Origin of the sequence: Parabacteroides caecihominis (assembly GCF_023656785.1) — a bacterium.
GTDB lineage: Bacteria > Bacteroidota > Bacteroidia > Bacteroidales > Tannerellaceae > Parabacteroides > Parabacteroides segnis.
This window is the reverse complement of sequence record NZ_JAMOKS010000037.1, coordinates 1-54532: the sequence shown is the minus strand read 5'-3', so window position 1 is coordinate 54532 and position 54532 is coordinate 1. Positions and strand designations below refer to the sequence as shown.

The window sequence follows — 54532 nt, the reverse complement described above, 5'->3', positions numbered from 1 at the left end:
CCATCAGCGTGGCGGCTGAAATCTGCCGATACGGGGAGGACATTCAGCGTGAGGTGTACGAGAAACATTTGCAGGAAGAGGGAACGTACAACAGTTGGCGGGGACTGAAAGCCGCCGATGTCGCAAGGCGCATCGAGCAGAACTTCACCACCGACCTGCAATACTACCGCTTCGACAAGACCGAGTGCGCCACGTGCGCACACAACACCAATAACTTGCTGTTGTTCCGTGATGGCGGGTGCGGGCATTGCGCCAACCGCACGTGCCTTGCCGAGATGAACGCATCCTACCTCATGGAGCGAGCCGTGCAAATCATGCGGAACCAGCCGGAGGTGTCGCTCTGCCGTGACCGCTACACTACCAACGAGACGGTGGTAGAACGGCTAACCGCTTCGGGCTACGAGGTGGAGACCCTTGACAGGTACACCGCCTTTCCAAGCTGCCCGAAAGAACCCAAAGCCGAAAATTTCAACGACCCCGAACGCTACGGGGAAGCCCGCACCCGCTACGAGCAGCAATGGGCGGACTACATGGAGCAGGAGGAGGAAATCACCCGCAGGAGCGGAGCGGGGGAAATCACCGTCTATGCCAAAATCGGGCAGAAGGAGATTACATTCTGTTACGTGGAGAACATGACCGAAGCGCAGACAGCGGACGGAACGCCCGCACCCGCACCGCTCTCACCCGTGGAGAAATTGGAGAAGCAGGACGAGCGCAACAAGGAAATCGCACTCGAACGCACGGTGGAGGACACCAAGAAGCAAATCCTCGAAGCCGACATCACGGGCGGTAAGTTCAGTGCCGATGAAGATACCATGTTGTACTTCTTCCTTCTGTCCTCTCTCCGAAAGGAACACTTCGCAGCCGTGGGGATTGCGGAAGACAAGCAGTATATCACGGACGAGGACAAGATGGGGATTATCGGCAACCTCACCGTGAGGATGAAGACCATCATCCGCAGGGACTTCCTTGTAGCCAACTTCAAGGGAGCGTACGGGAACAACACCGTGGCGACCCTCTTGCTTGACTTCGCACGCAGGCACATGCCGGAGGAACTCGCCAACATCGAAAGGGAGTACAACGGGGTGTACGAGAAGCGTCACCAGCGCATCGAGGAAAAGAAAGCCGTCCTCTTGGTGCAGGAACGGGCAAGGGAGCGCAAGGTAACGCAACCCGAGGAACAACCGCAACCCGAAGAGATTGCAGCCTAAGGACAAAGGGCAGGGCGGAGAAATCCGCCCGCTACTTTCTTTCGTGAGCCGTAGCGAAAAAGAAAGATAGCAAAGAAACCGATTTTCAAACTTTCAAATTTTCAAACTTATGCGAACCGTACAAAGAACCTATACACTATTCGGCATTGCGGAACTGGAGGACGAAGCCCGTCAGAGAGCCTATACCGACTGGCTTGCCAAGGGAAACGATTACCCGTATGCTTCCGAGAACTGCGACACGCTCGAAGCCTTCTGCAATCTTTTTCGTATCGTCTGCACAAACTACCGTTACGACAGTTGCACATACGCTTACCGTTTCTATACCAAGCACGAGGCGGACACGGAGGAACTTTCAGGCGTCCGCTTGCTGGCTTACCTCTATAACAACTTCCATGCGGGGTTGTACAAGCCCAAGGTCTATTGGACGAAAGACCGCAAGAAAAGGCGCAGGAGCCGTATCTCCGTCACTTGCGAATGCCCCTTCACGGGCGTTGTGTCGGACGAAATCATCTTGCAGCCCCTCATGGACTTCATGCGCTCGCCCGACACACGGAATTTCAAGGAACTCATGCGTGACTGTCTGGAAAACTTCTTCCGCTCGTGCCGTGACGATTGCGAGTATTGCGAGAGCGAGGAATATTTCACGGACGAGAGCCACAGGAATAATTGGGAGTACCTTATCGACGGGACACTTTTCAAGGAAACGGCATGAAGCAGGAAATCAGACAGAACGGGAAAACCGTCCTTTACAGCGGGGACGGTCATAGCATCCCCATGATATTCAACAACCTTGTCGGAAAGAACCTCAAAGGCAGGGAGTATTCGGACTATATCGCTTTCGTAGCCATTCCCGACATGGGGTTTACCTACGGGAAGATAGCGTATTATTCGGACGGAAACCTAATCGCAACGGGGGAAATCACGCCATAACATCCCCCCCTTGTGTTTCATCGCCGGAAGTCCGGGACGGGTAGCGATCCGCCCGGACTTCTTTTTTTACCCGCCCGTGGGAAAGGATTGACCCGATTTTCGGACGCACTTCTTTTTCTTTCGGTGAGCCGTGGGCGGGAAAAGAGAAAGAAGCAAAAAGAACCCCTTTGACCCACCGGATTTTTAGCCAAGCTCCACACTCATTTTTTAGCAAACCTACGGGGAAAAACGGACAAGCAGCAAGGCTGAACCTGACGGTTTTGCGCGCAATCTCCACACCTTCGGGTCGTATTCCACGCAAAAGCCTTGCATGAAGTCCGTTCTTTCCCCGTGCCCCAAAGCAAAAAATAAATGTTTCACTTTTAATTTTTTGCATTATGAATACACTGTCTTTTCCTCAAATCACCGTAAGTTACAAGGACGCTGACGCATCCAAGAGAGTTAGAATCCGCTCTTCCAAGGAGTCTTACGACATCCTCAAGCCCTTCTACGAGGACTGTATGCAGCACCACGAGGAGTGCTGGGCGATGTACCTGAACCGGGCAGGCAAGCTGCTGGGCGTTTCGTGCATCTCACGCAGCGGGATAGACTGTACGGTGGTGGACATACGCATCGTCCTCCAGACGGCTCTCGTTTCCCATGCTTCGGGAATCATCCTCTCGCACAACCACCCGTCCGGCTCGACGGTGGCAAGCACACAGGACAACAACCTGACCAGCCAGTTGAAGAAAGGCTGCGAGGCAATCGGCATACAGCTTTTGGACCACATCATACTGACCGAGGACACCTACCTCAGCTACACGGACGAGGGGATGCTTTAAGCACCCCCTTTTTTGTTCGCCAGCTACTTTACACTTCTTTTCTTTTAACGAGTGAAAAAATAATGTAAATTGAAATAAGAATAAATTTAGATCAACAAATTACCTCTTCTGCAATCTTATTCGCTCTCTTTTAATTAATTCCTTGAAATTTAATCCTGCATCAATACATAATTGCTTAAACTTATCCAATGTATAGATTTGGTTATTAGGAATATCCTTTAACCGGGTTCTATGAAATAAATTGAAATCTGTTAAAGACGTTTCTATATTAGGATTTTCCTGCAACATTTTCTCGAAATTTTTTCTTCTTTTTCTTTGTATATGATGCAATATTAATATACAATGCAAATCATTAATGCTATTTATATCAAAATTATATACAGCATACATTTGTTTTTCTATCTGAACAAATCGCATATTCTCTTTTATACAGCAATCATCATTATTGAAATGAATACAGAGTTTTAAAATAGAATTTCGAGAGGAACTAACATCTCTGGACATCCATAAGCTATTTATTGAACCTATTTGAGAATCATCTATGAATATTCCATTACAGCCAGAAAATGTATCAATAATGGGTTTTATCAGGTTGTCTAAATCTCCAATTTTATCTGACTCCTTTTTGCGCAAACATGAAAAGTACCAAAAAAATTCAAGATTGACATCATTGTATATAATCCATTTAATTTTTGCTAATTCCGCTTTTATTACATTTTGCAGTTCCTCCTGAACATTCTTTTTAGACTGAAGTGTCGGAAACTTCTCAGAATCTATAATTAATGTAATACAGCTGTTTGCACAGCCTTCTACTAAATATGGACTATCGTATGAACAATTATCAAATCCTATTTCCAATTTATAATCTTGTAACATAACTGTAATAATTTCAATTTACTGTATTTTGTTATCTAAATCGAGCTTTTCTATGGTTAAACTATAATCTAATAATTTAACAATCTCACTAATTGGTTTTATCCAAACAGCATGTCCTCCATCTTCTACTCTAAGTAACATTCCTAATAATTTCCCTTCATTATTGAAAACAGGTGAACCACTCAATCCTGCCCATTGTTGATAATCTATTATTTGGGGGTATTTTAGATGAAACAAATTATTTTCAGTTTCTATATATTTTAATCCACAATAGACAGCGTTTAATGGGGAAAAACGAATACCATTCTGATGTACTTTCAAAATAGTACCAGTAATTACATATAATTCATCTTTAGAAGGATGTTCAAGAAACAGCTCTGTGGTTATAAATCCTTTGGGTTCTCCTGCTGACACAATTATCTCATTCTCTATACGAAGTTCTATTGTAACACATGCTTCTAACTCCTCATCTACTTTACAAAAAGCTACATCAACTAATTCTGGAAATACTAAATCATCTTTTGATTTTGGTATTTGATATTTTGTAAAATCATATATTCCCCCAAGAGGAACAACTAATGAAGCATAACATTCCATATCATTTTTACATTGTAACACACCTACAACATTATCTTCTACATTCCTTTCATCAGCCTCAAAATGTTCTCCATGAATAACATGATCTGCTGTTATAAAAAATTTATAGCCTTTATATTGTACAACAAATCCACAACCACAATATGTAAAATTAGCAAAATCTGTACTTTGGGGAGGTGCAACTACTACTTGATGATTTTTACTCCAAATAGAATTGAAATAATTTTTAATATCTTTATTCATACAACTAAATTCTTTATATAATACAGCCTTGACATACAATCACAATTAATTTCATTTTGAGACAGTTACCGTTTAGATATTCCGTCTTTTGCAAAGATAATAAAGGTATATGTATTTCCATAATTAAGTCCTGCTTATTTCGATTAAACATCTATTAGTTCTAAAATAATAGGAAAAGCATCCCAAAGGATGCTTTTCCATTTCGTCTGCTGCACAGCTCACGCTACATCTTCAATCCCCGTTTCCGCTCCTGCCGGATGTCGGAGAAGGAGAACTTCCCCGTCTCCTTGTCGAACTTCACCGACTTGTCCTTCTGCACGCCGTCCGGCGTCTCCATCCGTTTCACATTCAGCGGTTTCCCGTTGTAGAAGTCCGTCATTTGCCGGTAGCTGAACTTTTCCCCCGTCAGGCTTTCCATCAGGCTGTTCAGCGTATATACGCTGTCTTGGTTATGCACGCTCTCCGGCACGAACTCCGGGTGATTCCTCACCCAGTCCGGGTACAGCGTCTTCGCCATCAGGCAGACCTCCGGCGAGCGTTCCGCCCACGGGATCATCATCAGCGACTCCCGGCTGTGGGCGGCGCACCTGACATACACATCGGGCGTGAGCAGGCTTTTCGGCACTCCGCCACGCCCGACGGCGGACATCCCCGACGTTTCCACCGCCACCCGCACCCGCTCCGGCGTTTGCAGGTGTACGGGCAGGATGCTGATGCACCTGCCGTCCAGCGGCAGCAGGAAGTCCGCCATTTCGCCGTTCATCACCTCCGGGCGGATAGCCACCGCCACCCCGTAGAGTTCTTCCGGGTTGTTCTCCCGGCACTCCTTCAGCACCTCCATGCACACCTCCGGGGACGGGATATGCTGGACCAGCCCCCGGTGGAAGTCGTTCCCGAACCCCGCTTCCGTTTCCAGCGCCTTCCGGCACAGTTCCGGCGTCTTCATCTCCTCGGGCACGTTCTCCAACTGCCAGCCGTCCTCTTCAACGGCGGCACGGCAGACCTCCGCCGTGCGGTCGTGCCTGCATATCATCTCCAGAGGCACCTGATACATTCTTTCTTCTCGTTCCATGTTTTTACATTTTTTCTTGTTATAAACCCCTTTAAACATCCACCGACAACACGCACATCCATCCGCCGCTCTCCTCGTCCGGCGTCCAGCACCTCGCCCGGACATGGCAATAGCCTTCATTCTCTATCCACTCCAGCAGGCTTTCCGCTTCATCGCATTCCGTTTCCGCCAGCAGTTTTTTATCCGCCTCCGAGAGCAGCGACTTTATGTTCACGAACTCACGTACCTCCGGGTATTGCGGCAGCGTGTCCGGCACGTCGATATGCACAAAGTATTTCCGGAAATAAAACCGGATTTTCCCGCTTTTCCGTTCCACGCCCCGGGCTGGACAAGGTGGCGGCACTTCTGTTTTCATCCGCCTTCCGGCATCGTGCACACGGTATCTTTGCAGCGTCAGCGTGCAGCACGGTGTCCCGTCCCTGCGCAGGTGAAATCCCCGTTCCGTCACCCGGAACAGCTCGTGCTCCACGACCCGGCGCATGGTCCGGCAGTCGTCCTTCATGTCTTCCCAGACCTCCCCGGCGGAAACCGTCTCCAGCATGGCGAGCGTTTTCTCCGACAGCAGGTTTTCCGGACATATATTGTCCCCCGCTTGTGGAAGGACAATGTCCGTCCGCCACTTCGAGGCATGCAGGGCTTCGGAAAATTCCGGTATGTCGAGGTATAGAACCAGATCATTCCGTTCCATACCCGTCCTCCTTGTCGTTGTCCGCATTGAAGTCGAACTCCAGTTCGACCACCTGACCGTCCGAGTCCTCCACCCAGACGGTGAAGCCGCTCTGTTCGTCCGACAGCGGGGTGTAATAGAGCCGGAACGTCTCTTTCTCCAGCGGGTAGCGGTCATTGGGCAGCAACGCCGTGCCGTCGTCCAGTTTGAGCGTGCCTTCCCCGTCGAAGAGGAACCAGCGGATCGTGTACCGGGTGTCCTCCCAGCGTCCTTCCCGTTTCAGCTCGCACCGTATCTCCGCCGTCTCGTTCACTTTCAGCTCCTTCGGGACGGGCATCGTCTCCACCGTGAACGGGTATTTCGTCTGAATATCCAGCCCGTCATTACAGGCTGCGACCAGCACGAGGGCGGCCACAATGTAGCAGCCCGTGAGTATTTTATAAATCATTGTCCTCATATATACATTATTATAATATAGCAGTTATCGAATCATAAAACGTATTCCCACGCCGACCTGCGTGTGGAACTTCCCGCAGTCGCCGCCGAACAGCACCCGTTGGCGACCGTTTACCAGCAAGACAATCTTGTCCGTCACGTAGGCGGACAGCTCCAGCGTCAGCGCACCCCCATAGATGAAATTGTCCTCATCCGTGAGCCGGGAGCCGTCCGGCAGCAGGCTCTCGCCCCAGTTCACCGTCTCGTACCCGGCAAGGGCGGACAGCCCCAGTGCGGCGAAGAACGTCTTCTTCCGGTCTGACAGGAAGTTCAGGTAATAGCCGCCCTCGCCCGTGAACTGGCTCGCCGGATAGAGGCAGTCCCGGTAGCCGTACCGCTTCTCCAAGTATTCCGCACCGACCACCCAATGGTGGGCGTTCTTCGTGTAGGTGCTCACCGCTATCCCGGCGTGGTAGCCGAAGCCGTCGCCGTTTTTCCAGCGCATGTTGTCCGACAGCCCGCCCGTGAGCTGTATGCCCCTCATTCCGGGCAGGCACCGTTGGGCGTGTGCCTGGTTCACATGCAGGCACACCCCGAAAAGCAGGATAATGAACAGTAACCTTTTCATCGCTTACTTGATTTTCAGTTCGTTAATCTGTCTTGCCGCCACGAGGTCGGCGTTCTCCACCCGGATGGTCTGGTGCCTGCCGCCGTCCTTCTCGAACAGCTCGATGACCAGCAGCTTGTCGTCCGGTATGGTGAACTGCGGGACGGCATACACCGTGCGCACGTCGCTTTTCCCCTCCGTCACCAGCACCTCGTTGTAGCTGCGCACCGGATCGATCACCCGCTCCTGAATGGCGGTGCGCTTCGGCACTTTCTTGTCCACGATCTTGAACCGGATAAAGTCCGTCCGGAAAGCCACGTTCGACCTGTTCCTCGTTTCCGTGTGGAAATAGAACAGCCCGTTGTGCGAGTGGACGGATTTCAGGAGGAACTGCACCCCGAAGCGTTTGCAGCCCAAGTGCCGGATCTCCCGCCTGTCCTCCTTGTAGATGCTCTGCATGATCAGCTTCACCAAGAGCGGGCTTTCGCCTGCCAGCTCACGGAAATGGATGTTCATGCGGGTATGCGAAAAGTCCGTCGTGTCCCCGTTCTCCAAAAAATCCTTCATCTCGATGTTCAGCATCTCCGGCTCATGCGCATACCGGGCATTGAACGAATAGAAGCTCCCATCCTCGCAGATGACGGAAAAGTTCGTTTCCCCCGGAAACCCCTCGGTCGTCGCCTTCACCCGGATCACGTTCTCCGCACCGTCCGCTTTCCCGGCGATAATCCGGTCGCTTCCCAAATCCACGTACCGCACCGCCGAGGGGAAGATGATATGCACCGTCTTGGCGAACGTCACCTGCACCCCGTGGGGCGTAACCATCTGCCGGTAGGGTAGCTTCCGTGTAATCCCCTGATACAGGTCGTTGCCCGTGGTCCGCTGTATCGTGTCGTTCACCTGTGCGTTCGCACCCGTCACCATGCCCACAAGCAGGGCGACCCATCCAAAAATCTTTTTCATTGTCTTTACTTTTTAATGGTTTTATAATTTGTTGATTTATTGCTGTTTGGCGTAGAGCATCAGCGGATCACCCGCTTTCAGGTGCACCTTTACCGTGCGGAATTTCTTGGCGAGGTACTGGCTGCCGCCCTGCATCAGCCCACGGGTGATGTCCATCGCCACCTGTTGCCCGGCGCTCCGTGCGAACGAGATGCTCGTTCCCAGCCCGCCGCCGATGTTCGCCATCGCCTCCTTTGCCGCTTCCCGCTCCAGTGAGGTTTCTATGCACAGCCCTTTCATTCCCTCGTTGTCATAGACCGCCAATTCCACCGGCAATATGTTACCTTGGTACTGGACGGACGATACCGTGATGTCGAGCCGTTCCCCCTGCACCTTGCCTGTACCGGATACCACCGTATTGCGTGGGATAATCAGGTTTCCCGCCTGCAACGGTTCGAGCAGCCGGAGCTTCACCTGCTGACCGTCCATAACCGTCTGGTCTTGGTGGATGCAGGCGGCTATCGTGTTCTTCCCGAGGGCGTACCCGCTGCCCACCGCCGTGTTGAAGCCGTAGTTCCTCGGCTGGCTGTACCGCCGCATGAACTCCGCATCGCTCAATGGCTGTTGCAGCCCCGATACCGTCCGTTCCCGTGCCGCCTGCACCGCCACGGCGGGCTGTCCCAGACCGTTGCCGCCCTGCCCGGTGGCGGGTGCCTGCACGGTTGCGCCGTCCTGCCCGTTCTGCCCCATGTACTTGGCGGCAAGCTCGTAGCTCTTCTCCATCAGTGCCACCTGATCGTCGATTCCGCCCGCCTGCCGTTCCCTTTCTTCCAGTTTGGCGGTCAGCTCCTCCACCTGCCTTTTCAACTCCTCCTTTTCCCCGTCCACCTTCGGCTCCTCGTAGAACGAGCCGAGTTTCCGGTTAATGTCCCGGTAGGCGGCGACGGAGGAGCGGCTGCCGCCGTTGCCCGAGTAGTCCCTGAACGGTTCCCGTTCCGGCTCGCTGTCCGGCAGTTCCATTTCCACCCCGTCCGCATCGCTTTCCCCGGAGAAGGCGAAGTCCTCCAGCGAGCGCACCTTCTCCGCCTGCCGCCTTTCCGCCTGCGCCTGCTCGTAGGCTTTCCGCTTGTCGCCGATGATCCCGTCGTTCTCCGGCAGGGGGATGTCGGCGTTGAACGCCCCCACGGTGTCCCGGTTCACCTCCCGCTCTTCCGAAGGCGCGAATATCAGCCACATCGAGCCGAGGAACAGCAAGCCCATCAGCGGATATACCATCAGCTTCTTCCGTTGCTGCAACTGTTTCGGCGTGAGCGGCTTGGCTGTCTTCTTCTCCTTTTTTCCGCCGCCCTTGTCCTCTTTCTTTCCGTTCCCCATCTCCGGGGCTGCGGCATCCGCCGCCTTTACGTGCTGCGTTGCCGTTGCTTTTTCTTGGTTCTGTTCTTCCATCATGTCAAAAATTTATGGTTGTCCTACATTCTGATTCTTCTCCCCGGAGGCTTCCTTCTGCCTGTCTCTCCGGTTTGCCGCTTGCCGGGCGGCTCCTTCCGTTCCCGTTTGAGCGATGCCGTGGGGCTTGCCCGGTTGTCCGCCCGCAGGTGCGCAGCCTTCCGTTCCCGGCTTGCCGCCTTTTCGGGGAACAGCCTCGCTTCCAGCCCTGCCAGTTCTTTCGCCGCACGCTCCCGGATGGCACGGTTGTGGCGTCCGATGGCGGCTTCCGGGTAGTCCCGGGAGAGGTCCCCGTTGTCCTCGCTCAGGTGGTAGTCCCACCTCAGCCGGGCGATACCGGCAAAGTCCTCCGTCAGCCCGTACTTCTCCACCGTCTCCTTCGGGACTTCCCGCTGACCGTCCCAGCCGTGGCGGGCGAGCCCGTGGAGCAATGCCCGTTCCGCCTTCACCGCTTCCAGATAGTCGCCGGGCAGTTTGCCGCCCGTCTTCCTCTCGTAAAGGGCGGCGGCTTGCCGCATCAGCTTTCCCCGCTCGTCCGCCTCCCGCAACTCGATCTGTTCCATGACGGTGTGGTTGTCGCCCCGCATCTCCTCGCTCCATTCCCGGCTCAGTTCTTCGAGCCTGCGGTAGCCTTCCGCCAGCCCGTGGCGGATGGCCACCGAGTCGTCCGGTTTCTCGCCTTTCAGGGCAAGCCTTTTCAGTGCGTCGAGGTCGCCCTCCCTCATGCAGCAGTTCAGCAGCCGGTGCGCCGCATCCCGTTCCGCCTGCGCTTCGGGGGATAGCGGCTGCGGGGCGTTGCGCCTCGTGTACTCGTGCTCCAGCACCTTGTATTGCGCCGACAGACGCAGCATCGGGCTTTCCGCCGCCTCCTTCACGCTCCGGGGGATTGCCGCCCCCTCACGCATCCCGTAACGGGTCTCTTTCAGGGCGTCCATGACCGCCCGCCATTCGGGATAGCCCGTCTGGTACACGTACCGGAAGAACCTGTGTTCCAGCAGCAGCTCCGCCTGTTTCCTTGTCACCTCCGGGCAGTCCCGGTAGTCCCTGACGGACTGGAGGATTGCACCGGCATCCGCACGCCTCTTATTCAGCAGGCTCCCGAAATACGCCGCCACCTGCCTCATGTTCCGCTCCTCCTGCCGCTCCCGGCGGCGGAGCAGCCACTCACTCAACTTCTCCGCCAGTCCCATGCCGTCCGCTTTCAAAAGGGTTGATAATACTGTCATTGGGCAATTGCAGGCGCCTGATATGCTCTATCCCCAGTTCCTTCCCGTCGTTTCTGCCGATACGGTAGATGGAGGAGACGGTCATATAGACCGACAGTGCGCCGAACGCCGCCAGCATCACGAGGATGATTGCCACACGCATGTCGGGCGAGATACGCCCGGCGAGGCGGCGGAGCTTCCCGTCCGCCCAATCCTGCGCCTTTACGATGAATTTCCTTATCATAGCCGTCAGCGTTTAAGGGTCTGCAAATCCTTGTTCTCCGTGACCTCGAAGCCCTCGATGATGAAGCCCTGCGGGTTGTTGTCGCTCCTGACCGCATCCAGCAGGCGGCAGCGGGTTACAAGGCTGCGTTCCGTAACAGAGCTTTCCCGAAGGATGATCTGCCGGGCGAATGTCCGCACGCTGTACGGGTACTTGTCGAAGTCGCACCGCAGGCTGTCTATCTCTATCATCTGGTTGATGTTCCCCGATATTATGCGGTTGTAGTACCCCTTTTCCGAGAGGTCCTTGTAGTAGTTGAAGGCGCTCTTGTCCGCCAGCAGCAGCGAACGCCTGATGTTGCCCTCGATAGCCGACTTGTCGGGCGAGAGCGTGAAGAACAGCTCGTGGAAGCGGCGCACGTGCTCCCGTGCCTCCACCGGGCGGTTCTGCCGCACGTCCTGCGAGAGCGCCAGCATCAGGCTCTTGCCGTTGTCCAGCACGTAGATCTTCTGCCGCTGCGCCTCGGCGAAGCTGTACGACTTCCACAGGGCGAAGCCCGTCACCACGGCGCACAGACTGGCGAATACCAGCGTGAAGAGCCGTATCTGCCTGAAGCTCGTTTCGATATTTTTCAAACTTTTAAATTCCATGTTTCCGGTTTTTTATTCGTTATGACTCATTTTCTTGGGACATCCGCCGCTACTTGATGATTTTTCCGGCGATGTTCCCCACGGCTGCGCCCGCACCTGCGGCGGCAACGTTGCCTACCTTCGTGGCGGTCTGGTTCATCGCACGGTTGGCGTGGCTCACCCCGCCCGCCATGATGATCCAGTTGGCGACGGTCGGTATGGTGAAGTACCCGAATATCCCGATGATTAAAAAGATGATGTACACCGTGTTCGAGCTGTCCGGGATGAAGGTCGGGTCGCTCATCGCCTCGATGTCACGGGTGAGCATCAGCACTTGGATGCGTGCCAGCACCGAGCTGAACAGGTCGCTCACGGGCAGCCACATGTAGATGGAGATGTACCTCGTTATCCACTGCGTGAGCGTGCTCTGGAACCCGTCATAGACCGAGAGGGCGAACGCTATCGGACCGAGGATGGAGAGGGCGATCAGGAAGAACGTCCGTATCGTGTCGATGACCAGCGCAGCCGACTGGAACAGCAGTTCGAGCAGTTCTTGGAACCACAGCCGGATGTTCCGCTTCATGTTGTACTCCGTCCGGTCAATGTACATCACCGCCATCGTCTTCAAGTCCTTGGGCGACCAGCCCAGCTCGTCGAGCTTCTTGTCGAAGTCCTCCTTGCTCGCCAGATACGCCTTCTCCGGATCACGGCGGAACGCCTCCCTCTCCAGCGTCTCCTTCTGTTCCCGGTATCGGTTCATGTCGAAGGTCTGTGATTCGAGCATCCCGTGGCAGCCCTTCACCACGGGCGAGAGCACCGTGTTGATCGTGCCGATGACGAAGGTGGGGAAGAAGAGGATGCACAGCCCGATGGCGAACGGGCGCAGCAGCGGGTACACGTCGATGGGTTCGGCACGGGCGAGCGCCTGCCACACCTTGGCGGCTACGTAGAACAGCGCACCCAGCCCGGCGATTCCCTTGGCTACACCCGTCAGCTTCTCGCAGAGCGGCATCATGTCCTGATACAATACCTGCAATATCTCGTGCAGGTTCGTGAAGTCTATCGCTAACAACATAGTCTTGTATTATATTTATGTACGTGAACATTATTGTATGTTGCCGGTCTCACCAGTAACGGTCTTCCGCATCCCCGTAGAGAGCCACCACCCGGTCGGCGTCCTTTTTCTTCTTCGCCCGCAGGTAGCTCACCGAGATGTTTTTGTCCGTGTAATACTGCACGAGGTTGCGGTACTCCAGCAGCCGCTTGTAGCTCTGATCGATGATCGCCAGCCGTTCGGCGTCCGAGAGCGACATCCCCGTCACGTTCACCACGTTCTTCAGGTCTTGCAGGATGTCCGCACTCTCGCTCAGCAGCTTGGCGTACCCGAACGAGATGGTTTCCAGCTCGTCCGGCGTGTAGTTCGGGTCTCCTAACATCTTCTGGTAGTTGCGCACGTAGATTTCCGAGATGTCCGCCACCAGCCCGATGGACTTCTTCACCTTCACGCCGCCTTTCACCACGTCGTGCACCGCCTTGAGCGCATCGTAATACTTCCGCCCCTGCTCGAATATCTTCGCCGTCTCCCTGAATCCGTTCAGCGTGTGCTGTGCGGTGGCGGAGGTCTCCACCATCTCCTTAGCCGTGTTGATGATGCCCTGCGCCAGATTGCCGGGGTCGTGTACGACCCATTGGGCGTTGGCCGCACCTGCCGTCAGGCACGCCACGCCCAGAATGATTGCCTTTATCGTTCTCATGTCCTTACTGTTTTAGGGTTCCGTCACTCTTTCTCCTGTACTCTCCGCCCGGCGACAGCCGGATGCGGTCTTTCTCCCGGTCATAGTCCATCATCACGGCGAAGCCCGTCTCGATGAACAGCACCCCTTCCGTTTCCCGGACGAGGTAGGTCTCCGCTTCACTGCCGCCCTTGTGGTTCCTGTGCATGACCGTTACACGGTACTTGCCGTCCTCTTCCCAGAGGGTGAAGGGCGGCTTGCCGCCCGTGCTGACCCACTCACCGCACATCTTTTTCAACCGTTCCGCATTTGTCTCCTTGCAGGAAATGACAAACGCCAGTGCCACTGTTACCGCCGACAGCAGCAGGATTAAATTCAATCGTTTCATCTTGATTCCATTTTTTTAGTTTTACAAAATTTTATTCTCTCCATTCCGTTTAGCCGTTTGTACATCCAGCCGTTTAGCCATCCAACCGTTTAGCCGTTTAACTGTTTAACCGTTTGACCGTTTAGCCGTTAGGTCAGTCATCCGACCCTTTAGCCGTTCGTCCGGTCAATCAACCATCCGTCCGGCAGCCTGTCCGCCGTTCTCTGTCAGCACATCGGCACATTATTTATACTTCGTCTCCGCCAGCCGCTTGATGGCAAGCTCCAAATCCCCGCCCAGCTCTTCCGCCAGTGCGAACACCTCCGTCTTCTCGCTCTCCTCGGTGGTATAGGTCAGGTATTCGGCAGCCGATACCTCCGTGGCATACACCGCCGACTGCACACCGTTCAGACCGATCCACACCTCCTTGTACTTCCGTCCGGGATGGTTGGCAAGGTTGATGGAGAGTATCTGCGACTTCTCCTTGTCCGTCAGACCGAGCATCGACTGGATGCCGTCGAACTTGTTCATGTACTTCTTCTGGTCGAGCAGGATCTTGCAGTCCGAGTTGGTGATGATAGCCTCCTTCACGATGGGGGACGAGATGATGTCGTCCACCTCCTGCGTGACGACAATCGCCTCGCCGAAATATTTCCTGACAGTTTTATGTAGGCTAAGCACCCAGCGCCTTGTCATATTTCTATGGTAGGTTTCCAAATGCTCGCCCCCGAACCGGACTTACACCTCTCAGCGTATCCGGCTCTCCACTAATTTTAGTCTATCTTTCCGTCATGTATCTTTTTGTGACAACTCCTGCACACGGCAATCGTTTTGCGTTTGCGGGCAATCATGTGTCGTTCCCAGCTTTCCTTACCCTGCAAGTTCTTTAGTTTCCTTACATGGTGCATAACAAGGTCGTCTGTCGCTCCACATAATTCACACTCATGGGCTTTCAGCCTTTCAACAAGACTTGTCCGCCCCGCAGTATAAATTGTTCGTGGCATGGTGTCACATTCCGATTTATAGGTGGGCTTCTTGCGTTTGAAGCCACCGTCGTAAAAGTATCTTTCCTTTACACCTGTTTTAGTCATGTGCTTTATGATAAACCTACCGTTCTTACGATATTTCTTGTTTACCTTGCGTGTGCGGCACTTATATTTGCCTGCAAACGTTTTGTACATGCTGTATTCCATGATGTACTTGAAATTATTCAAGGCATGGGCACAGTTGTTGGCTATGGAGTAGTAATTATAGAAACCCACGATTTCCCGATTATAGCTATCAAGGATTTCAAGGTCGTCATTGAATATCAGTCCCGATTTACATTTCGGTTTCCATATTTCCTTTCCGTTACGGTTTGTCATTTCCAAGACTCCCCAATCGAACAGTTTTTTACGGACAGTTTCCATACTGACATTCAAGCAGACCCTTTTACCATAGGTTCTTCTTAATCTACCCCGTTTATCACGTCTTTGGTCGTTGGACTTTCTTACAGTAATTTCATATCCGAGAAACTTGGCAGGTCTTTCGGTATGGGTGACAAGTGTCTTTTCATCAGACAGTTCCAATGCCAGTTTATCAGCAAGGAAGTTTTTAATATCTCCCTTTATCTGTTGCGCATCTTGCTTACTTCCGATAATTCCCACGAGAAAATCATCTGCATATCTCGCATATTTCATTCTCCTGTAATCGGCATCCATTTCTTCGCCATTGGGATATTTAGCCCGTCCTTGTTCTATTGCTTTCAGTTCAAGGATTAGCTTTACCCTTTGCCTTTCGTCTTTTACGGACTTCAATCTTCGCACAATACGTTTTCTTGCATTGCCGAAGTCCAAACTTTCTCTACTGAATTTTCGTTTCTTCCCTTTATCGAATTTGGCTATGTATTCCTTTATATACTTATCCAGCTTGTCAAGGTATATATTAGCCAATATCGGGCTGATGATACCCCCTTGCGGTGTGCCACTGTAAGTATTGTGGAATTGCCATTCTTCGATATATCCCGCTTTCAAAAACTTGCGTACTAAGCGTATGAAGCGTTCGTCCGCAATGCGCTCCTTGAGTATGTTTATTAATACATCATGGCTTATATTATCAAAGAAACCTTTTATATCTCCCTCTACAAACCACTTTGCACCGCTAAACTCCTTTTGGATGTGAGTTAATGCAGTATGGCAGCTTCGATTGGGTCGAAACCCATGCGAGGTGTATTCAAAATTTCCCTCGTATATGGCTTCCAATACCATTCTTACTACTTCTTGTATTAACTTGTCATTGAAAGTCGGTACGCCAAGAGGTCTTTTCTTACCGTTTTTCTTCGGTATGTACACCCTCTTTGACGGTTGGGGCTGGTACGTTTCATCTTTTAACGTATCAATCAACTTTTCAATTCGTTTCAGGCTCATGTTGTCAATGGTCTGACCGTCTGAACCTTTAGTCATGTTACCCTCTTTAGCGTAGATACGCTGATAGGCAACGTAGAACATTTCCTCATTGAACAAAATTCTGTAAAGACGTTCAAACTTATAGCTTGCATCCTTACTGTGTTCTGATAGACTGTTTAATACTCTTTCTGGACTTCTCATAATGTCTCTCACATTTTCCGTTAATTGTATTAATAATTAGCTGCTTCCCTTCGCCATGTACAAGGCGTTACCTTGCTCGGACTACTATGGAAGCTCCGTTACCACTCCGAATTTTCATAGGTCAAACCTAATAGCCTTTCGGCACTTCGGGATAGGTAATCCCCGTTTATTACATCGTAACTGTTGGCATGATAGATTGTCGGATACGACTTCCGTCCTTCACTCGCTTACTGCGGTTGTGTCGTGATAAGTTCTTGCTACATTCATACCTATACACTGAAGTAGTATCACGATATGGCGATTGATAGTTACCTTACGCCATAGCCTAAAGGGGAACCACTCGGACTATCGTTTAATCAATTCGGACTTTATCCTCATATCTATCTTTTCATCTCGCCATTCAGTCGCAGTTTGGTAACTAACTGACTTATGACTTTTCCGACATGCTACACTCCCTGCTCGGTTAAGTTTTCCCGAAAACAGATAAGTCGGCTGATGATAGGTTATTTTCAAAGAACACTTTCCTAATCTCTTGCCAAAGAGATGTTTACGATGCAACCTTTACGGGCGCACAGAGGTACTTCAGATATTCACTCATACTCGGCGAGGAAAGGGCTTTCCAAGCCTCCTCGCAGATCAGCATCTTCCGCACCCCTTTCAGGCGGCGCAGCTTGTTGATGAAGGCTTCCATGATGATGATCGTAACCACGGGGAACAGCTCGGCATTATCTTTTATACTGTCAATTTCAAATACGATGAACCGCTTGTGCAGCAGGTCGATGTTCTCGTTCGAGTTCAGCAGGAAGTCGTAGCGTCCGCCCTTGTAATACTGCCTGAGCGTGGTCAGGAAGTTGTCGATGTTGAAGTCCTTCCGGCTCACCTTGATGTCCCTTGCAGCCAGCTCCTTCCGATAATCGTTCAGCATGTACTCGTAGAAGGTGTCGAACGAGGGGACGATGTCCCGGTTCTGCTGTATCCGGCGGATGTACGCCGACACCGCACTGCCCAGCTCGCCGCTCTCCGTCTTCGTGATTTTCTCGTCCTCGCCCTTCCACAGCGCCAGCAGCAGCGTCTTGATGCTGTCCTTCTTCTCCACGCTGAACTTGTAGTCGTCCGTGAAGAAGGGGTTGAAGCTGATGGGCTTCTCCTCCGTGTACGTGTAGTAAATCCCGTCCTCGCCCTTGGTCTTGCGGTGGATCAGCTCGCACAGCCCTTGGTACGAGTTGCCCGTGTCGATCAGCACGATGTGGCTGTTTTGCTCGTAATACTGGCGCACGAGGTGGTTCATGAAGAACGACTTGCCGCTTCCGCTCGGACCGAGGACGAACTTGTTGCGGTTCGAGATCATCCCTTTCTTCATCGGCAGGTCGCTGATGTCCAGATGCAGCGGTCTGCCCGTCATTCTGTCCGCCATCTTGATGCCGAAGGGCGAGAGCGAGTCCTTGTAGTTCGTTTCCTCGGTGAAGAAGCACAGGGCTTGCGGGATGAACGTGTAGAAGCTCTCCTCGAAGGGGAAGTCCCCCTCGTTGCCCGGTATCGCCGCCCAAAAGAGCGTGGGCACGTCCACCGTGTTGTGCCTCGGCTTGCACTCCATCAGGGCGAGCTGGCTGCCCACCTCGTTCTTGATGCGCCTGAGTTCCTCCCGGTCGTCGCTCCATGCCATCACGTTGCAGTGGCAGCGCACCGAGGTCAGCCCTTTCGAGTGCGCCTCGTTCAGGTATTCCTCTATCCAAGCCTTGTTGATCTGGTTGGAGCGGGAGTAGCGGGAGAGCGAGTGCATGTTCCGGGCGGTCTGCTCGAAGCGTTTCAGGTTCTCCCCGTGGTCGTCGATGAAGATGTACTGGTTGTAGCAGTGGTTGCAGTCCAGCAGCAAGCCCACCGGGGCGGCGAACGACAGCCGGCAGTCCGAGCGGTCGGTCGAGAGCCGCTCGTAACGGCTGTCCGTCGCCACCTTGCCCGGCAGGTCTTCCGTGTCCGAGAGGGTGTGCAGGCAGAGGATGTCGTCGCCGATGCGCATCTCCTCCGGGTTCAACTGGATGTCCTTCAGCACCGTCGTGTCGTGCTGCGAGAGCGAGAGGTACTTCTCCACGATGCCCGCCGCCGCTTCCGTCCCGGTGATCTCGTCCGTCGTGAGGCGGCGCAGCGTAACGAAACCGCTGTCGTTCATGATCTTCTCGAACTGCCCGACGGCTTCGAGGAACCTCGTAACCGTCTCCCGGTCCTCTATCTCCTTGGGGACAAGCCTGCCCTTGCAGAGGGTGGAGAACGTGCTTTCCTGACGGCTCCGCACCTTCGTGGTCTTGGTCAGGAACAGATAGCAGGTGTGCGAGAGGAACGGGCGTTCGTTGAAGTGCCTCTCAAAGCTCCGGCTCAGGAAGCTCAGGTCGTCCCTGTCCGTTTCCGGCCGGTACTTCTCCTCGATGAAGAAGTCCTGCTTGTGTACGATGGAATACTCCGGCAGCACCTTCACCGCCTTGTGCCAAGCCGAGTGGATCGCCTCGTACTCGCTCCCCGTAACGGAGAACAGTTCCGGCAGTTCCACCCTGAAGGCGACCGTCACGTCCGCCTCCTTGCTCACGATGCAGCCGTTCTCCACCGCCAGCAGCGGGAACTTGCTTTCGAGCGTCGCCGCTTTCATTACGTTTTTCATTCTTGCCAGTGTTTAAAGATAAATAATCGGGGGATTTTCAGGCGGTTCACCACGTACCTCGGATGCCTCCTGCGGGCGGCAGCCTTCATCAGCCCGTGCGTGCCGTACCGGGCGTTCAGCCGGAAGGTCAGCCATACCAGCAGCGTAGCCGCAGCCACGCCGCAGCCGATGCACACCCACTGGTTCACGCCCGCCATGTACAGGATGACGAACACCACGAACACGGCGAGCAGACCGCCGCAGAAGATGAAGAGGTACTGGCTTTCCAGCCCCTTGAACTCCACGTTCCTGCCGATCCCCTTGTTGATTTCCATGTCCATAGTCCGCTGTTTTACAGGAAGAACGAACGGAGGATGGTAGCCGCCACGATCAGGAAGATGCAGGCTCCGAACCAGCTCGCCGCCGTCTTCGACGTGTCGGGGTCGCCGGAGCTGAACTTCCCATATACTTTCACCCCTCCGATCAAGCCGACCACCGCACCGATGGCGTAAATCAGTTTCGTTCCCGGCTCAAAATACGAGGTGACCATCTGCGTGGCTTCGGTGATGCCCGCCTGCCCGTTTCCCTGCGCCATTGCGCCCACGGCAGCCAGTATGCAGGCCGCCGTGAATAAGATTTTTTTCTGTTTCATTTGTCTTTAAAATTTTAATTAAACATTATGGTTGTTCATCAGCCGGGCTACACGCTCACGTGCGCCCTCGAACTCGTCCAGCATCGCCTCCCAGATGTCCGACCCCATCACGGACGGCAGCACCTCACGGGCTTCCCGCTCCGCCTTTTCGTCCGCATTGTCCGACACCAGTACCCGGCGCACCTTTTTCAGGTCATCGAAAGAGTACCCCGTGGCGAAGTCGGGGTTGCCGTCCGGGTAATAAGCCCCTAATTCCTCTTCCTCCTCCAGTTCCCGGATCTCCTCCGGCGTGGGTTCATAGTCCGTCTCCTCCTCGTCCTCCTCCGGCTCGATGTCGGAGTAGTCCGCCCCGTCGTCCTCCGCTGCGGGCTCGTCCACGGCCCCGGCTGCCGCTTCCTCCCCGTCCTCCGCTCCGAAGGGCAGGTAGGTGCTTTCTCCCATGACCGTGTACGGCTCGCCCGGTTGCCCCGGTTCCTTTCCCGTTCCCTCCGTGTCTTCGTCCGTCTCCGCTGTCCCGAATATCCCGGTGATGTCCTGCCGGTAGTATTTCCACAGCACGGCGAGGTAATAGAGCAGCAGGACGGTGAGCGATAATTTCAGTATCATGCCGTTTCCTCCTTCCTTTTTAAAAGAGGTTCTCCAGTTTCCCGGCGTATGCCGCCTCGATCTCCTCCCGGTATTGCTCGAAGTGCTGCGCCAGCACGTTGTCGATGTATGCCGAGAGCGACACCTTGCCGCCCGTCAGCATCACCGAGATTTTGGCGATGCGCTCGTGGTACTCACGGCGCACATAGACCGGCTTGCCGTAGCGGGCGGGGATGTCCATGCCTTTAAGGAAGGTCGTCTCGTAGTCCGCCTGCCTTCCCTTGCGCCGTCTTGTGTCCGCCGCCTTCCCTTCCTGCGCCTTCTCCACCGGCACGGCGGTTTCCTCCTTTCCGGTTCCCGGTTCTCCTGTCCCTGCCGCCTCGCCCGCCATCATCCGCATCAGCAGCTCCTCGTCGATGGGCTTCTCATTCCGCTGCTTCTTCATAGCCTTCCAGTTTGAGGATGGTCGCTATCTCACGGGTCAGTTCGGGGATGCCGCTGCCTGCCAGCATCCGCCTGTCGGGAGCCAGCAGCGTGGAGCGGAACACCGTCCGTCCCGTACTGTCCGCCTCCTTGCGGAAGCGTTTCGTGTCGGGGATGCGGGTTTGCAGCATCGGCAGCCCCATGTCGGCGACCACCTGCCCGTACTTCTCGTACAGCCCGCTCGTTTCCCGCTTGTCCACTTGGTTCCAGAAAAGGTAAAGTCCCTTCAGGCGGCTCGTCTCCTTGCCCAGCATCATCCGTTGCAGCACGTCGAGGAAGGAGAGCGTGCTCTCCAGTACCGCCTTGTCCGCACTCACCGGGGCGAAGATGTAGTCCATCTGTGCGATCGTGCGCAGGATGCCCGCCGAGTTCACCGTGCCCGGCAGGTCGAAGAAGAGCAGGTCGTAGCAGCCTTCCGCCGCCAGCTCCCTTGCCGTGTCGGGGGCTTGCTCCACCCGGCACTTGCGCACCGGATAGGCGGCACGCCCCGGCTGCCGCATCTGTTCGTAAGCCGCCCGTTTCAGGTATTCGTTCTCCAGTACCGCCCGGCTGTCCCGTTCCCGCATCTCGTACAGGCTGTACTGCGGGAAGTCGCAGTCGATCACCGCCAGCGGACACCCCAAGCGGTAGTGCAGGTAACCCGCCACCAACACCGTGATAGCTGTCTTGCCGCTGCCGCCTTTCTGTGTGGCGAAAGCCACGTTCAATGTCTGTCTGTCCATATCGTCATTCTGTTGGTTATTCATCCGGCTGCCCGTGCAGCCGCTTCTCTGTTCACTCAATCGGTCAGCTTTTCAGCCACTCTGCCGTTCATTCATCCGTCCGTTCATCCGTTCAGGCATCCGGTCATACATTCAGCCCGGCATCCGGCTGTCCAACTGTTTGACCGTTTAGCCGTTTAGTCATTTAACCGTTTGGCTGTTTAGCCGATCGTCCGGCTGGTTATCCGGTTGTCCGTCCGTTTGTCCGGCAAGACCGTCAGCCGTTCGGCTGTCCGTCCGGTCGGCTATCCGGTTGTTTCCTTGTCTATCCGGACAGTCGTTTCACCGCTTCCACGGCGCAAAGGAATATCAAAATACCGGTAGTTTATCCGTTTGATTATCAGTGTGTCGTGCATTGTCTTTCCACCCGTAGGTTTGTCGCATCCGGGCATGGTGTCCGGACGGGAAAAGGGCTGTTACTTTGCAGGCGGAAACCAAAATGGAGTAAGAATGGAAAAGAGCGGCAACCGCCCGAGGGAGTGCCCCGGCACTCCGCAGCAGGCAAGGGCATCCCCAATCTGTCCGGCAGGACGGATTTTATTTTCAAACGAAAATGGCAAGTTGTGTGCTGCGGCACTCGAAATGAATTTCGTGCCTCACCACCACCTTGCCCCCTCGATGTGGCATCCCCCTCCGGAGTCGGGGGATGCTCACGGGGGAGAGCCGTAGGCATACGGCGTTTTCAGACCATGTTTCACTTAAAATTTTACAGGATGATGGACAATCAGAAGAAGTATGCGGGCAACCACGGGCGAAAGCCCAAGCCCGACAAGATGCGCCACCGCTACGTGTTCCGTCTGGACGACGGGGACAACGCCCGTTTCCTCGCGCTTTTCGACGAGTCGGGCAAGGCGACCAAGGCGGAGTTTATCGTTTCCGCACTTTTTGGCAGGGAGATTAAGGTCATTAAACTGGATAAGGGGACGCAGGATTTCTACATGCGCCTGACCACTTTCCACTCGCAGTTCCGTGCCATAGGCACGAACTACAACCAATGCGTGCGTGCGCTCAAATCCAATTTCTCGGAGAAGAAAGCCCTCGCTTTCCTCTACAAGCTGGAGCGGCACACCCTCGAACTGGTCGAGTTAAGCAAGCGGATTTCCGCATTGGTGGAGGAGTTCCGGAGCAAATACCCCGTCCGATGATAGCCAAGATCTCGCACGGCAGCAGCCTGTACGGGGTGCTTGCCTACAACCAGTTGAAGGTGGACGAACGGCACGCCGACGTGCTTTTCACCAGCCGGATTATCGAGCCGCAGGGCGATAACCCCTACACGATAGGGCATCTTTCCCGCTCGTTCAGTGATTACCTCACAGCCAATCGCAAGACCGAGAAGCCCGTCCTGCACATCTCCCTCAATCCCGACCCGAAGGATTGCTTGAGTGAAGAGCAGTTTGTCAGCTTGGCGGAGGAGTATATGCGGCGCATGGGCTTCGGCGACCAGCCCTATATCGTCTATCGCCACAACGACATCGGGCGGGAGCACCTGCACATCGTTTCCGTCCGGGTGGACGAAACCGGGCGGGCGATTTCCGACAGCTACGAGCACGGGCGTTCGATGAAGGTCTGCCGGGAGCTGGAGAGGCAGTTCGGTCTTGTCCCGGCTACGCCCAAGCAGTGGAAGGAGGGGCTGCCCTTGTCGCCCGTCGGTTACGGGGACGGCAACCTCAAGGGGCAGTTGGCGGGAGTCATCCGCCCGCTTGCCCGGGAGTGGCGTTTCCGTACATTGGGCGAATACCGTGCCGTCCTTTCCCTTTACGGCATCACGGTGGACGAGGTAAAGGGGGAATACGGCGGGCGGGAGTATCACGGCTTGACCTATTCGGCAACCGACAGGGAGGGCAACAAGGTCGGCAAGCCCTTCAAGTCCTCCGTGTTCGGCAAGGAGGCGGGCGTCGCAGCCCTCGAAAAGCGGATGCACAACGCTGTCGCATGGGAAAAGACCCACAAGGAGGTCGCCGCCGCCACCGCCGGAAAGGTTGCAGCCGCCATGCAGAGCGCAGGGCATGACCGGGCGCAGTTCGAGCGGGAACTCATGCGGCAGGGCATCGGCGTGGTATTCCGTCAGAATGAAGCCGGGCGCATCTATGGGGCGACCTTCATCGACCATGCCGCCAAAGCCGTCTTCAACGGCTCCCGTCTGGGCAAGGAGTTCTCCGCAGGCGTGTTCAACGACCTTTTCGCCGGGCAGGAAGGCATTCACTTGCCGCAACCCTCCGCCGAAGTGGAACATCCCACCCGGCAGCAGGAGCAGCACAAGGACGGCACCACCCAGAACGTGGCGGCCGCCTTCAACCTCTTTGCCCCCGTACCCGGCGGAGCGTCCGGCGACCAGCCCGTACCGCCCCGAAAAAGGAAGAAAAAACGCAAATATGGAAGGCAACAGTAACAATGCCCAATGCCCATCCGCATGGCACACCGACCTCATTTTCGCAGCGTAAAGCGGAACGCAGCGATTTTCGGATAAGGACAAAAAGCTGTTTGAGCGTAGCGAGTTCTTTTTGTCCCCGAAAATTGCGAAGTGGAGTAGCGAGAAAATGCAGTCTTGACTTTTTCTTTTTGGTATCTTTTTCTTTTGTGTCAAGACAAAAGAAAAAGTACATAACTAAAACGAAGTTTTAATTTATACATCAACGAATTATGCAAAACGAAGACGATTTGCGTGGACTCGCCAAAGTCATGGAGTTCATGCGTGCGATAAGCATTTTATTTGTAGTCATCAATATTTATTGGTTCTGTTACCAGTCCGTCCGGGAGTGGGGCATCGACATCGGCGTGGTCGATAGGATATTGCTCGGCTTCCAGCGTACCGCCGGGCTGTTCTCCAATATCCTCTGGACGAAGCTCTTCGCCGTGCTGTTCCTCGCCCTTAGCTGCCTCGGCACAAAGGGCGTGAAGGAACAGAAAATCACGTGGCGCAGGATCATCCTTTGCGGCGTGTCCGGCTTGTTGCTCTTTTTCGGCAACGGGTGGTTACTCGCCCTTCCTCTGCCGTTTCCGGCGGACACCGTGCTGTATATCGCCACCCTTACCGCCGGGTATACCTGCCTGCTCATGGCGGGGTTGTGGATGTCCCGCCTGCTGAAGACCGACCTGCTCGAAGACGTGTTCAACGTCGAGAACGAATCCTTCATGCAGGAGACCGAGCTGAAGGAGAACGAGTATTCCGTCAATCTCCGCACCCGCTTCTGGTTCAGGGGCAGGGCGTATGACGGATGGATCAACCTTGTCAATCCCTTCCGTGCGACGATGGTCTTGGGCACGCCCGGTTCGGGTAAGTCCTATGCGATAATCAACCAGTACATCAAACAGACCATCGAGAAGGGCTATTCGCTTTTCCTGTATGATTTCAAGTACCCCGACCTCTCCGAGATAGCCTACAACCACCTGCTCGCCCACTTTGACGGCTACAAGGTCAAGCCCAAGTTCTACGTGATAAACTTCGACAATCCGAGGGAGAGTCACCGCTGCAACCCCATCCACCCGGACTTCATGACCGACATCAGCGATGCCTACGAGAGTGCCTACACGATTATGTTAAATTTGAACCGCACGTGGATTTCCAAGCAAGGCGACTTCTTCGTAGAATCGCCTATTATTCTGTTAGCCAGTATTATATGGTATCTCAAAATCTACAAGAACGGCAAGTATTGCACCTTCCCCCATGCCATCGAGTTCCTGAACCGCAAGTACGCCGACATTTTTCCCATCCTCACCTCGTACCCGGAGCTGGAGAACTACCTTTCTCCCTTCATGGACGCATGGGAATCCTCAGCGGTGGAGCAGTTGCAGGGGCAGATAGCCAGTGCCAAGATACCGCTTTCCCGCATGATTTCCCCGGCGCTCTACTGGGTGATGACGGCGGACGATTTCACCCTCGACATCAACAATCCCGAAGAGCCTAAAGTGCTCGTAGTCGGTAACAATCCCGACAGGCAGGGCATTTACGGGGCGGCGTTGGGACTGTACAACTCCCGCATCGTGAAGCTCATCAACAAGAAGAAACGGCTCAAATCCGCCGTGATTATCGACGAGCTGCCCACCATCTACATGCGTGGGCTGGATAACCTGATTGCCACCGCCCGAAGCAACAAGGTAGCCGTCATGCTCGGCTTTCAGGATTTTAGCCAGTTGAAGCGTGATTACGGGGACAAAGAGTCCGCTGTGATTTGCAATACGGTCGGCAATGTCTTTGCTGGTCAGGTAGTTGCCGAAACCGCCAAGACACTGTCCGAGCGTTTCGGCAAGGTCTTGCAGAAACGGCAGAACATGACCATCAACCGGAACGAAACCTCCGTCTCCATCAACACCCAGATGGACAGCCTTATCCCGGCGAGCAAGATTTCCACCCTCACACAGGGTATGTTCGTCGGGGTGGTAGCCGACAATTTCGACGAGCGTATCGAGCAGAAGATTTTCCATGCCGAGATTGTCGTGGATAACGAGCAGGTCAAGCGGGAGACCGCCCGCTACGTGAAGATTCCGCAGATCATCGACTTCACCGACAAGGACGGCAACGACACCATGCAGCAGCAGATCGACGCCAACTACTACCGCATCAAGAACGAGGTCAGGCAGATTGTAGCCGACGAAATTGAGCGCATCAAGGCTGATCCGGAGCTGTCGCATCTGATTAAGAACAAGTGAGGATAAAAATACCCCGTCGGCAAAACAAGCCGGCGAGGTTCTTTTTATCGGGTATGTTTTTTTTCGGTATGAAGTAATGGTTAAGTGAGCGAAATACATTATTTTTGTAATGATATGGATAAGGACAATCGCAAATACCGGATCTGCTTCATCGACTATATGTGGTATGTAGCCGAGATATGGCACGAAAGGGAGCATACCAACCTTAACGGGCGTATGCTGTTGTTCTTTTGCTGGCTCTTTGCCATACTCGTACCGCTTGGAATACCGTTGATGTTTCGCTATTTCAGTTGGATTGTTGCTTTTGCCGTAGTGATGATGCTCTGCTTTCTTCCCGACTTGTTCTGCCAGCTCCGCTACACAGCCGGGCAGCGTGAAGCACTCCGTGAATATTACGGAAAGATGAAACATCCCGGCAGGAAGCTCGCCAAAATAGTCCTTATCGCTATCGCTCTGACTGTGGTGAATGTCGCACTGATGTTTCACCTCGGATTTATACATTGGGCATGATAAACGGCAGGAGAATAAGCATCGGTTCTATCTCTGGGATTACTTACATATCGGCTAATTTCCATTTCACGGCAGAAGCCGAAACATCATCATCGTTCCGCTTTAAGCAGTAGTGCTGTTTGCTGCTAACATTTTATTGTGTCAATTCATTATCAGTTTTACAACAGACCAATGACATTTGCAACAATAGATATTGTCGCTATGTTGTTCTATACCTTCTATATCTATCATTGGAAGTTGTAATTTCTTTCCTTTCATCACAATCTCAAACTCATTGAAATGCCAATCTTTAAGTTCTTGTTTTTCTATTGTGAAACCACAACTCTGTAAAAGTGTTGTAAGCTCTATTATAGGATTACATATTGATTTGTATTGACACATATTATTTTTCCCTTGTTAGTAATGTCCGGTGGCTAACCGACCTTTTCAGGGGAGGGTAAGCCGCTTGTTATGTATCTTTATAAGTTGGGATGACTTACCCAATTATATTTTTTCATTAACTTTTCCATTGCTTTATTCTCTGCATTATTATTTCTGAAATAAATATATACAGATTTCAAGGTTTTCAGATGAAATAATGTTTTTTCCAACTCTTCGGTTGTTAGACATGTTAGTTCCGTTGCGACAAAACGCTGCAATTTCGGAAGATATCTGACACTGTCTATACCATAGCGCAGATTCGGGCAGCCTGCCAACTCCAACAATTCCAAGTTGCTCAGTTTTGACAAGTCTGGCAAGGTCTCAAGACTGAAAGTCCAGTGCAGATAAAGTCTTTTCAGATTAACCAATTTAGATATCCACGAAAAATCCGAGCATTTCGTCTGCCTTTTCAGATACAGATATTCCAAATTCGGAAATTTGTCAGGCAAACACTCCCCGTTTGTCAGTTTGGAGAATATGGATAACTTTTTCATATTGAAGTTAGGATTCAGACTCGATGCGTCCATTTTTTTGACCTCCAATTCTTTAAGATTTGTCAAACTGTTAATGACAGAAAGTTGTTTTTTAGTAATTTCCAAATAGTCTCCAAAATTAAGAGTATCTAAGAACTTTAACTCTTGCAGGCTCTGCAATGATATGCTTCTTTTAATCAGACCTAAAATTGAAAGACTTTGCAGTAATGGAGTATATTGAACAAAATCAATAGAATCCAATTCTGCTTTATGCGGAAAGTTGGAGACAAGTAAATGCCGTACATTACTCAAAAATTCAATAATATTGAGATTGTATATCAAATCTTCATCTTCTTGACTTATTCCTAAATCACAATCAATACATATCATACAATCATTCATTCCAAGCAATTTATTAATGGATTGCAATTGACTCACAGTATAGCCCTGTGTACCAAACAATTGTATTGATTCTCCTTGTACTATGGTTATATTTGCAATTTCCTGTGAAGTTTGTTTACGAATATATATCATATTGAATTTTATTAAGATACATAATGTGTTTCAGCTAACAAAATTTAGCTGTTAAGTTGATTGTTACCAATGTTTTGTTTTGGGAAATAATATAAGCTATCAACTTTGTGTTTCTCGAAAAATAGTTCTATATTACCAATTCTTATAGAACCATTCTTGGAAATATTATTCTTGAATTTATCTTTTACACCATCTATATGTTGTCCAAGAATGAATATATCGTCAATAAATTCAATATTGATATTTTGCTTTTCTCTATTAATGTCGTTTCTTTCAACCATAATATATTGACATATATTATTTACTTTATCAAAAGAGAACTCAATTTTATATTCGAGTGAGTAAGCTGCCATAAGATAATGATGTTTAGTTTCAAACAAATCATCAGATATGTTTTTGACAACTTCAATACTTGTCAATTCTTCAGCGATACCTTTTTCAGAAAGTAGTTCTGATGTCTTTATCTTATACATAGCTTATTTTATTTTCGTTATTTTCAATTGGTAATGCTTGGCGGATAACCGACCTTTTCAGAGGAGGCTCATCCGCTTGTTATCAATGGTTTTACTTTGTGCAATCAATTAACTTTTTTATTTCTTCGACACGTTTTGCATCGGTAAACGATTTAGATTTAAAATAATTATCTGTAAATTCCTGATTTTTAATTCGTAATATTCGTTCTCTTAACAACGGAACTAAAACTATGGAATCGAGATTTTGAAATCGTTCCTTATATTTTATCAATATCTCTTCCAAACGATTAAAAACAGCATCGCAAAGTTGGCATCTCATTTCATTTTCTGACAACTCTATATACTCATCCAAAGCCAACATTTGATCTATGTTAAGTATATCTTTTTTTTGAATATATCGAGCATACGATTTTAAGCTATTTTTTTTTAATATCTTCTCTGCGAAATAATCTTAAAACAATAGCTAATGATATATGGTGTTTATCTATTCTTTGCACCTGATTAGATATTTCCTCTTGCCCAATCATATCCCCCAAGTTGGTAGCTATATAGTTTACAACTTTGTCTTGTTTCACATTGGCTTCAAAACTTCCAGCCCACCTTAAATCATATGTTATTGATAAAAAAACTCCCATATTATTTATTCCGTTAAAAACAAACTACATTTTTAGACATCTTTATTGATAATGTCTGGCAGCTAATTGACCTTTATGGGCGATTGAGGTGCATGTTACTGATACATTCTTTTAATTCTTATATCCTTTCTAATTCATATAAAACTTCTTTCAGTAAGTCATATTCTTTATTATTCAAATCTCCATGCGCTAATAATCCGCAAAGATTAGAATATATCTTATCATAGATTTGTGGATCAGCATCATTCTGGAAGGAATGTATTAGTTTCTTATAAAACTCATTCCTACTTTCCGATAGCTCTGTCATTTGCTCCAATTTTCTAATAAGTTCTTTCGTATTCATTCTTATAGGTAATGTCTGGCGGATAATCGACCTTGAAAAGGTCGATTTATCCGTATGTTACTGACTTTTCTCTGAATTATTAAGTTCAACAAAAAATTGTACCATTCTATTGTATAATCTATCACGTAGCTGGTCTAATCTATTGTTTTCATCAATGCAAATGATACCATTTCTCATTAAAACCAAATCTGTAAATGATCCCATTCCACCAAATAGACCTTTAATTTCTCTTAGCCAATCCTTTGGGGAAGAAACATTGGCTGCATACAATCTTTTGAGAGTGATTATCCAACCAGTTTCACCCACAAATTCTAATAACTCTATTATTTCTAAAAGGATTTTTCTTAATTCTTTTTCCATATTTCCTTTTTATTTCTTCAGTCAGTAATGTTTGTTGGATAATCGACCTTTGGAAGATTAATCCGTATGTTATCGTTTATTTCAACTTAATTAGTTTTTCATATTGAAAAGAAACATCAAGAAGTTTATCTACTAATTCATCTCCAAGCCAACAATCTATTAGATATTTGCCATAACTTGGTGTAAACGAGTAAATATCTTTATCAATCGCATTAATCATATTTTCCAATTCTTTTTGTACATTATGTAATGCACCATCAGGAAGAGAAGTCTTCCTACATTCAAAAGGTTGCGCTAATATTCTTTTTACATCATCAAGTATATTCACACAACAACTTTTTACTGTTTCTTTTCTACTTACCATATTAAACGATAATGTTTGGCAGCGTTCCGCTTATTCAGTCGGTTTGCTGTTTGTTACTAACGTTTACACATCGAATAGAGATTTATTTTATCTTTGAACATCTGTTCCGATTCTTTATATCCTTGCATTTTATAATATTCAAGTAAAATATCCGGATGCTTATTCAGTAAATAATAATCTATTAAACAATTTGCAACATCAAGATAATCATGCGTTTTACAACGCTGCTTATATTCGTCTTCCGAGATTTCAAGTTCATTTAATATATAATCTCGCTCCGACTCATCTATAACAATTTCTTCGTTTTCCCACTCTAAAAGCACGTATTTGCAAAAAGCCCTAAAACTATCCGATAAAAGATAAGTATATAAATCTTTTATTGATAATTCTTGAAAGTTACACTTACAGAGCAAAGTATTACATTCGGAGATGTAATCTTCAAGGTTATCAATTCGTGCTTCCTCCCAAGAGTCATTTTCTTTACAGAAATAAAGTTGTGGCAACTCTTGTTGAATTGTTTGCCATAGTTCTTTCAATTCTTTACTTTGAAGTAGTCTTTCAATTTCTATTCGATTTACCATATTTTTTGCAAGTTAGTAATGTATTTCAGCTAACTGCATTTAGCTGTTAAGTTGATTGTTACCAACATTTATTTTTTCAATTCTCCCAATAAGCATATATTGGCTATGTGATATTAAATATTCTTCATTTTTTTCTTCGTATTTATTTTCTAAACACAAAGCACCACCGACAATAACATCAACATTCGTTTCTAAATCAAAATATTCTTTTTCATATCTGGGTTTCAAAATTAGAATACAACTTTTTTGTCCATTAAAATCTAAAAAACTATCAGATTTGAAAAGAAGAAATGTAGGAGAAAGTTGCTTTATTACTATACCATGAAGAATATTACTACCATTATGATTGAAACCCCACGGTTCATCTACTGTTAGTTTGTACTTGACCATATTTATTAATTTTCTTTAGTTGGTAATGGGTTGGCAGATAAACAGCCTTAAATGTTTTATCTGTTTGTTATCATCAATTTAATAAAATTCAACTATACAGTCCGATAAAGTGTAACTTCGTCCATTAGACAATTCAATATTGTCATTGTTGATTTTTCCCGTCAATAAATTCAACATACTTGCTCCTTGCGTTATTTGTTTTCTCCAACCTAATATATCAGAGTGGTATTCTACTGCATAAAACTTATTGCCATCAGGTGTTGTAATACAACAACCTTCTTCTGAAACTCCTCCACCTTTAGGTAATGAAGGCTGAACAAATCTTGTTACTTTGTCGAAATTTGAAGTTACTTTTTTGAAATTTGAGGATGGCTCACCTTGAATATATAGAAATTCAATACCATACATCTTTTCATAACCCGGTATGTTATTCATATCTTTCATTATTTATCTTTTGATGATAATGTCCGGCAGCGTGCCGCTTGTTCAGTCGGTTTGCTGTTTGTTATCATTGTTAAAGAATCTTCTTACATCATAATTTGCGATAGTTCTTGCCAATGATTTAGGAGATACTCCATTGTTGTTCTCTATATCGGGATTAGCTCCATTTTTCAAAAGGTGTTCGATAAAAAAGCCATCTCCCTTGTATTGCATAACAGCTTCCCATAAAGGAGTATTACCATTTGCATTTTGCATATCTATATCTGCATTATGATTCAGGAGTAATTCAAAAATACCTTTCAACTGATATTGAACAGAAAGATATAATGCAGTGCGTCCGTCTTTCCTTTTTTCATTTATATCCAACCCTTTTTTTACAAATTCGGGTATAATTACACCTGCGGGATGTACGATACTCTTGTAATTCATTATATAGTAATGAAGTAGATTACTCCCATATTTATCTTTACTATTTATGTCATAATCTATTAGAGCTTGTATAAACCTGTTTGAGTCATCACTCAATAATTCAAGTTTCATATCTTCTATTGTTCTCATTTCTTTGATTCTAATGTAAACAACGATAATGTCCGGCGGATAATCGACCTTTCTGGGGAGATTGATCCGCTTGTTATCTGCCACTATTCACTTTGATAAGTTTCAACTACATACAAATCAACGTTAGGATAATCGTTTGAAACTTTGTTCAAAACAGCTTTTACATCATCCCATTTTAATCCTCCTAATCCAGCACCGATTGCAGGTAAGGCTATTGCCGTTACATTATCACCACTGGCTAACTCAAGCATCTGTATCAGTGCCTTTTCGATATACTCTATTTTAGCTCGTGTTCGCCACGTTGCTTGAGTGCCAAGATTATATATATGCCCGTTGCCATAATCATAATCAAATACATCTCCGGGGCAAAACTTGTTTTCTTTACACAATAGCTTATATTCAAGATACATATCTGGATATTTGTCTTTGAACTGCACGGCAATGCCTTTACCCATTGCACCGGCGCAATTACATCCGTGCGCATAACTACTTACACCCTCAATGCGGAATATGTCGCCTTTCTCAATATACCTAATCATTGTTTTTTCTTTTTTATTGTTATTTTATTCTGGCAGATAATGTCCGGCAGATAAACCACCTTAAATGTTTCATCTGTTTGTTAGCAACCTCTTTTTGTTTTATAGATTATTTCAGAATATCCATTTGGAAATGATTTGGTGATGGAGTCTAAAGCCCCATCGTCCTGATATTGGAATATGTGAACCAAGCCTCCAGCGTTTTCCCCCTCTTCATTATACTGTTTGATTTCAATATGTGTCAAGACATTTCCATCATAGATGTAACTCTCTTCACGGCTACCATAATTACCACAAAGTAGCAACCGATTCAGCTTTCCATCCTTGAAAAAGTAATGACATACATTCATCAGATGTTTGCCATTATCATAGAGAATACTTTTCACAAGATTGTCAGTATAAAATAGGAAGGTGTGATAGAATTGATTTTCAATCGAACAACCAGCCTTTACTTCAATTATTTTTGCTTGATCATTAAATCCATATATACAAAGATTTTTGCTACTTTTTATTGTATCATGACGTTTTACAGGCTTCCCTTGTTTGAAACCATTACGCTGATAAGAGAATGGGGTAAGTTCATAAAACTCACTTTTATAATATTCATTTCTTACGACCTCTTTTTCAATTTGTTGCCTTATAAGTTCAAAGTCGTTTTTATATGCTTCAAATTCAGCTTTTAACCTTTCGTTCATCATATATTTTTGTTATTTAGGTTGCTAATGGGTTGGAAAGGAACGCCGTTTAGGAGTTAGCTTTCCTTGTTATCAATTTTATATTCTTCATATTCAAGAAACGCAGTATCAACATCTCCTTCTAACAGGTAGTAGAAACAATCTTGTATTATATCAATCCATTCAATAATTTGCTTTTGCTGTTCTTGTGAGACAAAATTAGCCCCGACAATCCATCTCCTGCCTAAATGTATAATGCTATACACATCACTTATTAGGGTTTGATTGATTGTCGGCTTCATAAAATCATCCGCAAGAACTTTAAGACATTCCATTATCTCCATAAAATTACACTCATATAGTTTTCCTCGAAATGGACGAAGTAAGCCAAGAAAGCCATTTTCCCATTTCTCATTTTCTATATCATTGTTTCTACAAGAATGAAAACTTAATAAAATATATGCTTCTTCTTTTGTCATTGCGTTTCTGTTTAATTGTTGATAATGTTTGGTGGCTAACCGACCTTTTCAGGGGAGGTTGAGCCGCTTGTTATCGTCGGCTTGAAATATTATATTCAGGAATCATTTCCGGAATTTTCATTTTCTCATACTGCTCTATTTTAGGTTTATTTCCTTCAAATTTAATTCCTCGCAAATCACAACTGATAAATCTTGTTCTTGTAAAATTGCAATTATAGAATTTTGAGGCTCTAAACTCTACATTTTTAAATTCAGCACCGGTGAAATCACAATTATAAAATTTTGTCCGCCTGCCACCATATTCATATCCATATGTTGTAATACCAAATTTAGCATCAATAAAGCAACAATTCTCAAAAATGGCATCATTAGCATTAATTACCAACTTAGATTTTCGAAAATTACATTCTTTGAAAATTGATTTATCCATTAAACAACCGTCAAATTTCGTTCTGAAAAAATCAACATTGTACAAAGAACTTTCAACAACAGAACAAGAAAGAAATGAATAAGACATGTTGATTGTTTCAAATTTTGATTGTTTCAAGTATGCTTTACGCAACTGAATAACTGATGATTTGCAACTAAGTTCTATACCCGATAGATCTAAGTTTGACATTTCGATGTTGCTTTGGGTAAATTGCTCTAAAACAGGGCTAATTTGCTCCAGAAATATTGGATCAGACCATTTTTCTTTAATCTTATTCATTTCCTTCTATTTACTTGACGATAATGGGATGCAGCTAACTGCGTTTAGCAGTTTAGGTGATTGTTACCAATGTTTTCTAAAATTAATTGATGAATCCTTTCTGACAAATTCCATTGTAGTGAGACAAATTTTTGTTTCATTGGTAGATCAGAGAACGAACCAATGCCTGAAAGTGAGGCATCAATTTCATGGAGATTTTGATAAAATGATTCGCAATCTTCTTCGCCTTCTTTTATTAGTTTCAACTTATTCTCATACCAAACCGCTTGTTTATGCCAACCTGTTTGATGTAGTAATTCTATCATTTTCTCCAATTCATCAATTAATTTATTTCTCATTTTTAATTTTATATTATTGGTAATGTTCGGCGGATAATCTCTCTTACGGAGATTTATCCATTTGTTACCGATGTGCCATTTATTTCTATTTCTTTAAATTTTAAAAACTCATTTGCCTTATACAAATGAAGTAATTGCATTTTCATATTTTCATTGACAATGTTTTTATAAAAACCGTATTTATTCCACCCTTTTAAAAAGAACCCATCTACAGATGAAGGTATTTTAGACATATCTAACACAAGTGTACTCATGCATTCAAATTCTTCTCGTTTGGAATGAATATTGTCAACACAATCAATTACTTCATTAAAAATAATTGCCATATAATCAAGTGGGAAATCTCCATGTACTGAAACCCTTTTTAAAGAAATTCCTTTTATGGAGGACAATTCGTTTATATTCAATATATCTTCTCTGACAAGAAACAAATGGCTGACTTCAGCAAATTCTGGCATTCTTATTTGCCCAAATCCAGATATACTTTTAGCGATTAGCCCCTTACCTTTGATAAGAGCTTTTATTTGATACCTTTCCGATGAAGATGAATCTATAATTCTTTGAAAATTAATTTCTTTATCTTCATATATAAACTCCCACGAATATGTAATACATTTCTTCCATATTCGATTTTCTCCATTCAAGTATATTTTATACCATTTCATATTGTCATTGTTAATCGGTAATGTCCGGCAGATAAACCGCCTTCAATGTTTCATCTGTTTGTTAGCAACCTATTTTCTATCAATCTTTTGTAAAAGTTGATTGTAATACTTCTCTAACATTTTGATGTTATTTTTTCTGTCAATTTTTCCACTTTCATTATCTGTGTATGCAAACCACTTAAATAGCAATTCAACAAAAATATGTTTACCAATTTCTGTTAAAGAACTTTCCTTAATAATTGAAGGCATGATTAGGTTTCCTTCATTATCACATGGATTATCACACAAAAGTCCCTTTCCGTATGCGTAGTTTAATAAGTTCTGACAACAGACTTTCGCATAGTCTTTATCTCTCTGACGGATTTGAGCTTCTATAAGTCCGTCAACATCAAAAATTATTTGGTCACTCATATTCTTTTTAGTTTGTAAAGTTGCTAATGTCTGGTGGATAATCGACCCTTCGGGAGATTCATCCGCTTGTTACCGACGCATTTTGTTACTGATTATCTTTTTATTATCTTACTCGTAATTGTATGTACTACAATATCGCTCATACGAAATATTATTCTGATTCAGGTAATCTTCAAAATCGACATACCGAGCCTCTTGTTGTAGATATTCTCTATATGCGACATAAAATCTTCGGCAATCTTCTATAAGAGTTTCGTCATTGTCAATTTTCAGTTTGTTTGAAATAGCTTGGAACCTGTCAACGGAGCTTAACATATTCGGTATATCCGAGATGTTTGCTCCATTCACTCCATTCAAAACGCCAAAAGGAATTTCATGTATTGAGTACCATAAATGCTCTTTCCCGATGAAATACTGTGCTTTTAGCGCATCTTCATTATCAGGATCTTTTTTAAGAACCATATCAGCTAACTGAATTGAACTGTATTTATAATTATGCTCATTAGAAAATATAGATACAGGACTTGTAGTTGATATATATTCAATCCCATCCCTGCCATGCAGACAATAGAATAGGAACTTCAATCCTTCTATGCCTCCGTTTTGAAAGTCCTCATTAACTGTTGGGACTATTGCCTTTTCAATAAAAATTTTATTATAGCTTACATCTTTGTATTTGTCCCAAAACTCATATAATTCAGGAATAGTTGGATTGCCATCTGCATATTGAGCCTTAGCCCATTCCGTTAAAAGAATGTGCCGCTGCTTTCGTTCTGGTTTGCTAATGTATTCCTTTCGGAATTTCAAGCATATTTCAATATAATCAGTTAATATTTGTTTCATTGTTTTTGTTTTCTCGTCGGTAATGTTCGGTGGATAATCATCATTAAAGGAGATTGATCCGCTTGTTATCTGCCCGCTTTATTCCTCTTCTTCGATGAAATGATTTATAAAGTAATTGAATGACTGGGCGATGTAACGAGTATTTGTTTCAAAGTTGTATTCTCTTGAAGCGTTTTCGTCCCACTCGTCAGTCACGTAATAGTAAATCTTTTTATTCTTCAAGTTCAACGCATAATAGTTTCCACCCGAATCCATAGCAAAAGGCAACAGATTGCATGGCATTAAATTCCTACTCCATATATCTTTGGCTATGACTTCAATTGTTTCAAAAGCATTGGTGCGTTCCTTTATCGGAAAGAACGCATTTATCTCCACCCGATCCAAATCCTCGTCCTGCGGTTGATAACAATATGGTGATGGCATACCACCGTTGAACTTGAGGTAAAAGTTCTTCATGCCTGCCGGAATCTTTACATTCAACTCAACCTCAAAATTCTTTATATCTTCTTTTGTTAGCGAAGCCGAACAGTCCGAAAGTTCAGGCATTACACCTTCTATTTCTATAATCTCCGTTTGTTGTTCCTCTTCGATTTTTGGGAAAGCAACGAGATTATTGAAAAAATCATCTATTGAATCCGCTATCAATTGAGGTTCATCAAAAATAAATGCATCGCTATTTTTTACAAAACCAATAATTTTATAAAAATATACAGCTCTGTTTTTTATATTGATTGCAATTACACCAATATTTCTCAAATTGTTATGTCCACTGGCAAATAGCAGAATATTGTCAGAAATCGAATTAGAACTACGATGCTCCAAGGTTTCTCCTTCAACAGTATGAAAAAGAGCATTTTTAAAACTCTTATTATATTTGAACGGTTGGAAAATTCTAATTTCCACTTCGTAATATTTGTTTATGGAGATGGTTTGCTGTTTAGGTTCTCCTCCATTATATTGCAAATAGAACTCTTTCAGTCTTTCCGGCAAAACATGACCCAACTTGCTCTCAACTTCTTCAAAATCTTTGAGAGTAAGACTTTTTTGACAATTTTCTAATTCTATCTTCATATTCATTCTTTTTATGGGCAGATAATGTCCGGCAGATAAACCGCCTTCAATGTTTCATCTGTTTGTTAGCAACCTATTTTCTATCAATCTTTTGTAAAAGTTGATTGTAATACTTCTCTAACATTTTGATGTTATTTTTTCTGTCAATTTTTCCACTTTCATTATCTGTGTATGCAAACCACTTAAATAGCAATTCAACAAAAATATGTTTACCAATTTCTGTTAAAGAACTTTCCTTAATAATTGAAGGCATGATTAGGTTTCCTTCATTATCACATGGATTATCACACAAAAGTCCCTTTCCGTATGCGTAGTTTAATAAGTTCTGACAACAGACTTTCGCATAGTCTTTATCTCTCTGACGGATTTGAGCTTCTATAAGTCCGTCAACATCAAAAATTATTTGGTCACTCATATTCTTTTTAGTTTGTAAAGTTGCTAATGTTCGGCAGCTAATCGCCATTTTGGGCGATTAAGGTGTATGTTAGCATCACTTCTAATAAAAGAATCACATATCAGCTAATTTCCACTTTACTTCAGAAGCTGATACATCATCATCAATATATGCTTGCAAATAAGCAGCTAAATCTTTATATCGACTTTCACCGTTGCAATCATATACCCATAATTCCGGTTCTTCTGTACCGTCAAACCATATTAGGCAAATCATTTCATAGCCATTATCGCTTGCTGCAAAAATGGAAATTCTGTTTGGCGCAAATAGTCCAGTAGCATGGTCTTCCCAATAATCCTTTGAAGCTTTTATGTCGCGAACAATTCCTATCAACCGTTCATCCTTTTCATCTTCATTCCATAGACTTTCCATTTCTTTTGTATCAAGCCAATCTCCATGTGTCGCATTAATCCATTTACCAAATGCCCCATACCTGATTTTCAACATAGGAGAGACATTTCTATAAACTCCTTTTTCAAGGGTAGGCACTCCCTTATGAAAGTCGATAGCTTGGCTTATTTGAACCTTACCTTCTAAATCAATGACTTCATCAAGCAATTCTTTTATTGTTTTCATTCTTTTTTATTTGATGCTAACATGTAATTATCAGCGGTTTTCGCTGTTATTTTCTTATTTAACTATCTCATTATCAATTTCAAGAATATCATCCAATGGAGTGCGGATGCTGCTCTTGAAAGTGTCGGCTATATGCACGTACATTTCCGTCGTTTTCAGTTGGTTGTGCCCCAACAGCTCTTTCACGATTTTCAAGTCCGTGCCTTGCTCGATAAGATGCGTGGCGAACGAGTGCCGCAACAGGTGGGGGTACACCCGCTTGGTGATTCCGGCTTCCTTCGCCGCCTCTTTCAGCTTCTTCGACACGATGCTCTCCGTAAACGGCTCACCCTTGTACCGCTCGAACAGCCATTCCTGCGGCTTGTACAGCTTGGTGTACTCGGTCAGCTTCCTGACAAGGGGCTTCGACAGCAGCGTGTAGCGGTCTTTCCTCCCTTTGCCCTGCCGTACCCGTATCAGCGAACGGCTCACGTTGATGTCGTGGGGCTTCAAGTCCAGCAGCTCGCTGATTCTCAACCCGGCGGAGTAGAGCAACGAGAACATGCAGAACAGCCGGATGTCCGGACCGGTTGCGTCAAGGATGGATTTTATTTCCTCCTTGCTCAGCACGTCGGGCAGCGTCCGTTCCCGTTTGGCTCGCTTTACCTCGTAGCATTTCCGTTCCTGTCCCAGCACCTTCTCGAAATAAAACTTGATCGAGTTGATGCGCAAGTTCTGTTGGCACGACGAAATCCCCCGTGTGTCAATCAGGTGCACGATGTAGGCGTTGATTTCTTCCGGTCGGATGTAACGGAGGTTTCTTCCCGCAAAGTATTGCTGGAACTCCTTGAAATAGGCGGTGTACGCACGGACGGTATGCTCGCTGTACCGCAGTTGCCGCAGCGTCTCGGCATAGCCGGGCGGGATGGCGGGGCTGGTTTTCCCGCTCTTCTTGGGCAGGGTGTTTTTCAGGGCGGAGTAATTGATATACGCCGTTTCCACATGGCGGTCGAAAAAGCCGGATAGGTCGAAGCCTTCTTCCGGCAGGTAGGCTCTGTCGCCCTCGAACCGCACACCCTTCTCTTTCGACAGCGACAGCCGGATGGCATCGTCCTCGTCGAACTCCACTTCCACGTATTTCTGCCCGTCACGGATGGCAGGTGAAAGCGTTATTCTCGGTTTGCTCTGATAGACTTTCATACGCATCGCATGGGTGGCAATGACAGACCGTGTCCCTCATTACCCATATTTTACAAATATAGTGAAAACAACGAATTATCGCCGTTTTCCGGAGGAGAAAAATGCGTGCGGGGCATGATTTTTTGGTATTTTTCACAGGAAAGGGCTGCGACAAACCTGCGAACCGGACGACAAGTGCGGACAGCCCGCCCCGGACTTGCACGTTCCCCGTGTTTCTCCCTCTATATTTACGCCCGGTTTCGTTTGAGAACCAATAGTATTCATCATTTAAAAACATTAGATTATGGACGAACGACCGGACAGCAGCCAGCAGTTGATGGACATCCTGCTCGTCATGGACGAGAAAGGCACGCTCCAAGCCGTCAGCGGAGTAAAGGACGGCGAGTTACAGACCAAGAATCCCTTGGAGGACAACAACGACCTCCTGCGGGTGGATCGCCACGGCGATATGTTTTCGAATTTCTTTTCCAACCTCTGGAACCAGTTGAAAGACCCGACCCGCTTCCACTTCTTCCGTGTGCCGGAAGAGGAGGTGCAGCGGGTAGCCGCCGATTTCCGGCAGCGGGAGAGCCAGTCCGTCAAGACGGGCGAGCCGCTCGTTGCGCAGTACGAGGTGCAGCCGCCCGTGCAGGCACAGCAGCAGACCCAAGCCGGGCAACAGCAACAGCCCGAGGTTGCGCCGCAGCAGTCCGCCGGGCAGACCGAACAGAACCCGCAGTACAAGTACCGCCCGGAGGACATCGACTGGAACAGCCTCGCCGCACTCGGCGTGCAGCGGGAGCAGATCGAGGGCAACGGGATGCTCGACCAGATGCTCCGAGGCTTCCAGACCGACAAGACCGTCCGGGTGCATTTCCACTTCGACGGCATCTCGCACAGCAACGACAGCCAGCTCTCGCTCAAGCCCGGCACGGACGGCAGGCTGACCGTGTGCAGCCACGGCATCCTCGACCCGGAGAAGATGCAGAAGCAGTTCTTCGGCTACGACATCACCGACTCCGACAAGCAGGTGCTCAGGCAGACGGGCAACATGGGACATCCGGCGACTGTCACCAACCGGGCGGGCGAGCAGGTCGAAGCCCTTGTCAGCCGCAACCTCAAGACCAACGAGCTGGTCGCCTTCCCGCTCTCCAAGGTCAATATCCCGGCGGAGAAGAACGGGCATACCTTCACCCCGGACGAGATAGCCCGGCTCAAACAGGGCGAGGCGGTGGTCTGCCAGTTCCTTTCCAGAGCCAAGGAGGGGGAGCAGCCCAAGCTCTACCCAGCACCCGTGCAGTTCAGCGCAGCCAAGATGCAGCTCGAATTTCTCTTCGGCGACCGGGGCAGGCTGGCGATGGATGCGTACAAGGCGAACCTGAAACAGACCGCCAATCAGGAGGTGCCGAAGACCTTCCGCAAGCAGGAGCTTACCGAGAAGTCCCGCCTCGAACTCGAAGCCGGGGGAACGGTCAAGGTTTCCGGCTTGGTGGACAAGAAAGGAAAAGCCTACCAAGGCTACATCACATGGAAGCCCGGCGAGAAGCCCGCCTTCATGTTCCCCAAGGACTACAAGGCGGCGCTCGAAGAGGGGCGTGTCAAGCCCGCCGTGGAGAACGAGGTGCAGGTGGCGGTCAATTCCGAGGGCAAGACCGTCGAGGCGACCCGCAACCTGAAAGAAGCCCTGCAATCCGCACAGCAGCGACCCACCGGGGAGCAGAAACAGCAGCAGGAGCGCAGGCAGGAGCAGAAAGAGGACCGGAAACAGGCACAGAAGCAGGAACAGCCCGACAAGCCCAAGCGCAGCCGGGGTGTCCGCCGATGATTTCCCCCGCCATTCTGTAAATGAATTACCCGGTTATCCCGTCCGAGCGACGGGATAACTTTTGTCAAACCGTTAAAAATTAAAGAAATATGATTACAGCAGTCATCGCTGAAAAGCCTTCCGTAGCGAAGGATATAGCAAACGTGTTGAATGTCCGGGAGCGGCACGATGGCTACCTCTCAGGTAACGGCTACCTCGTTACCTGGGCGTTCGGCCATCTCGTCCAGCTCGCCATGCCCGAAGCATACGGCTACACGGGCTTCCGGCGTGAGAACCTGCCCATTCTGCCGCAGGAGTTCAAGTACATTCCCCGCCAGATACGGGAGGGCAAGGAGTACAAGCCCGACCCCGGCGTGCTCAAACAGTTGAAGGTCATCAAGGAGGTTTTCGACCGTTCCGACCGTATCGTCGTGGCGACCGACGCCGGGCGTGAAGGCGAAGCCATTCATCGGTACATCTACAATTACCTTGGCTGCCGCAAACCCTGCCTGCGCCTCTGGATCTCCTCGCTGACCGACCGTGCCATCCGGGAGGGGCTGGATAACCTCAAGCCCGGAAGCGACTACGACAACCTCTACCGTGCCGCCGAAGCCCGTGCCATCGCCGACTGGGAGATTGGGCTGAACGCCACCCAAGCTCTCAGCATCGCCGCCGGGCAGGGCATCTACTCCCTCGGACGGGTACAGACGCCCACCTTGATGATGATCTGCTCCCGTTATCTGGAGAACAGGGATTTCACCCCGCAGACCTATTTCCGGCTGAAGATCACGGCGGAAAAGGACGGCACGCCCTTCGCCGCCATCTCTGAATTGCGTTACGAAACCCTTCCGGCGGCAAACGCCGCCCTCGCCGCTGTAACCGCAACGGGGACGGTGCAGGTTGCCGACGTGCAGCGCAGGGAGGTGAGCCAAGAACCTCCCTTGCTCTACGACCTGACCGCCTTGCAGAAAGAGGCGAACGGCAGGTACGGCTTCTCGGCGGACAAGACCCTCTCCGTCGCCCAGTCGCTTTACGAGAAGAAGGTGTTGAGCTATCCCCGTACCGGCTCCCGCTACCTCTCGGAGGATGTGTTCGACGAGATACCCGACCGCATCGCCTTGCTGGAGCGGTACCCGGCTTTCGCCGCCCATGCCGCCGCCCTGAAAGGGGCTTCGCTCAACCGCCGCAGCGTGGATGCGGGGAAAGTTACCGACCACCATGCGCTCATCATCACCGAATGTCTGCCCGACGAGCTGTCCGCCGACGAGCGCACGGTGTACGACATGGTAGCCGCCCGCCTGCTCGAAGCCTTCTCCGCCTGTTGCCTCAAGGACGTTACCACCGTCTCTTTCACGGCGGGGAACAGCGTGTTCACCGCCAAGGGGACGGTCGTCAGGTCCGCCGGATGGCGTGCCGTGCGGAACGAGCGGGACGAGGACGACGAGGGAACAGCCGCTTTGCCGTCCTTGCAGCCCGGCGAGGCTTTCCCCCTGCAATCGGCGGAGTGCGTGGAGAAACAGACCAAGCCCCGTCCCCTGCACACCGAGAGCAGCCTGCTTTCGACGATGGAGCATTGCGGCAGGGAGTTGCGGGACGACGAGCTGCGGGACAGCCTGAAAGGGAACGGCATCGGCACGCCCGCCACCCGTGCCTCCATCATCGAGACCCTCTTTGCCCGTGACTACGTGCGCCGGGAGAAGAAGAGCCTCGTGCCGACCGACAAGGGGCTTGCCGTGTACCAGATAGTGAAGGACAAGCGCATCGCCGATGTCGAGATGACCGGGCAGTGGGAGACCGCCCTCGCCAAGATCGAGAGCGGGGAGATGAATCCCGACACCTTCCGCAAGGGCATCGAGATCTATGCCGCCCAGATTACCGAAGAACTCCTGCAAGTGCAGGTATCGGTGGCGGACGGCGGACATATCCCGTGTCCCAAGTGCCGTTCCGGTCGCATCCTCCTTTACCCGAAGGTCGCCAAGTGCAGCAACGTCGATTGTGGGCTTACCGTCTTCCGTGGCAAGGGGGAGAAGCAGCTCACCGACAGCCAGATTGCCGACCTTGTAACCAAAGGCAAAACATCCCTTATCAAAGGCTTCAGGAGCAGGGACGGCAAGCCCTTCGATGCGTACCTCACCTTCGACAAGGACTTCCGCATCGTGTACGGGTTCCCGCCTCGCACGGACAAGCCCAAAGGAAAGGAGCGCAGGCGATGAACGGCATCGGTTGGATCACCGTGGCGGAAGCCGCCCGGCTCTGCGGCACGGACGAGCTGCGCATCACCCTCTGGATGAACGGCAACCACATCGCCTACGCCCGTTTCGACGGCATCCTGATGATCGACGGCACATCCCTTGCCGCCCTGTTCAGCCGCAACCGGGTCGCCACCATCTACGAGGACGTGGCGCAACAGCGGGGCAAGCCCGGCAGACCGGGCAGGCTCCGCCGCCTGCTCGACACCCCGCTCGACACCTTCGGCTTGTCGCAGCGCATCGTCCGGGCGTGCCGGGAGCTGGGCGTCTTCACCGTGGAGCACCTGCTCGTCCACCTCCGCCGCTTCCGCTTCTCCCGCCTGTACTGTGTCCGCAACTTCGGCAGCGGATCGGCAGCCGAGACCCTCCGGCGGCTCCGGCAGGACGGCTTGACAGACAGCGGCAGCCCACGGGATTTCAAGGTCTTGTACCCGTAATCCCGGCAATATTCACTATCTTTGCCAGCCGATTATATAAGAAGGCGGATTTGTCTTTCCCATAACCGACTGGCAAATACTCGAAAGGATTTCGAACCTATTCTGTTCATAATATGAAGCGTTCCATTTCCCTTTAAACAGCCTTTTTACAGCTCAAAAAGGGTTAAATGCTTGAATTTGTGGACATATATTCGAAAAATATTGTATTTTTGTACCCGAAAATAGGACGACAATGGCTAAAAAGCACTCATTATCTGTTGAAAACATAGATCAGGTTGCTATTGATTTTATAGCGACAAAACCTTCATATTCAATCAAAATAACAGATTGCCAAGAAGGTAAATTAAAAAAAATAGCAATAACTCATAATAAGGAAACTGGTATCTTAAACTGTTTTATTAATGGCGGGCAAGTTTCTTATAGTACGCAAGGAAAAGCACATTTAAAAGGAATATGTGAAGAATGTTGGAACGTTATCCTTCAAAATACTTCAATTCCTTGCCCTGATAAGAAAAGCTTTACGGCAAAAGGAATAAGTGAAGAAGATTTTGATGCTTTTATAGATGTATTATCGGAAAGTGATGAAATCGAAATAACTACGGTCAATACAGATAACAATCCTGCTATCAGGAACCAATATCATTTAAAGGGGAAATATGATGCCAAGGTATCTATTATTTTTTATAATAATGGGACTTTATTTTTACAGGGAGCTGTAACAGCTTTTTATATTGAGCTTATTACAGAAATAATGGAGACAATATCTTCTGTTCCAACCGAAGTAATGGAAGACTTCTTGGCTATTCAACCTTTAGTAGGATGTGTGATAGAAAAAGATTTGAATAAGCATTTCACGAAAACTGAAAACATTGAAGGAAGTATTCTTGAAGATTTTCTGAAAACATCTATTGCTCTTGCTAACTCCGGTGTTGTGGTTGATGATTACGGGTGTTATACATTCGGTATAATGAAGGCTTTGGATGGCTTGATTAGCAAAAGACTCTTGGAAGACGCACCGGATTTTAAAGATTATGGTACATATTTTGAGAGAGGTAAAGATGGAAACTACCATTTTTTGGAGAATGTGGGAACTTACAATGGTAATCCCTCGTTAAAAAGAGCATTGGAAAAGGCGTATGACTTTTATAACAAGAATCGGCATACAACTTTCCATATTGATCGCAGGAACTTAGAAACAAGCAGAACCTTATATTATGATGAAGCGGTGAACATAATAAAGGATGGACTTGTTATTATAAATGACTTATGTACTAATTGGTAAAGAAATGAAGACAAAAGATTATCAAATAATCTCTTTAGGAGAACGAAGTTTTTTAGTAGTAGTTCTGTCATTGGAAATGACGGATTACTATTGGACTGCTCTCCAATCAGAATTGGCAAAATATAATGTTGCCGATGCTGAAGTTTATTTTGATTTTCTATACCGTAACGGATTAAAAAATAGATTTTTCAAAACTAAGCTCATGGGAGTTAGTCTATTGAATAATTCTTTGAGAAAATGTAAAGCTACACAAGAGTGTATTAGTGCTTCTGATAAATTCTTTACTTTGCATAAGGATGTGATTGAACATAGCGTATTATCGTCTATTCAAAAAACATTCTTTAGAAAGAAATTAGACAGAACTAATATTCTTCCAACAAATGTACTTTAACATTATAAAGGAATTAATATATTAGAACAAAAGGTGCATCAATGATGCACCTTTTGTTTATACTTCAAATTTAGGCATCAGCAAGACCTAAATTCAACATATCTTTGTCATTCCAACTATTTCCGTTATCTTTGCACCAGTAGAACCTGCCAAGCCTCTTGATAATGCTCAAATCGGCGGGTCGTTTTTTTATAACCCGTCATCCTTTCCTGAATGACCCAAGCCACTTTTCAGTGGCTTTTTGCATTTCATGGGCATACCCTTCCGTACACCGTCCGGATTTTCCCGTCCTCCAATACCTTGCTCGACCGCACGATCCACGTCCTGCCGTCGTTCAGCCCGCACTCCAGTGCCTTCTCGCCGCCGCCGACCAGCACCGGCACGGTTATCACCACGATTTCGTCCGCCAGCCCGTTATCCAAGAGCAAAGCCCCGGTTTCCGCTCCGTAAGCCGTTACCGTCCCTTCGCCGTCCGCTTTTATTCCCCGCAGTTCCGCTGCCGCATCCCCTGTAACAAACCGCACCCGTTCCTTCTCCGTCAGGTCAATACAGCCGTCCGTCACGACCAAAGTCTCTTTTGCCGTGAGCGGCCAGCCCAGATGGTTCAGGTAAATGCGCAGGTAGGTTTCCTCGTCGATCAGCACGCAGCCGGAGGCGTCCACCGCCGCATCGAAATACTTGTCCGATCTGACCGGACAACCGTCAATGGATTGGTACACGTGCAAGGTAATCTGTTTCATATCAATGTGTTTTTAAGGATTATGTCCGCCTCGCACCCAAAAGAACAGCGTGAACTCACACTATTCCGAAGTAAAGGTACTGGTATTACCCGATAAGCAGAATAGGCAAGCCCACGCCGTATAAGCATACAGCATGAACATTGCGCCATTCGTCTTGCTTATCAAAAATTACCAGTTTTTTACTTCAAGACGTTCAGCGAACGTACAATATGTATATCAATCCCCGCCTGCTTCCAAGCCGGGCATGAATCTTCTATGTCACGACAGCGACCGTGCCCGAAAGCACCGCCTTCTGTCTTCGTGCGAACAAAGATACGGAAACTTCCCGAATAACAAAACAATAGCCCCGCCTAATCTCACGATCCGGCAGGGCTTCATCCACTAAAAGCACCGTCAGAAAAATGTCATTCTCACGGGAACAGCCCCCTTTTCCTGCGCCTTTCCTCTTTCCGGGCTTCCTTCTCCTTGCGTTTCGCAGCCCGTTCCTCCACGTCGGCGAAACGGGTGCGGATGAACTCGTGCACGTCCTTCGTGCGGTAGAACACCTTGCCGCTGATGGTGAAGTACGGCAGCACCCCGATGGCACGGTAGCGTTGCAGCGTGCGGATGCCCACCTTCAGCAGCAGGCACAGGTCTTGGTTGTCCAACACCTCCTCGCCGTCGAGCGTGTTGTTCTTCTTCAGCACCCTTTCCAGCAATTTCTCCGTCCGGTCGAAGCGTTCCATGATGCGCTCCATCCAGCCCTCAAACTCTTCCCTGTCCGTGTACATAGCAGTCGCCCTCCTTTTCGATGATTTCCTTTTCCCGCATATAGCGGATATAGCCTTTCGCCGTCCGTTCCTTCACTTCCAGCATCTCCTGTATCAGCTCGCACAGTTCGATGTAGCCGTACTTCTCCTGCCGGGCGAACGCCTCCCGTGCCATCTCCGCCAGCTCCTTCTCCTTGCGCTTCTCTTTCTCCGCCCTCGGCTTCTCGCCCACATAGACGGGCATCCCGGCTTGCTTGTCCCACCTGAACTGCATCAGCGGAATATCCAGCGGGCTGCCGTCCCTGACCTTCAACGCCTTCACCACCGACACCTCCGGGTTCTCGTCCTTCTCGATGGAGAGGATGGTGGCGGACTTGCGTTGCAGCTCGCTGCCGAGGTGTCCCCGCAGTTTCAGTCCGTTCGGCACGAAATGCACCACGGCGGCGATGCACGTGCGGTAGATTCCCGCCAGCCGGTAGATCTCGTCAATCAGCGCCACGCTTTCCGCCTCGTCGTTGGCGCAGCGGATCAGGTCCGCCACCCCGTCGATGACGACCAGATGGATGCCCCCGTGCAGGTAGTGGTACCGGTCCATGCTCTGCACGATGGCGGTCAGCCGCTCGCTTCTCGACATCCCCGTCAGGCAGTACACGTGCAGGTACTCCGGCATCCGCTCACGCCCGGCACGGCGCAGCAGCCGCCCCGTGTTCTTGTGGAGCTGTTGCTCGCTCTGTTCCGTGTCGTAGAGCAGCACCGCACGCCCCTTGCGGTTCGGTTCCACCCGCACCCCCAAGAGATCGGCGTCCGTCTCCCGTTCCATGATCGCCCCGGCGACCAGTGCGGCGGTGTAGTTGCTCTTGCCTGTCCCTTCGCCGCCCGTGATGCAGAGGATGTTCTCTTCCGAGCCTAACGGCACGTCCCCGGCGGTAACGATGGCGACCGCCTGTTCGGGCGGGTGGTCATAGTCGATCTCGCACGATTTCAGCATCGCCAGCGTGTCCCCGTACAGCGTGTCGAGCAGTTTCAGGAACAGCCCCATCAGCTCCTCCCTCGTGTGCCCGGCTTTGAAGTAGTCCGTCACGTCCTTCTCCGCCTTCGTCCCCGGCAGCGGCAGCACCAGCCGTTTCACCCCGTACTCCGCCAGTTGCGCACGGTGCTTCTCCGAGCATTCCAGCCCCGTCTTGTCCGTGTCGTACAGCAGCACGATGTGCTTGAAGCGATAGACCAGCTTGCGCACGGTCTTCGCCGGGATGACCGAGGTCTCCGAGTTGAAGCAGATGGCGTGGAAGCCGTGCGCCGCCAGCGTCAGCACGTCCTTCTCGCCGCCCGTGAGGAAGAGCAGGTCGCCCTTCGAGGGCAGTTGCTCCAGCCCGAAGCAGTAGTTGTCGCCCGTGTGCCCGCCATAGACGAAGCGCACCTCCGACATCGGGCGATAGACCTTCACGCCCCATTTCCCCCTGTACCCGAACATCGGTTCCGCCGGGGTGGAACTGAAGCCGAACGCCTTGCCCTCCCTCGTCTCGCCCCGGTACTCGGCGAGCGATACCGTCCCGTAGCGGCGCAGCACCTCCACGGTGATGCCCGATGCGCCCCAGTAGGCAAGCTCCCCCTCGGTGAAGGGCTTCTCCGCCGCCCGGTAGGGCTTCGGCTCGGGACGGTCGGCGGACGCTGCCGCCTCTTCCGTGTCCGTTCCGGCTTCCCCGGCACCGCCGCCCCTTGCGCCCGTTACGGGCCGCAATCTCCGGCAGCCCCCGGTTCCCACCGTCCCGTCGGTCGGGCTGTCCCCGTCCAGTCCGAGGCACAGCTCCCGGTCGATGGTGTGCAGCACCTCCACGAAGTCGGCGGCGTTCCGGCAGTCCAGCCCTTTCAGCTTCGCCACGAGGAAGAAACAGTCGCCCGAATAGTCCCCGTTGCCGAAGTCCTTCATCCGGTACGTACCGCTCCGGCGGTCGTAATACACGTTGCACGAAGCCTTGCTGTCGGCGTACAGCGGGTTCAGGAAGTTTCTGCCCACCCGCCACTTCACGGGCAGGTAGTGGCGGAACACGTCCAGCCCGTTACTGGTTCTTGCCAGCACTTCTTCCTTTCTTACCATAGCTGCCGTTTTTTCGGTTATGCAGGGGATGTTCCGCTATCATCCGGTCGATCTTGGCGGCGGGCGTCTCCACCATCCACCGCTCACGCAGGCTCTCGACAGCCTGCCGGGGATAGCGTATCTGCCGCCCGATCATCGAATAGGGAATGATATGCTTCTGCCGGTAGCGTTGCAGGGTGCGGTGGCTGATGTCCAGCGCCTCGCACACCTCCTTGTGCGTCATCCACTTCGGGTCGGCTTTCCGTCCCTTGGTCGCAGGGCTTTCCGCTTCCTCTTTCCGTTTGCGCTCCGTTTCCTCCCGGTTCCGGGATTCCTCCACGTAGGCGGTTATCTTCTCGATCTTCTCCACGAGCAGGCGGTAGGCGTTGCTCTCGATGGTCATTATTTCCATTGTCGTACTCATTTTTAGGTTTCTGCCGCAAATGTCGCCCGATTCGCCGGTTTTTCCTGCCACTATATCAGCACCTTGGCAAAGTTTTTTTTTCGGGGCGCATTTTCGCCCTTCCTGCCGTTCCGGGCGGTAAAAAGGACCGAGACGGGGTAAAAAAGAGCGTCCGGAAGGCTCTTTCCAGCCCTTCGGACGCTCCCTTCCCGTGTCCTGCCGTCTCTGCCGCCCCGTTGCCAACTTGCTACCGGCTATCCATGTCCCGCATCTTCTTCAACAGCCTCTCCTTCATCTCGTCCAAGAACGCCGTCGGGTTCTGTTGCCCCCGCATCCTGCCGAAAGCGTGGTACACGTTGCCCAGATCCACGTGGAAATGCTTCTCGAACAGCGCAGCCAGCTCGCCGATCTCGGCGTTGCCCTCGTCCACGCTTCCCGTCACGTGTATGCCATAGACGAGCAGTATGGCGGCAACCTTCGTGTTCGTCCAGCGGTGTTCCTTCTCCGGCACGGCTTCCGTCTCCGTCCCCTGCGCCGCACGCTCCATCCGGCGGCTCAGGTGTACCAGCAGCATCTCCACCGAGATCAGCCGTGCCGCCAGTATGTCGTAGCCCGTGGAGAACTCCGCCTCCTCGTCCAGCACGAAGCTGCCGCTCTCGGGGCTTAGCTCGCCCTTCGCCCGCAGGAAATAGTAGCTGTCCCGGTACGTCGCCCCGCTGTGGTAATACTGGTAAAAGGGCAGATAGCGTTCCATCATCCGCTCGGCACGCTCCATCGCCTTGCGGTAGTACGGTTCGGCGACACGCAGGCAGGCGGGGCAGCCGCTCTCTATCTGGTACACCCGGTAATAGTACAGCAGCCTGCCCGTCAGGGCGGGCTTGTAATACTTGAAGTAGAGGATCTCCTTCGCGTCCCCGGCGAACGGATGGGCGAGGGCGTACTCCTTCAGTTCCCGGTTCTTGCCTTTCAGGTACGAGACCATCTCACGGCAGACGCCTATCACCTCCTTGCCGTCCATGCCGGAGGCTGTGGTCGCCATGCGCTGATCCACCTCCTTCAGCAGCCCGTTAAAATATTCTTCCATATAAATCTTGTTTCATGTTGTTTATAAGGGCGCAAAGTTAGCGGACGGCTGGGAAACGGACGTTCTGAATCTTCACCGCCGGATTCGGATTGTCCGCCAATCGGCTCCGGACGGTCGGTTTTTCACGGCAGGGCTGGATAAAGGGAGGCTAAACTGTACGGGCGCACCGGGCGATTTCACGGATTTCGGCAGGAGTAGCCTTCAGGTGCTTCTTGCAGAAGTCCCACAGGTAGCTCGGAGTGGCGAAGCCGCACACGTCGGCGATCTCTTGAAGGGGCATGTCCGTGTCCGCCAGCAGGGAGGTCACGTGCGCCTTCCGCTGTTCCGTCAGCCAGCGGTGCGGAGTGGTGTTCAGCTCCTCCTTGAAACGCCGTCCCAGCGTATTGACCGACATGGCGCATTCCCGTGCCAGTTCCTCCACGTTCTTCACCTTGGGCAGAGCCAGTGCGATTTCTTCCCGGAACGAGCAGCCCCGCAGGTACGGCAGGTACTTTTCCACCTCCTGCAAGTCCGCCTTGCCGAACATCGGCGGTATGCCCTTGCGGTACTCGGACGCCCGTTCACGGCGGAAGCGGAACAGCAGTCCCGCCAGACGGTTGCAGAGCACGTTCAGGTGCGGGTATTCGTCGTAGGCGTTGATGCTTGCCTGCATCCGGCAGAGGAACAGGAATCCTCCGCAGTCCCTTTCCCGGAAATACGCCTCCGCCGTTTCCAGCAGGAAGTCTGACGAGCTTCCGTGGCGGTGATAGGCGACCAGTATCAGCAACCCGGCTTCCTCCTTCACCCGGTACGAAAGTACGGGGCGGTGTTCCCGCAGCAGCTCCACCAGCCGTACCATCCGTCCATTCTCCCGTGCGAGCCGTTCCGCCGCAATCCATGTCACCGGACGCTCCGCATCCGTTTGCGGCAATACCTTGCGTACCTTTTCCATCCACTCCCGCCATCCCTCCCGGACGGCTTCATTCATTAGAATTAGTGTAAGATTCTGTTTCATTTTGTTTCAACACGATATTAAATAATACAAATCTTACACGAAATTACAAATTGTTTGCAATAGATGTCCTGCCGACACCCCGTATCGGTCACGATATTTCCTTGAATTACAGATTCGGATTTTGCTCCATAGGTTCGGATATTCAATCGTGAAAAACAGAAAGGCTGTACCGGTTCCACCCGCAGAACGGCATGACAGTAAGCAGGGGGAGCCGGAAGAAGGTCATTCGCCGGTTGGTAAGTGCGTCTTTTCAACGGGATATTTACCGTCCCGTATCTCCTGCAACCTTTCGATCAGCGGTTGCTCCTTGGAATGGTTCTTTTGTTCGGCTATGATGAAGAACGATGCAAAACTGCCGATAACATACAGCCAGAACAGGCATTGACCGAGCAGTTTCCGGTATTCGCCCACTGTCTCGTACTTCGCCTGCATCGCTTTCAGCTTCGCAGGACGGTAATACAGCTTTCCGCTTGCTTATCCCGTTACGAAGAACAGCAACAGGGCGCATCCCGCTGCGGCGGCAACGATCAGACCCAGCCAGAAACGGTAACTCCTTTCACCCAGCGTACCCAGCCAGAAATTCCCTTCCCGACTTCCCGGACGGGAGTACGTCCACCGCCATCCGCAGACAATCCCCACGAGCCACAGCAGCAGGATTCCCGCCACGATCAGGTAGCCGTACCTCGGATGCGCCTGCAACCACTCAGGCAGACCCTCCATAAACTCACTTATCTTATCGAACCATTCCATAGCAATAACAGAAAAAGCCAAATTCATACCTTACGGACGAACCGTTATACCTCAAAGCAAAAATAGCGAAAAGTCCAATCATTCAAAAAGTTTCGCCGCAAAATTCTTTTCCGTTTGGAAGAAATACGTTTTATTTGCACCTGCATAGCCGCAAACGTATGAAGAAAGCCTCCCCACATAAAAGAACCAGCCGGTTGAAGCTCCCCGGATTCTTCGACCACCTCTTTTATTGGACGTGGCGCAGTTGTCGGCACGGCTTCCCGGACCGTAGTTTTGCGGTCATCAGCGTGGTTCAGTTCGCCTGCCTCCTGTTTCCTGTCGCCATCGCTTTACAGTTCTTGGACACTCCGGCTGTCCGCTTTCTTTACGAGACAGACAACCGCCTTACGCTTTTCCCGCTGATACTGCCGTTCCCCGTACTGCTTTGGAGGAATATGCGCATCTATACCGAGGAGCGTTACCGCATGATGCACGACTTTTACGGGGCGTTCCATGTATCGGTGCGGCAACGCTATCGCCTCCGTTTCCTTGTCTGCACGGTGCTTGCAGTCCTTGCCATCCTGCTTGAAATATGGCTGTTCACCCTTTATCATGACCGCTGCACGGCCATATCCTCCGGCAACAGCCATCCCGCAAGCCTCTATGTCCCGTACCGGTATGACAACGGCAACGACCCCGTGCAGGAAGGCGTTTACCGCATCGTCGATGAAAAAGGGCGTATCGGATATGCGGACGAGCATGGCAATACCCTCGTAGAACCACGCTTCGCTTTTGGCTTTCCTTTCGAGAACGGGAAGGCGAAAGTAACCGACACGGGAGAACTGGAAGAAGTTCCCGGTTCGGATGGGGAATATCACTATTGGGAAAGCGAAGATTGGTATTACATCGACCGCAAAGGGCAAAGGATTGAATAAAAGCCCCAAGACTACCCTAAGCCCGACATTCCAGCCCCCCGCCTGCCAAGCCCTTGCAGGGCAAACACAAAGCAATCAAGCCCTATCGGAATACCCCGTTCATCCCACCTTTCCCCCGAGACAAACATTAAAACTCAAAACAAACTCATTTACAGCAACTTAAAAGAATATCGGTGCAAGCCGCAAAACAGCCCTGTGACTTGTCCTAAAATAGCTTTACACAGTAATAACTATAAAAAGTGTACAAGTTATGATTAGACGAGAAAGGAAATTCTATTCAGAAGAATTCCGTGAGCGTGTTTTGACTGCTTACTACAAC

Annotated in this window: 68 protein-coding genes and 2 pseudogenes (1 of these 70 cut by a window edge); 16 read left to right on the top strand and 54 right to left on the bottom strand. The window is 49.6% G+C overall.

Annotated elements, in window-relative coordinates; translation table 11 throughout:
• The 3 genes from NBH14_RS23500 to NBH14_RS23490 form a co-directional block, all read left to right on the top strand.
• Nucleotides 1-1211, top strand: the 3' portion of a protein-coding gene (locus NBH14_RS23500; RefSeq protein WP_250817797.1) for a ParB/RepB/Spo0J family partition protein. It extends 502 nt beyond the left edge of the window; 1211 of the gene's 1713 nt are visible here — the last part of the coding sequence; its start codon lies beyond the left edge, outside the window; the stop codon is at nt 1209-1211.
• 109 nt (nt 1212-1320) lie between these two features.
• A complete protein-coding gene (locus NBH14_RS23495) occupies nt 1321-1923 on the top strand; it encodes a hypothetical protein (RefSeq protein WP_004326128.1) in 603 nt (200 codons plus the stop codon).
• Nucleotides 1920-2141, top strand: coding sequence for a DUF7688 family protein (locus NBH14_RS23490; RefSeq protein WP_004326125.1), 222 nt, complete (start codon nt 1920-1922; stop codon nt 2139-2141). Before NBH14_RS23495 ends, NBH14_RS23490 begins: the two co-directional genes overlap by 4 nt.
• Here NBH14_RS23490 and NBH14_RS23485 read toward each other — a convergent pair.
• Entirely contained in the window at nt 2131-2517 is a 387-nt protein-coding gene (locus NBH14_RS23485) for a hypothetical protein (protein WP_118430350.1), read from the bottom strand. The two genes, NBH14_RS23490 and NBH14_RS23485, sit on opposite strands and share 11 nt — an antisense overlap.
• 1 nt (nt 2518) lies before the next feature.
• Between NBH14_RS23485 and NBH14_RS23480 the strand changes: the two genes are divergently transcribed.
• Complete coding sequence (locus tag NBH14_RS23480) at nt 2519-2962, top strand: JAB domain-containing protein (RefSeq protein WP_118430349.1); 444 nt, start codon at nt 2519-2521, stop codon at nt 2960-2962.
• A gap of 99 nt (nt 2963-3061) precedes the next feature.
• Here NBH14_RS23480 and NBH14_RS23475 read toward each other — a convergent pair whose 3' ends face one another.
• From NBH14_RS23475 to NBH14_RS23370, 22 genes and pseudogenes are all read right to left on the bottom strand, one after another.
• Nucleotides 3062-3838, bottom strand: a complete 777-nt coding sequence (locus NBH14_RS23475; protein WP_118058762.1) for a RusA family crossover junction endodeoxyribonuclease — start codon at nt 3836-3838, stop codon at nt 3062-3064.
• 18 nt (nt 3839-3856) lie between these two features.
• Nucleotides 3857-4678 (bottom strand): S1 family serine peptidase, encoded by an 822-nt coding sequence (locus NBH14_RS23470; RefSeq protein ID WP_032581432.1) that lies wholly within the window; start codon nt 4676-4678, stop codon nt 3857-3859.
• Nucleotides 4679-4901: 223 nt separating this feature from the next.
• Nucleotides 4902-5750: a hypothetical protein gene (locus NBH14_RS23465; protein ID WP_032581430.1), complete on the bottom strand. Its 849-nt coding sequence runs from the start codon at nt 5748-5750 to the stop codon at nt 4902-4904.
• 31 nt (nt 5751-5781) lie between these two features.
• Nucleotides 5782-6438 (bottom strand): hypothetical protein, encoded by a 657-nt coding sequence (locus NBH14_RS23460; RefSeq protein WP_032581429.1) that lies wholly within the window; start codon nt 6436-6438, stop codon nt 5782-5784.
• Nucleotides 6425-6874: a DUF3872 domain-containing protein gene (locus tag NBH14_RS23455; protein ID WP_032581427.1), complete on the bottom strand. Its 450-nt coding sequence runs from the start codon at nt 6872-6874 to the stop codon at nt 6425-6427. Before NBH14_RS23455 ends, NBH14_RS23460 begins: the two co-directional genes overlap by 14 nt.
• Nucleotides 6875-6898: 24 nt before the next feature.
• The gene (locus tag NBH14_RS23450; protein ID WP_032581425.1) at nt 6899-7480 is read right to left on the bottom strand and encodes a conjugal transfer protein TraO; all 582 of its coding nucleotides are present in this window, start codon (nt 7478-7480) and stop codon (nt 6899-6901) included.
• Nucleotides 7481-7483: 3 nt separating this feature from the next.
• The gene (gene traN, locus NBH14_RS23445; protein WP_032581424.1) at nt 7484-8422 is read right to left on the bottom strand and encodes a conjugative transposon protein TraN; all 939 of its coding nucleotides are present in this window, start codon (nt 8420-8422) and stop codon (nt 7484-7486) included.
• A gap of 36 nt (nt 8423-8458) precedes the next feature.
• Nucleotides 8459-9850 carry a conjugative transposon protein TraM gene (gene traM / locus NBH14_RS23440; RefSeq protein ID WP_118430348.1) on the bottom strand — a complete coding sequence of 464 codons (1392 nt, stop codon included), beginning with the start codon at nt 9848-9850 and terminating at the stop codon, nt 8459-8461.
• 20 nt (nt 9851-9870) lie between these two features.
• Nucleotides 9871-11037: a hypothetical protein gene (locus tag NBH14_RS23435; RefSeq protein WP_118430347.1), complete on the bottom strand. Its 1167-nt coding sequence runs from the start codon at nt 11035-11037 to the stop codon at nt 9871-9873.
• Nucleotides 11012-11296 (bottom strand): TraL conjugative transposon family protein, encoded by a 285-nt coding sequence (locus tag NBH14_RS23430; RefSeq protein ID WP_117902683.1) that lies wholly within the window; start codon nt 11294-11296, stop codon nt 11012-11014. Before NBH14_RS23430 ends, NBH14_RS23435 begins: the two co-directional genes overlap by 26 nt.
• Nucleotides 11297-11301: 5 nt before the next feature.
• On the bottom strand, nt 11302-11925 hold the full coding sequence (gene traK / locus NBH14_RS23425; protein ID WP_004327368.1) for a conjugative transposon protein TraK: 624 nt from the start codon (nt 11923-11925) through the stop codon (nt 11302-11304).
• Nucleotides 11926-11974: 49 nt separating this feature from the next.
• Entirely contained in the window at nt 11975-12979 is a 1005-nt protein-coding gene (traJ, locus tag NBH14_RS23420; protein ID WP_250817796.1) for a conjugative transposon protein TraJ, read from the bottom strand.
• 49 nt (nt 12980-13028) lie between these two features.
• Nucleotides 13029-13658: a DUF4141 domain-containing protein gene (locus NBH14_RS23415; protein ID WP_250817795.1), complete on the bottom strand. Its 630-nt coding sequence runs from the start codon at nt 13656-13658 to the stop codon at nt 13029-13031.
• 4 nt (nt 13659-13662) lie between these two features.
• Nucleotides 13663-14025 (bottom strand): DUF3876 domain-containing protein, encoded by a 363-nt coding sequence (locus NBH14_RS23410; protein WP_250817794.1) that lies wholly within the window; start codon nt 14023-14025, stop codon nt 13663-13665.
• A 222-nt stretch (nt 14026-14247) separates the two neighbouring features.
• Nucleotides 14248-14685, bottom strand: a complete 438-nt coding sequence (locus tag NBH14_RS23405) for a TraG family conjugative transposon ATPase (RefSeq protein ID WP_262496368.1) — start codon at nt 14683-14685, stop codon at nt 14248-14250.
• Nucleotides 14686-14777: 92 nt separating this feature from the next.
• On the bottom strand, nt 14778-16589 hold the full coding sequence (locus NBH14_RS23400; RefSeq protein ID WP_250817793.1) for a reverse transcriptase domain-containing protein: 1812 nt from the start codon (nt 16587-16589) through the stop codon (nt 14778-14780).
• A 559-nt stretch (nt 16590-17148) separates the two neighbouring features.
• Nucleotides 17149-19239 (bottom strand): annotated as a pseudogene (locus NBH14_RS23395) (TraG family conjugative transposon ATPase); the annotation flags it as partial.
• A complete protein-coding gene (locus NBH14_RS23390) occupies nt 19236-19559 on the bottom strand; it encodes a DUF4133 domain-containing protein (protein ID WP_250817792.1) in 324 nt (107 codons plus the stop codon). The pseudogene NBH14_RS23395 and the gene NBH14_RS23390, both read right to left, overlap by 4 nt.
• 11 nt (nt 19560-19570) lie before the next feature.
• Nucleotides 19571-19870, bottom strand: a complete 300-nt coding sequence (locus NBH14_RS23385; RefSeq protein ID WP_138995526.1) for a DUF4134 domain-containing protein — start codon at nt 19868-19870, stop codon at nt 19571-19573.
• An 18-nt stretch (nt 19871-19888) separates the two neighbouring features.
• Nucleotides 19889-20476 (bottom strand): DUF4122 family protein, encoded by a 588-nt coding sequence (locus NBH14_RS23380; protein ID WP_250817791.1) that lies wholly within the window; start codon nt 20474-20476, stop codon nt 19889-19891.
• 19 nt (nt 20477-20495) lie between these two features.
• Nucleotides 20496-20900, bottom strand: coding sequence for a DUF3408 domain-containing protein (locus NBH14_RS23375; protein WP_005647514.1), 405 nt, complete (start codon nt 20898-20900; stop codon nt 20496-20498).
• Nucleotides 20881-21660, bottom strand: coding sequence for a ParA family protein (locus NBH14_RS23370; RefSeq protein WP_195511282.1), 780 nt, complete (start codon nt 21658-21660; stop codon nt 20881-20883). Before NBH14_RS23370 ends, NBH14_RS23375 begins: the two co-directional genes overlap by 20 nt.
• 12 nt (nt 21661-21672) lie before the next feature.
• Between NBH14_RS23370 and NBH14_RS23365 the strand changes: the two genes are divergently transcribed.
• The 6 genes from NBH14_RS23365 (at nt 21673) to NBH14_RS23340 (ending at nt 26856) form a co-directional block, all read left to right on the top strand.
• Nucleotides 21673-21840 carry a hypothetical protein gene (locus NBH14_RS23365; protein ID WP_250817790.1) on the top strand — a complete coding sequence of 56 codons (168 nt, stop codon included), beginning with the start codon at nt 21673-21675 and terminating at the stop codon, nt 21838-21840.
• A 204-nt stretch (nt 21841-22044) separates the two neighbouring features.
• A complete protein-coding gene (locus NBH14_RS23360) occupies nt 22045-22368 on the top strand; it encodes a hypothetical protein (RefSeq protein WP_233530318.1) in 324 nt (107 codons plus the stop codon).
• A gap of 47 nt (nt 22369-22415) precedes the next feature.
• Entirely contained in the window at nt 22416-22844 is a 429-nt protein-coding gene (mobA, locus tag NBH14_RS23355) for a conjugal transfer protein MobA (protein ID WP_028728881.1), read from the top strand.
• A complete protein-coding gene (gene mobB, locus NBH14_RS23350; RefSeq protein WP_250817789.1) occupies nt 22841-24088 on the top strand; it encodes a conjugal transfer protein MobB in 1248 nt (415 codons plus the stop codon). Before mobA ends, mobB begins: the two co-directional genes overlap by 4 nt.
• A gap of 251 nt (nt 24089-24339) precedes the next feature.
• Entirely contained in the window at nt 24340-26346 is a 2007-nt protein-coding gene (gene mobC, locus NBH14_RS23345; protein ID WP_250817788.1) for a conjugal transfer protein MobC, read from the top strand.
• Nucleotides 26347-26460: 114 nt separating this feature from the next.
• Entirely contained in the window at nt 26461-26856 is a 396-nt protein-coding gene (locus NBH14_RS23340; RefSeq protein ID WP_118032932.1) for a hypothetical protein, read from the top strand.
• Nucleotides 26857-27314: 458 nt separating this feature from the next.
• Here the strand turns inward: NBH14_RS23340 and NBH14_RS23335 are convergent, their stop codons facing one another.
• The 23 genes from NBH14_RS23335 to NBH14_RS23225 form a co-directional block, all read right to left on the bottom strand.
• Nucleotides 27315-28283 (bottom strand): hypothetical protein, encoded by a 969-nt coding sequence (locus NBH14_RS23335; RefSeq protein ID WP_118032933.1) that lies wholly within the window; start codon nt 28281-28283, stop codon nt 27315-27317.
• A 44-nt stretch (nt 28284-28327) separates the two neighbouring features.
• Nucleotides 28328-28756, bottom strand: coding sequence for a hypothetical protein (locus NBH14_RS23330; protein WP_250817787.1), 429 nt, complete (start codon nt 28754-28756; stop codon nt 28328-28330).
• 91 nt (nt 28757-28847) lie between these two features.
• Nucleotides 28848-29126: an Imm44 family immunity protein gene (locus NBH14_RS23325; RefSeq protein ID WP_512699433.1), complete on the bottom strand. Its 279-nt coding sequence runs from the start codon at nt 29124-29126 to the stop codon at nt 28848-28850.
• 46 nt (nt 29127-29172) lie between these two features.
• Nucleotides 29173-29391 carry a hypothetical protein gene (locus tag NBH14_RS23320; RefSeq protein ID WP_250817786.1) on the bottom strand — a complete coding sequence of 73 codons (219 nt, stop codon included), beginning with the start codon at nt 29389-29391 and terminating at the stop codon, nt 29173-29175.
• Between the two features lie 118 nt (nt 29392-29509).
• Nucleotides 29510-29734 (bottom strand): hypothetical protein, encoded by a 225-nt coding sequence (locus NBH14_RS23315; protein WP_029427360.1) that lies wholly within the window; start codon nt 29732-29734, stop codon nt 29510-29512.
• A gap of 57 nt (nt 29735-29791) precedes the next feature.
• Nucleotides 29792-30094, bottom strand: a complete 303-nt coding sequence (locus NBH14_RS23310; protein ID WP_118032936.1) for a DUF6966 domain-containing protein — start codon at nt 30092-30094, stop codon at nt 29792-29794.
• Between the two features lie 76 nt (nt 30095-30170).
• A complete protein-coding gene (locus NBH14_RS23305; RefSeq protein ID WP_233527273.1) occupies nt 30171-30458 on the bottom strand; it encodes a hypothetical protein in 288 nt (95 codons plus the stop codon).
• A 56-nt stretch (nt 30459-30514) separates the two neighbouring features.
• Nucleotides 30515-31039 carry a hypothetical protein gene (locus NBH14_RS23300; RefSeq protein ID WP_118032937.1) on the bottom strand — a complete coding sequence of 175 codons (525 nt, stop codon included), beginning with the start codon at nt 31037-31039 and terminating at the stop codon, nt 30515-30517.
• Nucleotides 31040-31078: 39 nt separating this feature from the next.
• Entirely contained in the window at nt 31079-31429 is a 351-nt protein-coding gene (locus tag NBH14_RS23295; RefSeq protein ID WP_048317449.1) for a hypothetical protein, read from the bottom strand.
• A gap of 78 nt (nt 31430-31507) precedes the next feature.
• The gene (locus tag NBH14_RS23290) at nt 31508-31864 is read right to left on the bottom strand and encodes a hypothetical protein (protein WP_133303576.1); all 357 of its coding nucleotides are present in this window, start codon (nt 31862-31864) and stop codon (nt 31508-31510) included.
• Nucleotides 31865-31915: 51 nt separating this feature from the next.
• The gene (locus NBH14_RS23285) at nt 31916-32428 is read right to left on the bottom strand and encodes an ankyrin repeat domain-containing protein (protein ID WP_007558978.1); all 513 of its coding nucleotides are present in this window, start codon (nt 32426-32428) and stop codon (nt 31916-31918) included.
• An 83-nt stretch (nt 32429-32511) separates the two neighbouring features.
• Complete coding sequence (locus tag NBH14_RS23280) at nt 32512-32967, bottom strand: macro domain-containing protein (RefSeq protein ID WP_029427323.1); 456 nt, start codon at nt 32965-32967, stop codon at nt 32512-32514.
• A gap of 80 nt (nt 32968-33047) precedes the next feature.
• Complete coding sequence (locus NBH14_RS23275) at nt 33048-33662, bottom strand: hypothetical protein (RefSeq protein WP_118033024.1); 615 nt, start codon at nt 33660-33662, stop codon at nt 33048-33050.
• 53 nt (nt 33663-33715) lie between these two features.
• Nucleotides 33716-34117, bottom strand: a complete 402-nt coding sequence (locus NBH14_RS23270) for a hypothetical protein (RefSeq protein ID WP_009126119.1) — start codon at nt 34115-34117, stop codon at nt 33716-33718.
• A 70-nt stretch (nt 34118-34187) separates the two neighbouring features.
• Entirely contained in the window at nt 34188-34826 is a 639-nt protein-coding gene (locus NBH14_RS23265) for a pentapeptide repeat-containing protein (RefSeq protein WP_199487941.1), read from the bottom strand.
• Nucleotides 34827-34870: 44 nt separating this feature from the next.
• The gene (locus tag NBH14_RS23260; RefSeq protein WP_008620111.1) at nt 34871-35164 is read right to left on the bottom strand and encodes a hypothetical protein; all 294 of its coding nucleotides are present in this window, start codon (nt 35162-35164) and stop codon (nt 34871-34873) included.
• A gap of 53 nt (nt 35165-35217) precedes the next feature.
• Nucleotides 35218-35829 carry a hypothetical protein gene (locus tag NBH14_RS23255; RefSeq protein ID WP_041926317.1) on the bottom strand — a complete coding sequence of 204 codons (612 nt, stop codon included), beginning with the start codon at nt 35827-35829 and terminating at the stop codon, nt 35218-35220.
• A gap of 69 nt (nt 35830-35898) precedes the next feature.
• Nucleotides 35899-36240, bottom strand: a complete 342-nt coding sequence (locus NBH14_RS23250; RefSeq protein WP_004295473.1) for a hypothetical protein — start codon at nt 36238-36240, stop codon at nt 35899-35901.
• Between the two features lie 108 nt (nt 36241-36348).
• Nucleotides 36349-37083 (bottom strand): hypothetical protein, encoded by a 735-nt coding sequence (locus tag NBH14_RS23245; protein ID WP_250817785.1) that lies wholly within the window; start codon nt 37081-37083, stop codon nt 36349-36351.
• Between the two features lie 78 nt (nt 37084-37161).
• Nucleotides 37162-38160: an SMI1/KNR4 family protein gene (locus tag NBH14_RS23240; RefSeq protein WP_250817784.1), complete on the bottom strand. Its 999-nt coding sequence runs from the start codon at nt 38158-38160 to the stop codon at nt 37162-37164.
• A 67-nt stretch (nt 38161-38227) separates the two neighbouring features.
• Entirely contained in the window at nt 38228-38569 is a 342-nt protein-coding gene (locus tag NBH14_RS23235) for a hypothetical protein (RefSeq protein ID WP_004295473.1), read from the bottom strand.
• A gap of 93 nt (nt 38570-38662) precedes the next feature.
• Complete coding sequence (locus tag NBH14_RS23230) at nt 38663-39184, bottom strand: hypothetical protein (RefSeq protein ID WP_117685424.1); 522 nt, start codon at nt 39182-39184, stop codon at nt 38663-38665.
• A gap of 54 nt (nt 39185-39238) precedes the next feature.
• Nucleotides 39239-40369 carry a tyrosine-type recombinase/integrase gene (locus tag NBH14_RS23225; protein ID WP_250817783.1) on the bottom strand — a complete coding sequence of 377 codons (1131 nt, stop codon included), beginning with the start codon at nt 40367-40369 and terminating at the stop codon, nt 39239-39241.
• Nucleotides 40370-40646: 277 nt separating this feature from the next.
• Here NBH14_RS23225 and NBH14_RS23220 point away from each other — a divergent pair, with 277 nt between their 5' ends.
• From NBH14_RS23220 to NBH14_RS23200, 5 genes are all read left to right on the top strand, one after another.
• Nucleotides 40647-42167 carry a DUF4099 domain-containing protein gene (locus tag NBH14_RS23220; RefSeq protein ID WP_250817782.1) on the top strand — a complete coding sequence of 507 codons (1521 nt, stop codon included), beginning with the start codon at nt 40647-40649 and terminating at the stop codon, nt 42165-42167.
• 89 nt (nt 42168-42256) lie between these two features.
• Complete coding sequence (locus NBH14_RS23215; RefSeq protein WP_250817781.1) at nt 42257-44359, top strand: type IA DNA topoisomerase; 2103 nt, start codon at nt 42257-42259, stop codon at nt 44357-44359.
• On the top strand, nt 44356-44832 hold the full coding sequence (locus tag NBH14_RS23210; RefSeq protein ID WP_250817780.1) for a DNA-binding protein: 477 nt from the start codon (nt 44356-44358) through the stop codon (nt 44830-44832). Before NBH14_RS23215 ends, NBH14_RS23210 begins: the two co-directional genes overlap by 4 nt.
• A 232-nt stretch (nt 44833-45064) precedes the next feature.
• Nucleotides 45065-46114 carry a type II toxin-antitoxin system RnlA family toxin gene (locus NBH14_RS23205; RefSeq protein WP_004327332.1) on the top strand — a complete coding sequence of 350 codons (1050 nt, stop codon included), beginning with the start codon at nt 45065-45067 and terminating at the stop codon, nt 46112-46114.
• A 4-nt stretch (nt 46115-46118) separates the two neighbouring features.
• Nucleotides 46119-46505, top strand: coding sequence for a type II toxin-antitoxin system RnlB family antitoxin (locus NBH14_RS23200; protein ID WP_004327330.1), 387 nt, complete (start codon nt 46119-46121; stop codon nt 46503-46505).
• Nucleotides 46506-46753: 248 nt separating this feature from the next.
• On the opposite strand, the gene NBH14_RS23195 is transcribed toward NBH14_RS23200, so the two are convergent.
• From NBH14_RS23195 to NBH14_RS23160, 8 genes and pseudogenes are all read right to left on the bottom strand, one after another.
• On the bottom strand, nt 46754-47245 hold the full coding sequence (locus tag NBH14_RS23195) for a dihydrofolate reductase family protein (protein ID WP_117912760.1): 492 nt from the start codon (nt 47243-47245) through the stop codon (nt 46754-46756).
• 410 nt (nt 47246-47655) lie between these two features.
• The gene (locus tag NBH14_RS23190; RefSeq protein WP_004327328.1) at nt 47656-48015 is read right to left on the bottom strand and encodes a helix-turn-helix domain-containing protein; all 360 of its coding nucleotides are present in this window, start codon (nt 48013-48015) and stop codon (nt 47656-47658) included.
• Nucleotides 47990-50089, bottom strand: a complete 2100-nt coding sequence (locus NBH14_RS23185) for an AAA family ATPase (RefSeq protein ID WP_250817779.1) — start codon at nt 50087-50089, stop codon at nt 47990-47992. Before NBH14_RS23185 ends, NBH14_RS23190 begins: the two co-directional genes overlap by 26 nt.
• Complete coding sequence (locus NBH14_RS23180; protein ID WP_004327326.1) at nt 50052-50480, bottom strand: helix-turn-helix domain-containing protein; 429 nt, start codon at nt 50478-50480, stop codon at nt 50052-50054. The genes NBH14_RS23185 and NBH14_RS23180 overlap by 38 nt, the downstream gene beginning before the upstream one ends.
• A 238-nt stretch (nt 50481-50718) precedes the next feature.
• Nucleotides 50719-51555 (bottom strand): RteC domain-containing protein, encoded by an 837-nt coding sequence (locus tag NBH14_RS23175; RefSeq protein ID WP_250817778.1) that lies wholly within the window; start codon nt 51553-51555, stop codon nt 50719-50721.
• 148 nt (nt 51556-51703) lie between these two features.
• On the bottom strand, nt 51704-52549 hold the full coding sequence (locus tag NBH14_RS23170; protein ID WP_250817777.1) for a helix-turn-helix domain-containing protein: 846 nt from the start codon (nt 52547-52549) through the stop codon (nt 51704-51706).
• A 222-nt stretch (nt 52550-52771) separates the two neighbouring features.
• A pseudogene (locus NBH14_RS23165) lies at nt 52772-53014 on the bottom strand (hypothetical protein); the annotation flags it as partial.
• A gap of 9 nt (nt 53015-53023) precedes the next feature.
• Nucleotides 53024-53326, bottom strand: coding sequence for an immunity 17 family protein (locus NBH14_RS23160; RefSeq protein WP_250817775.1), 303 nt, complete (start codon nt 53324-53326; stop codon nt 53024-53026).
• 107 nt (nt 53327-53433) lie between these two features.
• Here NBH14_RS23160 and NBH14_RS23155 point away from each other — a divergent pair, with 107 nt between their 5' ends.
• The gene (locus tag NBH14_RS23155; protein WP_250817774.1) at nt 53434-54213 is read left to right on the top strand and encodes a WG repeat-containing protein; all 780 of its coding nucleotides are present in this window, start codon (nt 53434-53436) and stop codon (nt 54211-54213) included.
• Nucleotides 54214-54532 lie beyond the last annotated feature (319 nt).

What these genes read in the sequence shown, in the direction of transcription:
- NBH14_RS23495 (WP_004326128.1), top strand. Translation starts at nt 1,321, where the DNA reads ATGCGAACCGTACAAAGAACCTATACACTATTCGGCATTGCGGAACTG.
- NBH14_RS23490 (WP_004326125.1), top strand. Translation starts at nt 1,920, where the DNA reads ATGAAGCAGGAAATCAGACAGAACGGGAAAACCGTCCTTTACAGCGGG.
- NBH14_RS23485 (WP_118430350.1), bottom strand. Translation starts at nt 2,517, where the DNA reads ATGCAAAAAATTAAAAGTGAAACATTTATTTTTTGCTTTGGGGCACGG.
- NBH14_RS23480 (WP_118430349.1), top strand. Translation starts at nt 2,519, where the DNA reads ATGAATACACTGTCTTTTCCTCAAATCACCGTAAGTTACAAGGACGCT.
- NBH14_RS23475 (WP_118058762.1), bottom strand. Translation starts at nt 3,838, where the DNA reads ATGTTACAAGATTATAAATTGGAAATAGGATTTGATAATTGTTCATAC.
- NBH14_RS23470 (WP_032581432.1), bottom strand. Translation starts at nt 4,678, where the DNA reads ATGAATAAAGATATTAAAAATTATTTCAATTCTATTTGGAGTAAAAAT.
- NBH14_RS23465 (WP_032581430.1), bottom strand. Translation starts at nt 5,750, where the DNA reads ATGGAACGAGAAGAAAGAATGTATCAGGTGCCTCTGGAGATGATATGC.
- NBH14_RS23460 (WP_032581429.1), bottom strand. Translation starts at nt 6,438, where the DNA reads ATGGAACGGAATGATCTGGTTCTATACCTCGACATACCGGAATTTTCC.
- NBH14_RS23455 (WP_032581427.1), bottom strand. Translation starts at nt 6,874, where the DNA reads ATGAGGACAATGATTTATAAAATACTCACGGGCTGCTACATTGTGGCC.
- NBH14_RS23450 (WP_032581425.1), bottom strand. Translation starts at nt 7,480, where the DNA reads ATGAAAAGGTTACTGTTCATTATCCTGCTTTTCGGGGTGTGCCTGCAT.
- traN (WP_032581424.1), bottom strand. Translation starts at nt 8,422, where the DNA reads ATGAAAAAGATTTTTGGATGGGTCGCCCTGCTTGTGGGCATGGTGACG.
- traM (WP_118430348.1), bottom strand. Translation starts at nt 9,850, where the DNA reads ATGATGGAAGAACAGAACCAAGAAAAAGCAACGGCAACGCAGCACGTA.
- NBH14_RS23435 (WP_118430347.1), bottom strand. Translation starts at nt 11,037, where the DNA reads ATGGGACTGGCGGAGAAGTTGAGTGAGTGGCTGCTCCGCCGCCGGGAG.
- NBH14_RS23430 (WP_117902683.1), bottom strand. Translation starts at nt 11,296, where the DNA reads ATGATAAGGAAATTCATCGTAAAGGCGCAGGATTGGGCGGACGGGAAG.
- traK (WP_004327368.1), bottom strand. Translation starts at nt 11,925, where the DNA reads ATGGAATTTAAAAGTTTGAAAAATATCGAAACGAGCTTCAGGCAGATA.
- traJ (WP_250817796.1), bottom strand. Translation starts at nt 12,979, where the DNA reads ATGTTGTTAGCGATAGACTTCACGAACCTGCACGAGATATTGCAGGTA.
- NBH14_RS23415 (WP_250817795.1), bottom strand. Translation starts at nt 13,658, where the DNA reads ATGAGAACGATAAAGGCAATCATTCTGGGCGTGGCGTGCCTGACGGCA.
- NBH14_RS23410 (WP_250817794.1), bottom strand. Translation starts at nt 14,025, where the DNA reads ATGAAACGATTGAATTTAATCCTGCTGCTGTCGGCGGTAACAGTGGCA.
- NBH14_RS23400 (WP_250817793.1), bottom strand. Translation starts at nt 16,589, where the DNA reads ATGAGAAGTCCAGAAAGAGTATTAAACAGTCTATCAGAACACAGTAAG.
- NBH14_RS23390 (WP_250817792.1), bottom strand. Translation starts at nt 19,559, where the DNA reads ATGGACATGGAAATCAACAAGGGGATCGGCAGGAACGTGGAGTTCAAG.
- NBH14_RS23385 (WP_138995526.1), bottom strand. Translation starts at nt 19,870, where the DNA reads ATGAAACAGAAAAAAATCTTATTCACGGCGGCCTGCATACTGGCTGCC.
- NBH14_RS23380 (WP_250817791.1), bottom strand. Translation starts at nt 20,476, where the DNA reads ATGATACTGAAATTATCGCTCACCGTCCTGCTGCTCTATTACCTCGCC.
- NBH14_RS23375 (WP_005647514.1), bottom strand. Translation starts at nt 20,900, where the DNA reads ATGAAGAAGCAGCGGAATGAGAAGCCCATCGACGAGGAGCTGCTGATG.
- NBH14_RS23370 (WP_195511282.1), bottom strand. Translation starts at nt 21,660, where the DNA reads ATGGACAGACAGACATTGAACGTGGCTTTCGCCACACAGAAAGGCGGC.
- mobA (WP_028728881.1), top strand. Translation starts at nt 22,416, where the DNA reads ATGGACAATCAGAAGAAGTATGCGGGCAACCACGGGCGAAAGCCCAAG.
- mobB (WP_250817789.1), top strand. Translation starts at nt 22,841, where the DNA reads ATGATAGCCAAGATCTCGCACGGCAGCAGCCTGTACGGGGTGCTTGCC.
- mobC (WP_250817788.1), top strand. Translation starts at nt 24,340, where the DNA reads ATGCAAAACGAAGACGATTTGCGTGGACTCGCCAAAGTCATGGAGTTC.
- NBH14_RS23340 (WP_118032932.1), top strand. Translation starts at nt 26,461, where the DNA reads ATGGATAAGGACAATCGCAAATACCGGATCTGCTTCATCGACTATATG.
- NBH14_RS23335 (WP_118032933.1), bottom strand. Translation starts at nt 28,283, where the DNA reads ATGATATATATTCGTAAACAAACTTCACAGGAAATTGCAAATATAACC.
- NBH14_RS23330 (WP_250817787.1), bottom strand. Translation starts at nt 28,756, where the DNA reads ATGTATAAGATAAAGACATCAGAACTACTTTCTGAAAAAGGTATCGCT.
- NBH14_RS23320 (WP_250817786.1), bottom strand. Translation starts at nt 29,391, where the DNA reads ATGGGAGTTTTTTTATCAATAACATATGATTTAAGGTGGGCTGGAAGT.
- NBH14_RS23315 (WP_029427360.1), bottom strand. Translation starts at nt 29,734, where the DNA reads ATGAATACGAAAGAACTTATTAGAAAATTGGAGCAAATGACAGAGCTA.
- NBH14_RS23310 (WP_118032936.1), bottom strand. Translation starts at nt 30,094, where the DNA reads ATGGAAAAAGAATTAAGAAAAATCCTTTTAGAAATAATAGAGTTATTA.
- NBH14_RS23305 (WP_233527273.1), bottom strand. Translation starts at nt 30,458, where the DNA reads ATGGTAAGTAGAAAAGAAACAGTAAAAAGTTGTTGTGTGAATATACTT.
- NBH14_RS23300 (WP_118032937.1), bottom strand. Translation starts at nt 31,039, where the DNA reads ATGGTAAATCGAATAGAAATTGAAAGACTACTTCAAAGTAAAGAATTG.
- NBH14_RS23295 (WP_048317449.1), bottom strand. Translation starts at nt 31,429, where the DNA reads ATGGTCAAGTACAAACTAACAGTAGATGAACCGTGGGGTTTCAATCAT.
- NBH14_RS23290 (WP_133303576.1), bottom strand. Translation starts at nt 31,864, where the DNA reads ATGAATAACATACCGGGTTATGAAAAGATGTATGGTATTGAATTTCTA.
- NBH14_RS23285 (WP_007558978.1), bottom strand. Translation starts at nt 32,428, where the DNA reads ATGAGAACAATAGAAGATATGAAACTTGAATTATTGAGTGATGACTCA.
- NBH14_RS23280 (WP_029427323.1), bottom strand. Translation starts at nt 32,967, where the DNA reads ATGATTAGGTATATTGAGAAAGGCGACATATTCCGCATTGAGGGTGTA.
- NBH14_RS23275 (WP_118033024.1), bottom strand. Translation starts at nt 33,662, where the DNA reads ATGATGAACGAAAGGTTAAAAGCTGAATTTGAAGCATATAAAAACGAC.
- NBH14_RS23270 (WP_009126119.1), bottom strand. Translation starts at nt 34,117, where the DNA reads ATGACAAAAGAAGAAGCATATATTTTATTAAGTTTTCATTCTTGTAGA.
- NBH14_RS23265 (WP_199487941.1), bottom strand. Translation starts at nt 34,826, where the DNA reads ATGAATAAGATTAAAGAAAAATGGTCTGATCCAATATTTCTGGAGCAA.
- NBH14_RS23260 (WP_008620111.1), bottom strand. Translation starts at nt 35,164, where the DNA reads ATGAGAAATAAATTAATTGATGAATTGGAGAAAATGATAGAATTACTA.
- NBH14_RS23255 (WP_041926317.1), bottom strand. Translation starts at nt 35,829, where the DNA reads ATGAAATGGTATAAAATATACTTGAATGGAGAAAATCGAATATGGAAG.
- NBH14_RS23250 (WP_004295473.1), bottom strand. Translation starts at nt 36,240, where the DNA reads ATGAGTGACCAAATAATTTTTGATGTTGACGGACTTATAGAAGCTCAA.
- NBH14_RS23245 (WP_250817785.1), bottom strand. Translation starts at nt 37,083, where the DNA reads ATGAAACAAATATTAACTGATTATATTGAAATATGCTTGAAATTCCGA.
- NBH14_RS23240 (WP_250817784.1), bottom strand. Translation starts at nt 38,160, where the DNA reads ATGAATATGAAGATAGAATTAGAAAATTGTCAAAAAAGTCTTACTCTC.
- NBH14_RS23235 (WP_004295473.1), bottom strand. Translation starts at nt 38,569, where the DNA reads ATGAGTGACCAAATAATTTTTGATGTTGACGGACTTATAGAAGCTCAA.
- NBH14_RS23230 (WP_117685424.1), bottom strand. Translation starts at nt 39,184, where the DNA reads ATGAAAACAATAAAAGAATTGCTTGATGAAGTCATTGATTTAGAAGGT.
- NBH14_RS23225 (WP_250817783.1), bottom strand. Translation starts at nt 40,369, where the DNA reads ATGCGTATGAAAGTCTATCAGAGCAAACCGAGAATAACGCTTTCACCT.
- NBH14_RS23220 (WP_250817782.1), top strand. Translation starts at nt 40,647, where the DNA reads ATGGACGAACGACCGGACAGCAGCCAGCAGTTGATGGACATCCTGCTC.
- NBH14_RS23215 (WP_250817781.1), top strand. Translation starts at nt 42,257, where the DNA reads ATGATTACAGCAGTCATCGCTGAAAAGCCTTCCGTAGCGAAGGATATA.
- NBH14_RS23210 (WP_250817780.1), top strand. Translation starts at nt 44,356, where the DNA reads ATGAACGGCATCGGTTGGATCACCGTGGCGGAAGCCGCCCGGCTCTGC.
- NBH14_RS23205 (WP_004327332.1), top strand. Translation starts at nt 45,065, where the DNA reads ATGGCTAAAAAGCACTCATTATCTGTTGAAAACATAGATCAGGTTGCT.
- NBH14_RS23200 (WP_004327330.1), top strand. Translation starts at nt 46,119, where the DNA reads ATGAAGACAAAAGATTATCAAATAATCTCTTTAGGAGAACGAAGTTTT.
- NBH14_RS23195 (WP_117912760.1), bottom strand. Translation starts at nt 47,245, where the DNA reads ATGAAACAGATTACCTTGCACGTGTACCAATCCATTGACGGTTGTCCG.
- NBH14_RS23190 (WP_004327328.1), bottom strand. Translation starts at nt 48,015, where the DNA reads ATGTACACGGACAGGGAAGAGTTTGAGGGCTGGATGGAGCGCATCATG.
- NBH14_RS23185 (WP_250817779.1), bottom strand. Translation starts at nt 50,089, where the DNA reads ATGGTAAGAAAGGAAGAAGTGCTGGCAAGAACCAGTAACGGGCTGGAC.
- NBH14_RS23180 (WP_004327326.1), bottom strand. Translation starts at nt 50,480, where the DNA reads ATGGAAATAATGACCATCGAGAGCAACGCCTACCGCCTGCTCGTGGAG.
- NBH14_RS23175 (WP_250817778.1), bottom strand. Translation starts at nt 51,555, where the DNA reads ATGGAAGAATATTTTAACGGGCTGCTGAAGGAGGTGGATCAGCGCATG.
- NBH14_RS23170 (WP_250817777.1), bottom strand. Translation starts at nt 52,549, where the DNA reads ATGAAACAGAATCTTACACTAATTCTAATGAATGAAGCCGTCCGGGAG.
- NBH14_RS23160 (WP_250817775.1), bottom strand. Translation starts at nt 53,326, where the DNA reads ATGAATTTGGCTTTTTCTGTTATTGCTATGGAATGGTTCGATAAGATA.